General features: G+C 64.1%; 60 protein-coding genes (2 of these 60 only partly in view). 35 read left to right on the top strand and 25 right to left on the bottom strand.

Going from position 1 to position 55116, the window contains the following annotated elements; translation table 11 throughout:
- From DFO50_RS03490 to DFO50_RS03480, 3 genes are all read left to right on the top strand, one after another.
- Window positions 1-1462 carry the 3' portion of a TonB-dependent siderophore receptor gene (locus DFO50_RS03490; RefSeq protein ID WP_112692023.1) on the top strand. The gene continues 836 nt to the left of window position 1, outside the view, so only the last 1462 of its 2298 coding nucleotides appear in the window; its start codon lies off the left edge, out of view; it ends in the stop codon at window positions 1460-1462.
- Between the two features lie 70 nt (window positions 1463-1532).
- Window positions 1533-2213: a Fe2+-dependent dioxygenase gene (locus DFO50_RS03485; RefSeq protein ID WP_107888967.1), complete on the top strand. Its 681-nt coding sequence runs from the start codon at window positions 1533-1535 to the stop codon at window positions 2211-2213.
- Between the two features lie 22 nt (window positions 2214-2235).
- Window positions 2236-4749, top strand: a complete 2514-nt coding sequence (locus DFO50_RS03480) for a sulfite reductase flavoprotein subunit alpha (RefSeq protein WP_112692022.1) — start codon at window positions 2236-2238, stop codon at window positions 4747-4749.
- 252 nt (window positions 4750-5001) lie between these two features.
- Here the strand turns inward: DFO50_RS03480 and DFO50_RS03475 are convergent, their stop codons facing one another.
- The 4 genes from DFO50_RS03475 to DFO50_RS03460 form a co-directional block, all read right to left on the bottom strand.
- Window positions 5002-6609, bottom strand: a complete 1608-nt coding sequence (locus DFO50_RS03475) for a Fic family protein (protein ID WP_199489722.1) — start codon at window positions 6607-6609, stop codon at window positions 5002-5004.
- 82 nt (window positions 6610-6691) lie between these two features.
- The gene (locus DFO50_RS03470; protein ID WP_028498719.1) at window positions 6692-7114 is read right to left on the bottom strand and encodes a biopolymer transporter ExbD; all 423 of its coding nucleotides are present in this window, start codon (window positions 7112-7114) and stop codon (window positions 6692-6694) included.
- Window positions 7101-7778 carry a MotA/TolQ/ExbB proton channel family protein gene (locus DFO50_RS03465; RefSeq protein WP_028498718.1) on the bottom strand — a complete coding sequence of 226 codons (678 nt, stop codon included), beginning with the start codon at window positions 7776-7778 and terminating at the stop codon, window positions 7101-7103. The genes DFO50_RS03470 and DFO50_RS03465 overlap by 14 nt, the downstream gene beginning before the upstream one ends.
- 14 nt (window positions 7779-7792) lie before the next feature.
- Window positions 7793-8476: an energy transducer TonB gene (locus DFO50_RS03460; RefSeq protein ID WP_158537395.1), complete on the bottom strand. Its 684-nt coding sequence runs from the start codon at window positions 8474-8476 to the stop codon at window positions 7793-7795.
- Window positions 8477-8674: 198 nt separating this feature from the next.
- On the opposite strand from DFO50_RS03460, the gene hslV reads away from it, so the two are divergent.
- The 3 genes from hslV (at window position 8675) to DFO50_RS03445 (ending at window position 11621) form a co-directional block, all read left to right on the top strand.
- Complete coding sequence (hslV, locus tag DFO50_RS03455) at window positions 8675-9208, top strand: ATP-dependent protease subunit HslV (protein ID WP_028498717.1); 534 nt, start codon at window positions 8675-8677, stop codon at window positions 9206-9208.
- A 23-nt stretch (window positions 9209-9231) separates the two neighbouring features.
- The gene (gene hslU, locus DFO50_RS03450; RefSeq protein WP_199489735.1) at window positions 9232-10560 is read left to right on the top strand and encodes an ATP-dependent protease ATPase subunit HslU; all 1329 of its coding nucleotides are present in this window, start codon (window positions 9232-9234) and stop codon (window positions 10558-10560) included.
- 605 nt (window positions 10561-11165) lie between these two features.
- Window positions 11166-11621, top strand: a complete 456-nt coding sequence (locus DFO50_RS03445) for a hypothetical protein (RefSeq protein ID WP_051528736.1) — start codon at window positions 11166-11168, stop codon at window positions 11619-11621.
- Window positions 11622-11626: 5 nt separating this feature from the next.
- Here DFO50_RS03445 and DFO50_RS03440 read toward each other — a convergent pair whose 3' ends face one another.
- Window positions 11627-12352, bottom strand: coding sequence for a 16S rRNA (uracil(1498)-N(3))-methyltransferase (locus tag DFO50_RS03440; RefSeq protein ID WP_112692019.1), 726 nt, complete (start codon window positions 12350-12352; stop codon window positions 11627-11629).
- Between the two features lie 119 nt (window positions 12353-12471).
- Here DFO50_RS03440 and DFO50_RS03435 point away from each other — a divergent pair, with 119 nt between their 5' ends.
- Entirely contained in the window at window positions 12472-13266 is a 795-nt protein-coding gene (locus DFO50_RS03435; RefSeq protein ID WP_028498713.1) for an inositol monophosphatase family protein, read from the top strand.
- A gap of 68 nt (window positions 13267-13334) precedes the next feature.
- Here DFO50_RS03435 and pyrI read toward each other — a convergent pair whose 3' ends face one another.
- A complete protein-coding gene (gene pyrI / locus DFO50_RS03430; protein WP_036385572.1) occupies window positions 13335-13802 on the bottom strand; it encodes an aspartate carbamoyltransferase regulatory subunit in 468 nt (155 codons plus the stop codon).
- A gap of 26 nt (window positions 13803-13828) precedes the next feature.
- The gene (gene pyrB / locus DFO50_RS03425; RefSeq protein WP_028498711.1) at window positions 13829-14755 is read right to left on the bottom strand and encodes an aspartate carbamoyltransferase; all 927 of its coding nucleotides are present in this window, start codon (window positions 14753-14755) and stop codon (window positions 13829-13831) included.
- Window positions 14756-15197: 442 nt separating this feature from the next.
- Between pyrB and DFO50_RS03420 the strand changes: the two genes are divergently transcribed.
- The 5 genes from DFO50_RS03420 to waaA all read left to right on the top strand — a co-directional run bounded on the left by DFO50_RS03420 (window position 15198) and on the right by waaA (window position 19953).
- Window positions 15198-15851 (top strand): protein-L-isoaspartate O-methyltransferase, encoded by a 654-nt coding sequence (locus DFO50_RS03420; RefSeq protein WP_028498710.1) that lies wholly within the window; start codon window positions 15198-15200, stop codon window positions 15849-15851.
- Complete coding sequence (locus DFO50_RS03415; RefSeq protein ID WP_028498709.1) at window positions 15851-16174, top strand: rhodanese-like domain-containing protein; 324 nt, start codon at window positions 15851-15853, stop codon at window positions 16172-16174. Before DFO50_RS03420 ends, DFO50_RS03415 begins: the two co-directional genes overlap by 1 nt.
- Window positions 16175-16321: 147 nt before the next feature.
- A complete protein-coding gene (gene ung, locus DFO50_RS03410; protein WP_036385508.1) occupies window positions 16322-17017 on the top strand; it encodes a uracil-DNA glycosylase in 696 nt (231 codons plus the stop codon).
- Window positions 17018-17722: 705 nt separating this feature from the next.
- Complete coding sequence (waaC, locus tag DFO50_RS03405; protein WP_112692039.1) at window positions 17723-18682, top strand: lipopolysaccharide heptosyltransferase I; 960 nt, start codon at window positions 17723-17725, stop codon at window positions 18680-18682.
- Complete coding sequence (gene waaA, locus DFO50_RS03400; RefSeq protein ID WP_112692018.1) at window positions 18679-19953, top strand: lipid IV(A) 3-deoxy-D-manno-octulosonic acid transferase; 1275 nt, start codon at window positions 18679-18681, stop codon at window positions 19951-19953. The genes waaC and waaA overlap by 4 nt, the downstream gene beginning before the upstream one ends.
- A gap of 48 nt (window positions 19954-20001) precedes the next feature.
- On the opposite strand, the gene DFO50_RS03395 is transcribed toward waaA, so the two are convergent.
- Complete coding sequence (locus DFO50_RS03395; protein WP_036385506.1) at window positions 20002-20787, bottom strand: hydroxymethylpyrimidine/phosphomethylpyrimidine kinase; 786 nt, start codon at window positions 20785-20787, stop codon at window positions 20002-20004.
- A gap of 82 nt (window positions 20788-20869) precedes the next feature.
- Between DFO50_RS03395 and DFO50_RS03390 the strand changes: the two genes are divergently transcribed.
- The 5 genes from DFO50_RS03390 (at window position 20870) to hemL (ending at window position 24184) form a co-directional block, all read left to right on the top strand.
- Window positions 20870-21034 carry a rubredoxin gene (locus tag DFO50_RS03390; protein WP_028498704.1) on the top strand — a complete coding sequence of 55 codons (165 nt, stop codon included), beginning with the start codon at window positions 20870-20872 and terminating at the stop codon, window positions 21032-21034.
- 21 nt (window positions 21035-21055) lie between these two features.
- The gene (locus tag DFO50_RS03385; RefSeq protein WP_028498703.1) at window positions 21056-21865 is read left to right on the top strand and encodes a M48 family metallopeptidase; all 810 of its coding nucleotides are present in this window, start codon (window positions 21056-21058) and stop codon (window positions 21863-21865) included.
- Window positions 21866-21932: 67 nt separating this feature from the next.
- On the top strand, window positions 21933-22349 hold the full coding sequence (locus DFO50_RS03380; protein WP_028498702.1) for a CopD family protein: 417 nt from the start codon (window positions 21933-21935) through the stop codon (window positions 22347-22349).
- Window positions 22350-22371: 22 nt separating this feature from the next.
- A complete protein-coding gene (locus DFO50_RS03375) occupies window positions 22372-22863 on the top strand; it encodes a CYTH domain-containing protein (RefSeq protein WP_112692017.1) in 492 nt (163 codons plus the stop codon).
- 43 nt (window positions 22864-22906) lie between these two features.
- Window positions 22907-24184, top strand: coding sequence for a glutamate-1-semialdehyde 2,1-aminomutase (hemL, locus tag DFO50_RS03370; protein ID WP_028498700.1), 1278 nt, complete (start codon window positions 22907-22909; stop codon window positions 24182-24184).
- 64 nt (window positions 24185-24248) lie between these two features.
- Here the strand turns inward: hemL and DFO50_RS03365 are convergent, their stop codons facing one another.
- The 3 genes from DFO50_RS03365 to DFO50_RS03355 are packed head-to-tail and all read right to left on the bottom strand — an operon-like array spanning window position 24249 to window position 26180.
- Window positions 24249-24728, bottom strand: coding sequence for a GNAT family N-acetyltransferase (locus DFO50_RS03365; protein ID WP_028498699.1), 480 nt, complete (start codon window positions 24726-24728; stop codon window positions 24249-24251).
- Window positions 24721-25977: a diaminopimelate decarboxylase gene (gene lysA / locus DFO50_RS03360; protein WP_028498698.1), complete on the bottom strand. Its 1257-nt coding sequence runs from the start codon at window positions 25975-25977 to the stop codon at window positions 24721-24723. Before lysA ends, DFO50_RS03365 begins: the two co-directional genes overlap by 8 nt.
- Before the next feature lie 2 nt (window positions 25978-25979).
- Window positions 25980-26180 (bottom strand): lipoprotein, encoded by a 201-nt coding sequence (locus DFO50_RS03355; protein ID WP_112692016.1) that lies wholly within the window; start codon window positions 26178-26180, stop codon window positions 25980-25982.
- 81 nt (window positions 26181-26261) lie between these two features.
- Between DFO50_RS03355 and cyaY the strand changes: the two genes are divergently transcribed.
- The 8 genes from cyaY (at window position 26262) to DFO50_RS03315 (ending at window position 32072) form a co-directional block, all read left to right on the top strand.
- Window positions 26262-26570: an iron donor protein CyaY gene (gene cyaY / locus DFO50_RS03350; protein WP_028498697.1), complete on the top strand. Its 309-nt coding sequence runs from the start codon at window positions 26262-26264 to the stop codon at window positions 26568-26570.
- Window positions 26570-26989: a YqaA family protein gene (locus DFO50_RS03345; RefSeq protein ID WP_112692015.1), complete on the top strand. Its 420-nt coding sequence runs from the start codon at window positions 26570-26572 to the stop codon at window positions 26987-26989. Before cyaY ends, DFO50_RS03345 begins: the two co-directional genes overlap by 1 nt.
- Window positions 26990-27020: 31 nt before the next feature.
- Window positions 27021-27818 (top strand): 16S rRNA (adenine(1518)-N(6)/adenine(1519)-N(6))-dimethyltransferase RsmA, encoded by a 798-nt coding sequence (rsmA, locus tag DFO50_RS03340; RefSeq protein WP_028498695.1) that lies wholly within the window; start codon window positions 27021-27023, stop codon window positions 27816-27818.
- 148 nt (window positions 27819-27966) lie between these two features.
- Window positions 27967-28704 (top strand): amino acid ABC transporter ATP-binding protein, encoded by a 738-nt coding sequence (locus DFO50_RS03335; protein ID WP_028498694.1) that lies wholly within the window; start codon window positions 27967-27969, stop codon window positions 28702-28704.
- A gap of 232 nt (window positions 28705-28936) precedes the next feature.
- Complete coding sequence (locus DFO50_RS03330) at window positions 28937-29836, top strand: transporter substrate-binding domain-containing protein (protein WP_373280113.1); 900 nt, start codon at window positions 28937-28939, stop codon at window positions 29834-29836.
- Window positions 29837-29927: 91 nt separating this feature from the next.
- Window positions 29928-30674, top strand: a complete 747-nt coding sequence (locus DFO50_RS03325) for an amino acid ABC transporter permease (protein WP_028498692.1) — start codon at window positions 29928-29930, stop codon at window positions 30672-30674.
- Window positions 30671-31333 (top strand): amino acid ABC transporter permease, encoded by a 663-nt coding sequence (locus DFO50_RS03320; RefSeq protein ID WP_028498691.1) that lies wholly within the window; start codon window positions 30671-30673, stop codon window positions 31331-31333. Before DFO50_RS03325 ends, DFO50_RS03320 begins: the two co-directional genes overlap by 4 nt.
- 10 nt (window positions 31334-31343) lie before the next feature.
- Window positions 31344-32072 (top strand): amino acid ABC transporter ATP-binding protein, encoded by a 729-nt coding sequence (locus DFO50_RS03315; RefSeq protein WP_028498690.1) that lies wholly within the window; start codon window positions 31344-31346, stop codon window positions 32070-32072.
- Window positions 32073-32329: 257 nt separating this feature from the next.
- Here DFO50_RS03315 and thpR read toward each other — a convergent pair whose 3' ends face one another.
- Window positions 32330-32887, bottom strand: a complete 558-nt coding sequence (gene thpR / locus DFO50_RS03310) for an RNA 2',3'-cyclic phosphodiesterase (RefSeq protein ID WP_051528735.1) — start codon at window positions 32885-32887, stop codon at window positions 32330-32332.
- Between the two features lie 266 nt (window positions 32888-33153).
- On the opposite strand from thpR, the gene DFO50_RS03305 reads away from it, so the two are divergent.
- The 6 genes from DFO50_RS03305 (at window position 33154) to aroG (ending at window position 37749) form a co-directional block, all read left to right on the top strand.
- Window positions 33154-33855 carry a YggS family pyridoxal phosphate-dependent enzyme gene (locus DFO50_RS03305; RefSeq protein ID WP_028498689.1) on the top strand — a complete coding sequence of 234 codons (702 nt, stop codon included), beginning with the start codon at window positions 33154-33156 and terminating at the stop codon, window positions 33853-33855.
- A gap of 22 nt (window positions 33856-33877) precedes the next feature.
- Complete coding sequence (gene proC / locus DFO50_RS03300; RefSeq protein WP_112692014.1) at window positions 33878-34684, top strand: pyrroline-5-carboxylate reductase; 807 nt, start codon at window positions 33878-33880, stop codon at window positions 34682-34684.
- Window positions 34685-34688: 4 nt separating this feature from the next.
- Window positions 34689-35270 carry a YggT family protein gene (locus DFO50_RS03295; protein ID WP_028498687.1) on the top strand — a complete coding sequence of 194 codons (582 nt, stop codon included), beginning with the start codon at window positions 34689-34691 and terminating at the stop codon, window positions 35268-35270.
- A 134-nt stretch (window positions 35271-35404) separates the two neighbouring features.
- Window positions 35405-35704: a c-type cytochrome gene (locus DFO50_RS03290; RefSeq protein WP_028498686.1), complete on the top strand. Its 300-nt coding sequence runs from the start codon at window positions 35405-35407 to the stop codon at window positions 35702-35704.
- Window positions 35705-36067: 363 nt separating this feature from the next.
- The gene (dksA, locus tag DFO50_RS03285) at window positions 36068-36484 is read left to right on the top strand and encodes an RNA polymerase-binding protein DksA (protein ID WP_028498685.1); all 417 of its coding nucleotides are present in this window, start codon (window positions 36068-36070) and stop codon (window positions 36482-36484) included.
- A gap of 188 nt (window positions 36485-36672) precedes the next feature.
- On the top strand, window positions 36673-37749 hold the full coding sequence (aroG, locus tag DFO50_RS03280; RefSeq protein ID WP_028498684.1) for a 3-deoxy-7-phosphoheptulonate synthase AroG: 1077 nt from the start codon (window positions 36673-36675) through the stop codon (window positions 37747-37749).
- A 98-nt stretch (window positions 37750-37847) separates the two neighbouring features.
- Here aroG and DFO50_RS03275 read toward each other — a convergent pair whose 3' ends face one another.
- The 8 genes from DFO50_RS03275 to tkt all read right to left on the bottom strand — a co-directional run bounded on the left by DFO50_RS03275 (window position 37848) and on the right by tkt (window position 45727).
- Entirely contained in the window at window positions 37848-38474 is a 627-nt protein-coding gene (locus DFO50_RS03275; RefSeq protein WP_028498683.1) for a molybdenum cofactor guanylyltransferase, read from the bottom strand.
- Between the two features lie 269 nt (window positions 38475-38743).
- Entirely contained in the window at window positions 38744-39208 is a 465-nt protein-coding gene (locus tag DFO50_RS03270) for a molybdenum cofactor biosynthesis protein MoaE (RefSeq protein ID WP_107888959.1), read from the bottom strand.
- Between the two features lies 1 nt (window position 39209).
- Window positions 39210-39461 (bottom strand): molybdopterin converting factor subunit 1, encoded by a 252-nt coding sequence (moaD, locus tag DFO50_RS03265; protein WP_028498681.1) that lies wholly within the window; start codon window positions 39459-39461, stop codon window positions 39210-39212.
- 166 nt (window positions 39462-39627) lie between these two features.
- Window positions 39628-40692, bottom strand: a complete 1065-nt coding sequence (gene fba, locus DFO50_RS03260) for a class II fructose-bisphosphate aldolase (protein ID WP_028498680.1) — start codon at window positions 40690-40692, stop codon at window positions 39628-39630.
- Window positions 40693-40750: 58 nt separating this feature from the next.
- A complete protein-coding gene (locus tag DFO50_RS03255) occupies window positions 40751-41383 on the bottom strand; it encodes a LysE family translocator (RefSeq protein ID WP_028498679.1) in 633 nt (210 codons plus the stop codon).
- 45 nt (window positions 41384-41428) lie between these two features.
- The gene (locus tag DFO50_RS03250; RefSeq protein ID WP_028498678.1) at window positions 41429-42607 is read right to left on the bottom strand and encodes a phosphoglycerate kinase; all 1179 of its coding nucleotides are present in this window, start codon (window positions 42605-42607) and stop codon (window positions 41429-41431) included.
- A 55-nt stretch (window positions 42608-42662) separates the two neighbouring features.
- Complete coding sequence (gene gap, locus DFO50_RS03245; RefSeq protein ID WP_028498677.1) at window positions 42663-43679, bottom strand: type I glyceraldehyde-3-phosphate dehydrogenase; 1017 nt, start codon at window positions 43677-43679, stop codon at window positions 42663-42665.
- 62 nt (window positions 43680-43741) lie between these two features.
- Window positions 43742-45727, bottom strand: coding sequence for a transketolase (gene tkt / locus DFO50_RS03240; protein WP_107888958.1), 1986 nt, complete (start codon window positions 45725-45727; stop codon window positions 43742-43744).
- Between the two features lie 187 nt (window positions 45728-45914).
- On the opposite strand from tkt, the gene DFO50_RS03235 reads away from it, so the two are divergent.
- Entirely contained in the window at window positions 45915-46673 is a 759-nt protein-coding gene (locus DFO50_RS03235) for a BPSS1780 family membrane protein (RefSeq protein ID WP_028498675.1), read from the top strand.
- A 76-nt stretch (window positions 46674-46749) separates the two neighbouring features.
- Here the strand turns inward: DFO50_RS03235 and DFO50_RS03230 are convergent, their stop codons facing one another.
- Window positions 46750-48774: an NADPH-dependent 2,4-dienoyl-CoA reductase gene (locus DFO50_RS03230; RefSeq protein WP_028498674.1), complete on the bottom strand. Its 2025-nt coding sequence runs from the start codon at window positions 48772-48774 to the stop codon at window positions 46750-46752.
- A gap of 226 nt (window positions 48775-49000) precedes the next feature.
- On the opposite strand from DFO50_RS03230, the gene DFO50_RS03225 reads away from it, so the two are divergent.
- The 3 genes from DFO50_RS03225 to tolQ all read left to right on the top strand — a co-directional run bounded on the left by DFO50_RS03225 (window position 49001) and on the right by tolQ (window position 51703).
- Window positions 49001-50161: an MFS transporter gene (locus DFO50_RS03225; RefSeq protein WP_028498673.1), complete on the top strand. Its 1161-nt coding sequence runs from the start codon at window positions 49001-49003 to the stop codon at window positions 50159-50161.
- 243 nt (window positions 50162-50404) lie between these two features.
- Entirely contained in the window at window positions 50405-50962 is a 558-nt protein-coding gene (locus DFO50_RS03220) for an L-threonylcarbamoyladenylate synthase (protein WP_028498672.1), read from the top strand.
- Between the two features lie 72 nt (window positions 50963-51034).
- The gene (gene tolQ, locus DFO50_RS03215; protein ID WP_373280114.1) at window positions 51035-51703 is read left to right on the top strand and encodes a protein TolQ; all 669 of its coding nucleotides are present in this window, start codon (window positions 51035-51037) and stop codon (window positions 51701-51703) included.
- A gap of 61 nt (window positions 51704-51764) precedes the next feature.
- Here tolQ and DFO50_RS03210 read toward each other — a convergent pair whose 3' ends face one another.
- From DFO50_RS03210 to dprA, 4 genes are all read right to left on the bottom strand, one after another.
- The gene (locus tag DFO50_RS03210; protein WP_112692013.1) at window positions 51765-52046 is read right to left on the bottom strand and encodes a hypothetical protein; all 282 of its coding nucleotides are present in this window, start codon (window positions 52044-52046) and stop codon (window positions 51765-51767) included.
- Window positions 52043-54346, bottom strand: a complete 2304-nt coding sequence (gene topA / locus DFO50_RS03205) for a type I DNA topoisomerase (protein ID WP_028498669.1) — start codon at window positions 54344-54346, stop codon at window positions 52043-52045. Before topA ends, DFO50_RS03210 begins: the two co-directional genes overlap by 4 nt.
- A gap of 155 nt (window positions 54347-54501) precedes the next feature.
- Window positions 54502-54957: a DUF494 family protein gene (locus DFO50_RS03200; RefSeq protein ID WP_028498668.1), complete on the bottom strand. Its 456-nt coding sequence runs from the start codon at window positions 54955-54957 to the stop codon at window positions 54502-54504.
- A gap of 113 nt (window positions 54958-55070) precedes the next feature.
- Window positions 55071-55116, bottom strand: partial view of a DNA-processing protein DprA gene (gene dprA / locus DFO50_RS03195; protein WP_107888955.1) — the final stretch only. It continues 1055 nt past the right edge of the window; 46 of the gene's 1101 nt are visible here — the last part of the coding sequence; its start codon lies off the right edge, out of view; its stop codon occupies window positions 55071-55073.

The following is a 55116-nucleotide window of genomic DNA, read 5'->3' as shown; positions in this document are numbered from 1 at the left end:
AACCAGCCCCACGGCACCGACCGGCAAGCCGACCGCGAACCCGGCCGCGTCGCAGAATGGCGATGGCGGCCCGCTCGGCGTGGACCGCAACAATTTCTATGGCCTGGTCGATCGCGATTTCCGCAAGACCCGGGTCGACAGCGGCACGGTCAGGATCGAGCATGACCTGAACGACCAGTTCACCCTGCGCAATGCGACGCGCTACACCCGCTCGCTGAACGACTATGTGGTCACCAACCCGGGCGACTCCAGCGCGAATATCGTCAATGGCAGCCCGACCATGCCGCGCAGCTCGAAAAACCGCCATTCGAGCAGCGAAGTCATCATCAACGCGACCGAGCTGGCCGGCCATTTCCTGACCGGCGCCATCAAGCACACCATCGCTACCGGTTTTGAAATCAGCCGTACCGAAGTCGACAATCGCGGCTACACCGTCACCGGCACCTCGAACGCCAATATCCAGAACCCGAACCCGCACGACCCGTGGACCGGCTCGGTGGTCCGCGCGACCGCCGGCACCAAAACCACGACCAACACCCAGGGCCTGTATGCGTTCGACACGCTGACGCTGAATCCGCAATGGCTGCTGAACCTTGGCCTGCGCTATGACCGCTTCGATACCGAGCAGCGTGCGTACACCACCAACGGCACGGCACCGAATGCGGCCAGCAATCTCAGCAGCGACAGCACCTTCTGGAGCTACCAGGCCGGCATCGTGTTCAAGCCGCTCGAAAACGGCAGCATCTACCTGAACTATTCGACCGCCGCCAACCCGCCGGGTATTGCCGCCGGTGACGGCGCCGACTCGATCTCGGCCACCAACAAGGACCTGGAACCGGAAAAGACCCGCAGCATCGAGCTTGGCACCAAGTGGAACCTGCTCGACAACAGGCTGTCGCTGAGCGGTGCGATCTTCAACATCACCAAGACCAATGCCAAGGTCAACGTCGATGCGAACACCATGGCCACGGTCGGCAAGCAGGAGATCAACGGCTTCGAGCTCGGCATCGCCGGCGTGCTGACGCCGAAATGGCAGGTGTTCGGCGGCTACACCTATCTGGACAGCGAACTGAAGGAAACCGGCGACTCGTACTGGAGCACCCGCAACGGCACCAGCTGGAGCTACAACAACAACGCGGCCAACAAGGGCAACCAGTTCCCGAATACGCCGAAGAACAGCTTCAGCCTGTGGACAACTTACAAGTTCCTGCCGCAACTGACTGTCGGCGGTGGCGCGTACTACATGTCCAGGGTCTACGGCGATCCGGCCAATACCAAGTGGGTGCCGTCGTACTGGCGCTTTGATGCCATGGCCAGCTACGACATCACCAGGAATGTCAGCGTCCGCCTGAACGTGACCAATCTGTTCGACAAGACCTACTACGACAAGGCCTACGTAACCCACATGGTGTCGGTGGCACCGGGACGTCAGGCGGTGCTGAGCGCCAACGTCAAGTTCTGAGTCTGCAGTCCCCCTCCCCGTCCGGTGCCTTCCGCACCGGGCGGTTTTTGCCATTCAGGAGATCCGCATCATGATGCTGCACGTACCGGAAGTGCTGAGCCGCGAACAGGTGGCCGAATGCCGCCGCATCCTGGCCAGTGCCGAATGGGTCGACGGCCAGGCAACCGCCGGCATCCAGGCATCGCAGAGCAAACGCAATCTGCAACTGCCGGAGAACTCGCCGGTCATCGAGGCGCTGCGCGAAGTCGTGACCGACGCGCTGACCCGCCATCCGCTGTTTTTCTCGGCCGCGCTGCCGCACCGCATCCTGCCGCCGTACTTCAATCTGTACCAGGGCGGCGGCCAGTACGGCAATCACGTCGACAACGCCATCCGCCGCGCGCGCGGCCAGGGCCCGGCGCTGCGCACCGACGTATCGACCACGCTGTTCCTGTCCGACCCGGACGAGTACGAGGGCGGCGAACTGGTGGTCGAGGACGCCTATGGCGAGCACCAGGCCAGGCTGCCGGCCGGTGATGCCATCGTCTATCCGTCCACCAGCCTGCACCGGGTCGAACCGGTCACGCGCGGCAGCCGGGTCTGTGCGTTCCTGTGGACGCAAAGCATGATCCGCGACGACTGGCGCCGCACCATGATGTTCGATCTGGACCTGACCATCCAGCGCCTGCGCGAACAGGTTGGTGACAGTACCGAAGTGCTGTCGCTGACCAGCCACTATCACAATCTGCTGCGCCAATGGGCCGAGATCTGACGGTCCCGCGGAGACTCCCTTGTTGAAAAAAGTCTGGTTCCAGCTGCACTGGCTGTTCGGCATCACTGCCGGGCTGGTGCTGGCGGCCGTCGGTCTGACCGGCGCCCTGCTGTCATTCGAGGACGAAATCGTCTCGCTGCTCAATCGCGGCAATATCGTGCCGCCGCCTGCCGCCGTCCGGCTCGCCCCCGATGCGCTGGCCGCGCGCGTGGCCGGGCCCGGCAAGCGCATTGCGTTCATCATGCTGCCGGCCGATATCGACCGGCCGGCGCGAATCGCGTTTGCCGGCCCCGGTGGCAAGCGTGGCGAAACCCTGTATCTGAACCCCTACAGCGGCGAACGGATGGCGACACCGACCGGCGCCGATGCGATGAAGCTGATTCGCGAACTGCACCGTTTCCTGCTGGCCGGTCCGACCGGCAAGTCCATTGTCGGCGCCTCGACCCTGGCGCTGCTGTTCCTGTGCCTGAGCGGGCTGTATCTGCGCTGGCCACGGCTGATGCGGCAATGGCGCAACTGGCTGGCCTTCAAACCGGCCCTGAAAGGCCGTGCCTTCCTGTGGAATCTGCATGCCACCGCCGGTACCTGGGTACTGGTCTGCTATCTGCTGTCGGCGCTGACCGGGCTGTTCTGGTCGTATGACTGGTACCGCGATGCGGTCAACTCGCTGGCCGGCGTCTCCCGCGATCGCGCCGGCGACGGCCCGCCGCGCGGCGAACGCGGCGACAGGCGCGCATCGCCCCGCTTCGACCTGCAGGCCCGCTGGCCGGCCATTGCCGCCGAGGTCGGCAGTTACCAGTCGATGATCCTGCGCCTGCCGAACAAGCCTGGCCAGCCGCTGCAGGTCAGTTACCAGCGCGCCGGCGCGGCGCATGAACGCGCCTTTGATGTGCTGAAATTCGACCCGGCCAGCGGCGCCCTGCTGTCGCGGGAAAACTACGCCGACAAGCCGGCCGGCGCACAACTGGTCGCCAGTGTGCTGCCGCTGCATACCGGCGCCTACTTCGGCCTGCCAGGTCGCCTGATCCTGATGCTGTCCAGCCTGGCCATGCCGCTGTTCGCGATCACCGGCTGGATGCTGTACCTCGATCGCCGGCGCAAGAAAAAACAGGTCGCGGCTGCCGCGCGTCTGGCCGGTACACCGGCAGCGACAACTGGCGACGCGATACTGGTCTGCCATGCCAGCCAGAGCGGTCAGGCGACCGAACTGGCATGGCAGACCGCCGCCAGCCTGCAGGCAGCCGGCCGTACCGTGTGCGTCGAGGCGCTGGGCCGCCTGCCGCCCGACGCCATCGGCCGTTACCGCGATGTGCTGTTTATCGTCAGTACCTTTGGCGATGGCGAGGCGCCCGACAGCGCGCGAGCATTCCGGAAGCAGATGGCTTTGCCGGCCGCGCTCGACGGCGTCCGTTTCGCCCTGCTCGCGCTTGGTGACCGCCAGTACGATGATTTCTGCGCGTTCGGGCGCCAGTTGCAGGACTGGCTGATCCGCTCCGGCGCCAGCGCCCGCTTTGCCCCGATCGAAGTCGATGCCGGTGATCCGGCCGCGCTGGCACAGTGGCAGGCCGCCCTGGCCAGCCATTACGGCGCCGGACCGGTTGCCGAAGCCGAACCTGCCGCGGCCGACTGGCGCATCGTGAGCCGCCTGCACCTGAACCCCGGCAGCCTGGGGGGTGCCACCTACCATCTGGAACTCGCGCCGCCGGCCGACCAGCACCCGCACTGGACGTCGGGGGATCTGGTCGAAGTCACACCACGCCATGCGCAGGAGGTGGTCGATGCCTGGCTGGCCGCCGCCGGCATCGACGCCGGCCTGACCGTGGCCGTGGAGGGCGAGTCGCGCCCGCTGGGCGAGTATCTGGCCGATGTGGTGCTGCCGGATCCGGCCAGCGTGAAGGACCGGCCGCTGGCCGGCTGGCTGTCGGGTCTGACGCCACTGCGGCCGCGCGAGTACTCGATCACCTCGCTGCCGGAAGACGGCCATGTTCATCTGCTGGTGCGCCAGGTGCAGACGGCAACCGGCGCCGGTACCGGTTCCGGCTGGCTGACCCGGCATGCCCCACTGGGCGGCAAGGTCAGCGTGCGCGTACGCCGCAATGCCGGCTTCCACCTGCCGCCGACCGAACGGCCGCTGATCCTGATCGGCAACGGCACCGGACTGGCCAGCCTGCTCGGCCACCTGCGCGCCCGCGCGCGCCAGGGTCAGGGCCGCAACTGGCTGATCTTTGGCGAGCGCAACGCCGACCGCGATTTCTACTATAGAGACGAGCTCGAACACTGGCGCGAACAGGGCCTGCTGGAACGGCTGGATGCGGTGTTTTCGCGCGATCCGTCACCCGGCCGCTACGTGCAGGATGTACTGCGCACGACGGCGGATACCTTGCGGGAATGGCTGGATGCCGGCGCCGCCGTCTATGTATGCGGCAGCCTGAAGGGCATGGCGCCGGCCGTCGACACCGCGCTGCGCGAACTGGTCGGCGAACAGGCACTCGACGAGATGATGGCGGAAGGCCGCTATTGTCGCGACGTGTATTGACTGCCGTTCGGGGTAGGCAGCAACGGCCTCTTTGACCTTGCTGCCCGCCCGGCAGGCATTGGCGTGAGCATGACCGTCTGCACGCGGGAAATACTGACTTTTTATCCACAGGGCAAGTGAAACGGCAGTCGACCGGAGGCGCCCTGACCAGCAATGGCAGGCTTTCTGGCCAATGGAAAAAGTTATCCACAGCCGGATACGGGCGCCCGCTTACCTGACTTGTCCACAGGAGAGAAAATGCGTGCCCCCTGATCAGTCATCAAAGGCAGCGACTACGGCGTGTACGATTCTTTCCCCCAGCCCGGGTTTCTCCGTCAGGAGCGGGTAGCGCTTGCGCAACTGGTTTGAAATGCAGTTTCCGTTCTGCCGGATACTCCGGATGATTCTGTCGAGCTCGTGGTCCGGGGCTTCCAGAAACTGCTTGACCCCCTTCCTGGCATTGTCATTGGCCTGAAGGAACCTTGCCTCGGCCCGCATTTCATGTGTCAGCGTCGTGTCAATCACCTCCGCAAGGTAGATCACGTGCGCAGTCAGGTCTGGATAGCGCCAGGCTGGCAAGGCGTCGTCGTAGCCGCTGAAATGGAAGTTGTACTCGATTCCATCATCGCCAATGACGTCATTGCCAAAATGATATTGATCCGCGTAGTGCAACATCAAGGGGCGGGAGAAGCGCTCAAGCACCTGTTCATACGCTGCCCGCGCATGAGTGCTGTTTGTGATTGTCGCCGATACCGGGAGGATGACCGGCGTCGGCAATACCCCGTCCCGCCGCAGTATGTCGTTGATCAGGAAGCGGGAAATACGGCCGTTTCCATCAGCCATCGGGTGGATATAGACAAAACCGAACGAGGCCGTTGCCGCCCGCACAATGGAAGCACTTCCCCTTGTCCTGTCCAGAAAGCAGGACAGGCCCGAAAGCAGCGACCCCGTATCGCTCCAGTGCGGTGCGATGTAGTCCACTACGGGCTGATAACGTTCGGCATGTCCCACGTAGACCGGAGACTGGCGCAATCCATAGCGCAGAGCCGAGTCCCCAAGGATGCCATTCTGCAGAGTAGCCAGTGTTTCCGGTGCAAAGGGGTTGTCATGTTTGCCGCATTCATTCTCCATCACCGCAGCGAAGCGACGGATCCGGTCTTCCTTGTCCTGTTCATGTTCGATCAGAAAGCTGGCCCTGCTTTCCTTCACGGTCAGCCAGACAGTGCTGCGCATGATCAAGTCAATACCGAAAGTTGACTCCAGCTCGGTCAGTCTGGCCTGGATGTCATACTGTTCCGACTCTTTCACACGGTCTGCACGCCGGATAATCGGGCAGAAGTCCCGGTTTCCCGGCAGATTGTCATTCACGCGCCAGCGCTGGTTTCTGACCCGCGCACCCACTACATACTCTTCCGGATCCAGCGCGTCCGTGTAGTTGCCCCTGCCAACATCCGGAACATCCAGTCTGGTCGGCATCAGCCACTCATAAAAGAAGCATGCGCGACGCGCATAGGCCCCTGTTGGCTCTCTGGCAATCCACTGTTCAAGCGCTTCCCTGGCTTGTGGCAAGCGATACAAGCGCGCCAGGAACTCCAGATGCACGCCCTGATAGCGGAACGCAAAGTTCAGATGCTCACTGAAGGTATCACCAGGGCGGTAGCTTTCCGTGTAGGTCTCAACCCGGTGATCGCCATCGGTCGTGGTAGACCGGCTTCGTCCTATGCCGCTCTGCACGGCAAAGGCATGCACGGGAGACACGCCGAGTGCATTTGCCAGCCATTGATAACCGATGAGTTCCATAAATTTGATTATTGCCCATAAAAAACGATTATAAAACAGCGTTTTCTCTGAAATTTGATTACGGAACGCAAGTCTCTGCACCCTCCGTTACGGTAGCGCCCCGACACAGAACGACAAAAAGCCCACCAGCAGGCGGGCTTTTCGATGTGGACAACAGGCCGGTCTACCGCGTGGTTGCCGGCGCCTCGGTCACGAAACCGATCCTGGCAACGCCACCGCGCTGGGCGGAAGCCATCACTTCGGCGACCTGTTCATAACGCGCAGCCTTGTCGGCACGCACGTGAACTTCAATCTCCGGCTTCACGCGCACCGCATCGGCAAAGCGCTTTTCCAGCGATGCTGCGTCGACCGGTTTGTCGTCCCAGAACATCTTGCCCTCGGCATCGACGGCCAGCCGGATGGCTTCCGGCTTGTCCTGATGCTGGACGGCGGCCTCGCGCGGCAGCTGGATCGGTACCGCATTGGTCAGCAGCGGCGCGGTGACGATGAACACCACCAGCAGCACCAGCATCACGTCGACCAGCGGCGTGGTGTTGATGTCCGCCATCGGGGCCGCACCTTGCGAATGGAAACTACCGAACGCCATCGGTTTCTCCCGTTTGCGTCAACAACTGCGCATGCAGGTCATGCGCAAAACCGTCCATGTCGGCGCTGAGCACGCGATTGGCACGCAGCAGCGCGTTGTAGGCAACCACGGCCGGGATGGCGACCGCCAGACCAGCGGCAGTGGCCACCAGAGCTTCCCCGATCGGACCGGACACGGCGCCAATTGATGCCTGTCCCTCGTGGGCAATGCCGATCAGCGCGTTGTAGATGCCCCACACCGTGCCGAACAGACCGACGAACGGTGCAACGGCGCCAACGGTCGCCAGCCAGGTCATGCCGTTTTCCAGCTTGGCGTTTTCACGCGACAAGGTCTGGCGGATGACACGGGTCAGGTAATCGTCGATACCGCAGGCCTGGCCCAGCGTGCGCGTTGCGTGCTGGCGGTAATGCGCCAGCGCGTCCAGCCCGGCCTGGGCGATGCGCGCAATCGGCGCCTCGGCGTTGTGCACCATCTCGCTGGCGCGCACCCAGTCCGGCGTGGCCCAGAATGCCTGGTCCAGCGCCCGGTTCGCCCGGCGGATCGTGATGTAGCGCACGCTGCGCATCAGGATCAGCCACCAGCTGCTGACAGACATGGCGAGCAAGAGCAGAAAGACTGCGATCAGAATCGCGTCACCCTGGTGAAAAACCAGACTCAGATCCATCGTTTACGACATCCTTAGGTCAAATTGAACTTCATGGGAACCAGCACGCTGCCGGCGACGGCGGTGCTGCCGCGCTTGGCCGGCACGAAGCGCCAGCGCTGCACGGCATCCAGCGCCGCGCGGTCAAGACGGCCGAAACCGCTGGACTTGTGCAGCTTGACGGCGACAGGCGCGCCCTCGGCACTGACTTCAACGCGCAACATGACGGTTCCCTGCTCGCCCATTTCCCGCGAGATCGGCGGGTAGGACGGCCGGGGGTTGGACAAATAGGCGGCATTGAAGGACGGCGCGACTTCCGCCGTCGATTCACTGCGTTCGGCGCCGCTGCGACTGTCGCTGTGCGAGTCGCTCGACGCCGTCTTGTCGGGAGAAGCATCACTGGCCGCCGACGCCGTGGACGGCGCGGCCTTTTCTGTCGGCACCGGGATCACCGGCGACTTGTCCGCCACCCTGGGCACCGGGCGCGGCTCGCGCTTGACGACCGGTTGCGGCTTGACCGGCGTCGGCTCACTCCTGGGCGCAGCCGGCGCGGCAGCAGCAGGCGCGGGGGCTTCCTCGGTGATCGGCGCGAGGCTGACATAGTCGATGCGCGGCGCGGTCAGCGTCGTGTGTTCGACCGGCTTGGCGACGGCTGCCAGCAATACGACGTGCAGGCCGACGGCGATCAGGAGCGTGGAAGTTTCTGTCTTGCGATTCATGGCGGACATCATCTTAATGAGAACTTATCTCATGTTCAATAGAAATAAGAAGCTTTCTCACTCGTTTTCCGCATGACGAACGGCCCCGCTGTCGCCCGCCCCCCCGCTTGCAATCCGGCCCGGCGGCTTCATATGCAGGGGAACCCGGCCCGACCCCGTGTCGCGCGCCATTCCCCTTTTTCTTATCAAGGTCATTCCATGCAACAGTTCGACGGCACCACCATCGTTTCGGTGCGCCGCGGCGATCTTGTCGCCCTGGGCGGCGACGGCCAGGTCACCCTCGGCAACATCGTTATCAAGGCCACCGCGCGCAAGGTTCGCAGGCTGCACAACGACTCGGTCCTGGCCGGATTCGCCGGAGGTACCGCTGACGCATTCACGCTGATCGAGCGCTTCGAGGCCAAGCTGCAGAAATACCAGGGCAACCTGCTCGTCTCCGCCATCGAACTGGCCAAGGACTGGCGCTCGGATCGCGCGTTGCGCCGGCTGGAAGCCATGCTGATCGTGGCCGACAAGGAACGCACGCTGGTCATTACCGGCAACGGCGACGTGCTCGAACCGGAACAGGGCATCGCCGCAATCGGCTCCGGGGGCGCCTATGCCCAGGCTGCCGCGCGCGCCCTGTACGAGAACACCGAGCTGCCGCCGGCCGAGGTGGTGAAGAAGGCGCTGGCCATTGCCGGCGACATCTGCATCTACACCAACCAGAACCACGTGATCGAAACACTGTAGGAAAGATTGTTATGTCCTCCCAGATGACCCCGCAGGAAATCGTCCACGAACTCGACAAGCATATTGTCGGCCAGGGAGCCGCCAAGAAAGCGGTGGCCATCGCCCTGCGCAACCGCTGGCGTCGCCAGCAGGTCGAAGAGCCGCTGCGCAGCGAGATCACGCCGAAGAACATCCTGATGATCGGGCCGACCGGTGTCGGCAAGACCGAGATTGCCCGCCGGCTGGCACGGCTGGCCAATGCACCGTTCATCAAGGTCGAAGCCACCAAGTTCACCGAGGTCGGCTATGTCGGCCGCGACGTCGAGACCATCATCCGCGATCTGGCCGAAGCCGCGATCAAGCAGGCGCGTGACGAGGCGGTCCATCGCAACCGCTACCGTGCCGAAGACGCAGCCGAGGACCGCATCCTCGATGCGCTGATCCCGCCGCCGCGTCAGCCCGGCTTCAGTGGCGAAAACACGGCCCCGGTCGAGCGCCATGACAACGACACCCGGCAGAAATTCCGCAAGATGCTGCGCGAGGGCAAGCTCGACGACAAGGAAATCGAGATCGAGATCGCCGTCAATGGCCCCGAAACCCAGATCTTCGCGCCGCCGGGCATGGAAGACCTGACCAGCCAGATCCAGGGCATGTTCGCCAATATCGGCGCCGGCAAGAAAAAGCCGCAGAAGCTGAAGATCAAGGAAGCGCTGAAGCTGGTCACGGATGAGGAAGCCGCCAAGCTGGTCAATGACGAGGACATCAAGGCGGCGGCGGTCCGCAATGTCGAGCAGAACGGCATCGTGTTCATCGACGAGATCGACAAGGTCACCGCACGCGGAGAAGGCACCAGCGGCGCCGACGTGTCGCGGGCCGGCGTGCAGCGCGATCTGCTGCCGCTGGTCGAAGGCACCACGGTCAGCACCAAGTACGGGATGATCAAGACCGATCACATCCTGTTCATCGCATCGGGTGCCTTCCATCTGTCCAAGCCATCCGACCTGCTGCCGGAACTGCAGGGCCGTCTGCCGATCCGGGTCGAACTGTCGGCACTGTCGGTCGAGGACTTCGAGCAGATCCTGACCGCGACCGATGCCTGCCTGACCCGTCAGTACCAGGCGCTGCTGGCCACCGAGGGCACCGAGCTGTCGTTCACTGACGAAGGGATCCGCCGTCTGGCCGAGATTGCCTATCAGGTCAACGAGAAAACCGAGAACATCGGTGCGCGCCGTCTGCATACCGTGCTGGAAAAGCTGCTTGAAGAGCTGTCGTTCGATGCGAAGACCGGTCCGGTTTCCATCGATGCCGACTATGTGAACGCAAAGCTGGAAGGCATTGCCCGGCGCGAGGACCTGGCCCGCTACATTCTGTGACCGGACAGTCTGCAGCAGAAAGGGCCGGCGCGAATGCCGGCCCTTTTTTTGACAATGATATTACGCACGTATCTCATAATATTTATTACAAATCGCACAGAATGGTTTTGTCTTTTCGCCTTGCCGGCAAAGCCTGCCGCAAAAATTTCAGCCCGGATTGCAGCCCGGTCCGGGCCGGTTCCGGCCGCGCTGGCCCGGTTTGCCGCATGACCGGGGAAAACCTGGCTGCCCGTGGCCAGCCAGCCTGCCTGGCGGGGGATAAGATGGTGGATAACTTTAGCAACGCTCGACCGGATTGCCGCGAAAACCCCACCGGCATTCCGCCGTATCCGGTGCAATCCCGCCACTGGCGCGGATTTCGTCCGGCCAGGCGCAGGCCATGGCCGCCAGCCACGATGACTGACTCCCCTGTGGATAATATGGGGAAATTTCCGCCGGCAAAGCAATGTCTTTGTTAAGATGAATCCGAGCTTCCAAGTATCAGGCCCATGCCCAAACCCAATCGACTGTCTCATTTTCTGCCTTTGGCGTTCAGGAATGGCCAGAGCATCAGCCGCTTTGCCAAGCACTGCGTACGATGCAATGAACTGGTCACCGCAGATCACATGCACGGCGTCGCGGCCGTGATCCAGAACCGGATAGTGATTGCGGCCAAGGCGCGCTGCCCGGCATGCGATGCCGAGTTCGCCATTTCCTGCGTCATTACCGAGGACAAGAAAGTCCATCGGGTTCTGCTGCCCGGCTGGGTGCTGCGCTGGTGGCTGTCGACAGCCAGGACCGAGGTGCCGCGAACCCGTTCCCGCGACTGGCAATACGAGGAAGAAGCACAGCGCGCGCCGGAACCGCCACGTTCACCATCCGTCGACCGCGACAGCGCAACACTGTCACCCGAGGCACTGGGACAGTTCGACGGCGAACCGATCCCGGCCTGGATCAGTGTTGACGGCACCACACTGCATTTCGTCCGCACGGCGCCCAAGGGCATCCACGAACCGCTGCGCCCCGGCGAAGTGCTGTTCAACGACCGCCTGATCTACAGCGCGGCACAACGGCCGGCCTGAACCGGTCAGCCAAGGTCGCCCCAGACCGTCTGCAGCGCAGCCGCCGCGGCCAGTGCCGCGGTTTCGGTACGCAGCACCCGTGGCCCGAGCGCCAGCGGCGTCCAGCCCCGGGCAAAGGCAGCCTGCTCCTCACCATCGCTGAGCCCACCCTCGGGGCCGGCCATCAGCCAGACCTTGCCCTGCGGCGGCGCATAGTCGGCCAGCCGCCGGTTGCCGACCGGCGACAGCAGCAGCCGGTGCGATGCCTCCAGCGACTGCTGCAGGAAGGCATCCAGGCTCATCGACGGCAGTACTTCCGGGATGGTATTGCGGCCGCACTGTTCACAGGCCGCCTGCACGATATCGCGCCAGCGTTCGGTCTTGCGCCCGGCGCGTTCCCCACCCAGTCTCAGCACTGCGCGCTCAGTCACTAACGGCTGAAACACGCTGATACCCAGCTCCACGCCTTTCTGCAGCGTGAAATCCATGCGTTCACCGGTGGAAACGCCCTGCGCCAGACACAGGGTCAGCGGCGACTCGCGGTTGATTGCCAGCCGCTCGCCGAGTTCGACCCGCGCATGTCGCTTGCCGAGGTCACGCAGGATGGCCCTGACCTCACCCCCGCTGCCGTCAAACAGCCTCATCTCGTCATCGGCGCGCATGCGCAGTACCTGTACGTGTCTGACCACATCGTCCGGCAATGCGTATTCACCGGCTTGCGGAAGCGTCTCGGGGATGAAAAAACGGGGCATGCATACCTCTGGGGGCGAATTCATTGGGTCCGTGCTTTGACACGGCCATCGGCAAGCCGGTATTTTGCCAGTTGAGCGCTGACAATGCCGAGTCGGTGTAGCCGTGGAGAATAATGACAATGCAGGCTGTCGACCAGGTCATCCATCTGTTGCGCGAAATTGCGCAGACAGAGGTCATGCCGCGTTTCCTGCGCGTGTCCGCTACGCGAAAGCATGACGGAACCCCGTTTACCGAAGCCGATCTCGCTACCCAGGAAGCACTGGCCAGGGCACTGCCCGACATTATCGCCGCGCCGGTGCTCGGCGAGGAAATGACGCCGTGTGAGCAGGCGGCCCTGTGGGACAAGGCCGGCGATGCCGGTATCTGGGTGGTCGATCCGATCGACGGCACCACCAATTTCATTCACGGCCTGCCGTATTTCGCCATTTCGGTAGCCTGGATGGTCAATGGCCGCAGTGAACTCGGCGTGATCTACAACCCGGTGGCCGACGAGATGTTCTATGCCGAGCGGGGCGGCGGTGCCTACCTGAACGGCGTCCGCCTGCCGCTGAAGCCATCTCCCGAGCATTTCACCGACACCATTGCCGCGGTGGAGATCAAGTATCTGAAAAGTGGCCGGCTGTCGAACCGGCTGCTGGCCACCGCGCCATTCGGCAGTCTGCGCAATCTCGGCTCGTCGACGCTGGACTGGTGCAATCTGGCCAGCGGCCGCTATGACCTGTACCTGCATGGCGGCCAGCGCCTGTGGGATTACGCGGCCGGCGCACTGATTCTGGAAGAAGCCGGCGGCCGCTCCGCCACCATAGAGAGCGATGACTACTGGTCCAGTCAGCTATGGCACCGGACCGCCATCGCCGCACTGGACCCGCGTTTCTTCGAACCATGGAAGCACTGGATCCGCCTGAACCAGTAATCCTGTTTCACGTGAAACAAAAAGCGCCCCGGGGGGCGCTTTTTCCATCAGCCTGCATTTGCAACCGATTACAGCTCGGCCACGATATCCTGGCTGAACGATTTCTCGCAGTACTGGCAGCGCATCTTGGTGCTGCCATCCTTGGCGCGACGCACGTGAAACACGCTCTTGACCGGTTCGTTGTGCGAAATGCAGTTCGAGTTCGGGCAGGCAAAGACGCCCTCGATCAGCTCCGGCAGATCCAGCGTGTACTTCTCGGCCACTTCGAAGTTGCGGATCACGTTCACCGTGGCATCCGGCGCGAACAGTGCCAGCTGGTTGGCCTGCGACGGCGTCAGCAGCACGTTCTCGATCTTGATCAGGTCCTTCTTGCCCAGGCGACGGCTGGGCAGGTTCAGGCCGACATACAGCCGTTCGCCCGATTCCATCAGCTTGAACATGCGCAGGATCTTCACCCCCTGGCCGGCGGTGATATGGTCGATGGCGGTGCCGTCCTTCAGTGCTTCGACTTTCAGCGTGTAATCAATCTTTTCCATCTTGCTCAATCCTTCTTTCCGGCCCATCACAGCGTTTCGTTCAGTACCAGCGCCAGCAGCGCTTCACGGGCGTAGACACCGTTTTCGGCCTGCTGGAAGTAGTACGCGTACGGCGTATCGTCGACATCGATCGAAATTTCATCGACGCGCGGCAGCGGGTGCAGGATGCGCAGATTGTCGCGGGCGCCCTTCAGCGTATCGGTGTTCAGCACGAACTTCGACTTCATGTGCTTGAATTCGGTTTCGTCGAAGCGTTCCTTCTGCACCCGGGTCATGTACAGCACGTCGAGTTCCGGCAGCACTTCCTCGATATTCTGATGCAGGCTGTATTCGATGCCCTTTTCATCCAGCTCTTCGCAGATGTACTCCGGCATGGCCAGCGGCTTCGGGGCAATGAAGTAGAAGCGGCAACCGAAGTGGGTCAGCGCCTGGGCCAGCGAATGCACGGTGCGGCCGTACTTCAGGTCGCCGACGAAGGCCACCTTCAGACCGTCCAGCGTGCCCTGGGTTTCGTAGATCGAGAACAGGTCGAGCAGCGTCTGGGTCGGATGCTGGTTCGAGCCGTCGCCACCGTTGATGACCGGCTTGCCATTGGAGAACATCGACGCCAGGCGGGCCGCCCCTTCCTGCGGGTGACGCATCACATAGGCATCGACATACGAGGTGATGATCTTCACCGAGTCGGCCAGCGTCTCGCCCTTCTTGGCCAGCGATGTGTTGCCGCCGTCGGCGAAACCGATCACCGAGCCCCCGAGGCGGTGGACGGCGGTTTCGAACGACAGCCGGGTGCGGGTCGAAGCCTCGAAGAAGCAGCTGGCCACCACCTTGTTTTTCAGCAGGTCATGGCGCGGCTCGCGCTTCAGCTCGCCGGCGACATGAACGACCAGTTCGAGCTCCTCGCGGGACAGGTCCGAGATGGAGATGATGTGCTTTTGATAGAGCGTATTCTTCATGCTTTCCTTCCTTGCAGCACGGCCGCCCCGTGACGAGCGGCCGAAAAAAAAGCCCCAAATCATTGGGGCTTTTAAAAAATCGGATTCCTGATTTCGCGAAACTGAAAAATGTCGCCGCTGTCGACGCATTTCAGCGCGACATTCGCATGAGTAAAGCTGCTGGCTACGACGTGCATCATCTGTCCCGAAAAAAATCGCGAAATTATACGTCCGGGAGCCACGCCGGGAAAAGGGGTCCGACGAACGGCTGTTTGCTGACGTCGCTTTCAGGCAAAACAACGTCGCACAGAATTATTTATACCACCTTGAGCACATTTCGCCGCCCCAGGATGGGCGATCCCGGTCGCATGTGGAATAATTCCAAGGTTTGTCTACCCCTTTCCGGGGGAAGCTTGACGCTCACCCGCCGGATACCGCCATCCAGTCTGAACCGGAGCCCTCCATGGATTTCGAAAAAGCCCGCTTCTACATGATCGAACAACAGATCCGTCCGTGGGACGTTCTCGATCAACGTGTTCTCGATCTGCTCGCCGAAGTTAAGCGCGAGGATTTCGTGCCCGCCGGCAACCATTCGCTTGCCTTCGTCGACATGGAGCTCCCGCTGCCGACCGGCGGCAAGATGCTGCAGCCGAAAGTCGAGGCGCGCATCGTGCAGGAAATGGACATCCAGCCCACTGACGTCGTGCTCGAAGTCGGTACCGGCACCGGCTATCTGACCGCACTGCTCGCGCGCAGCGCCCGTCACGTCTATTCGCTGGATATTTCGGCGCAGGCGATCGAGATCGCCCAGGCCAACCTGGCCCGCGCCGACATACGCAACGTAACGCTCGAAGTGGCCAACGGCAGCGAGGGCAACACGGCCCACGCACCGTACAACGTCATCGTTATCGGCGGCTCGCTGCCGGTGCTGCCGGAAGCACTGAAGGCACAGCTGGCCCCTGGCGGCCGCCTGTTCGCCACCATCGGTGACGAACCGGTGATGCGCGCCATCCGCGTCGTTCGCGACGCTGGTGGCCAGTACCGTGAGGAAACCCTGTTCGATACCGTGATCGACCCGCTGTTCCAGATCACCGAACCGGAACGCTTCGTATTCTGATGCGGGAAATCTCGCCGCACGACCTGTCCGCCTGGCTGGCCGATCCGGCGCGTGATGCGCCGTTTCTGCTCGATGTGCGCGAACCGGCCGAAGTTGCCATCTGCCGGCTGGCCGACAGTGTCAACATCCCGATGAACCTGATCCCGTCACGGCAGTCAGAGCTGCCCGACGACCGGCCCATCGTCGCCATCTGCCACCACGGCGTGCGCAGCTTCCATGTTGCAGCCTGGCTCGAGCACGCCGGTTTCAGCGAACCGCTGAGTCTGGCAGGCGGCGTCGCGGCCTGGGCGGACCAGATCGAACCGTCGATGCCCCGTTACTGACCGTTCACGCAACAGGCTGCCAAATGGACATCCCCGGATGTCCATTTTTTCGTCCCTGCCGCGTCATGTCATGGGCAAAAGCACGCTCGACGGCACCGGGCCGGACAAGGGACAATTCACGTTGTCCACACAGCCGTCCACACCTTCATGCACAAGTCCCTGCCCTGGCTCGCCCCTGCCCTGTCCCGCGTCCATCCCGACTGGCAAAGCCGCCTCAGGCCTGACATTCTGGCCCGTATCGACCACCAGCTGAGCGAGCGCGCAGCAGCCGGCGAACAGATCTATCCACAGCCTGTGGATATTTTTAATGCACTGCGCGACACCCCGCCGTCCGGGGTGCGGGTGGTCATTCTCGGCCAGGACCCGTACCACGGTGACGGCGAGGCCTGCGGGCTGGCGTTCTCGGTCAGGCGCGGCATTCGCGTTCCACCATCGCTGCGCAATATCTACAAGGAACTCCTGCGCGATACCGGCACGGCAACGCCCCTTCACGGCGATCTGGGCGCCTGGACCCGTCAGGGTGTGCTGCTGCTGAACAGCGTGCTCACCGTGGCGGCAAACCGTGCTGGCAGCCATCGTGAACTCGGCTGGCAGGTCATTACCGACGACTTGATCGATCTGCTTGCCGCCGAAGACAGTCCGCGCGTGTTCGTACTGTGGGGCAAGGACGCCCAGAACAAGCATGCCAGGCTGACCAATCCGCGCCATCTGGTGTTGCAGGGCCCGCACCCGTCACCGCTGTCTGCCTACCGGGGTTTCTTCGGTTGTGGACACTTTTCCCGCATCAACGACTACTTGCGCGAACAGGGCTGCGTTCCGATCGACTGGCATTTGCCGGAGTGAATCCGGGACTGTTTATCCACAAGTGACGTGCACTGCCGTGCGTTGAATATATTAGACGACGGCAAAGTCTTTGATTTGTCACGATTTTTCTGTTTTCCGGCAATCCCCGCTTCTGGCTGGCTGCGTTTTTTCGTTACGTAATCCGCTTTTTTTTCCACTGCCTGGATGCCGGGTTTCTGCTTGCCTGCTTTTCTTATTCTTTTTTACAGATAGTTATTAAAGAAATGGATGAAGGGCGCCCTGTTCTGTGGATAACACGGTTTTTTTATTGCAGAACAAATGCTTGTCGTTCATGGAAACCGGATGGACTGGCTACGGGTTTGCTGTTGCCCGTCTGTGGATTGTTTTCACCCTGTGGATAGCGGTGACCCTTATGCACAGCCTTGCGCCAGTTGTGTCCGCCAGCCTGTGCATTGTTGTCTGCACGGCTTTTCGTTCGTGCCCGGTTCACATTCTTGTTTGTCCAAATATAAACTGATGATACTGATGTAGTGACTCCTGCCCTGTTGATAACTCTTTTTCCACTGCAAATTCATGACTTTGGGTGAGTTGTAAACATGTGGGCGAAATGGCCGGAGGCAGTTATCCACTTGTGGACAGTTCTGGGTGTCAGTGGATATCCGTCTTTACCCACAGGTGCGGAAGCGGTTGCCGGTCGCTTTGTCCACATGCCGGAATCGGTCCGGGACGAATACAATGCCGGCCATGAGTCGACTTCTACTGATACGCACTTCGTCGATGGGGGATCTGGTGCATACCCTGCCGGCCGTCACCGATCTGGCGCGACGCTTTCCTGCCATGGCCATCGACTGGCTGGTCGAGGAAAGCTTTGCCGATATCGCCCGTCTGCACCCCGCCGTTGCCGGGGTGGTCCCGATAGCCATGCGCCGCTGGCGCAAGGCGCTGTTTTCCACCGGCACCTGGCGCGAATTGCGGGCGGTAAGGACGACGCTGCGTTCGTCGCACTACGATCTGGTGCTGGACAGTCAGGGGCTGATGAAAAGTGTGCTGTTCGGCAAGCTGGTCCGGGATGCACCGATGGCCGGCTATGACCGGGCCAGCATTCGCGAGCCGATGGCGAGCCTGTTCTACGACAAGCGCTATTCCGTGTCCTGGGAACGCAATGCGGTGGATCGCAACCGTCTGCTGTTCGGCCAGGTCTTCGGTTACGAGCCGGATCTGGCGCAATGCAATTTTGGCGTTCACACCGGCCCGGCGCCGGACTGGTGTCCGGCGAGCTATGCCGTGCTGCTGACGGCGACCTCCAGGGACAGCAAGCTGTGGCCGGAGGCGTCGTGGGTGGCGCTGGGAAGCACGCTGACGGCCCGTGACGGCCTGCAGTGCGTGTTGCCGTGGGGGAATGCCGCCGAGCAGCAGCGCGCGCAGCGGCTGGCCGCCCTGATCCCGGGCGCGCTGGTTGCGCCGCGTGAGCGGCTCGATGTCGCGGCGGCACTGCTTGCGCACGCACAGGCGGTAGTGGGCGTCGATACCGGGCTGACCCACCTGGCCAATGCCGTCGACGTGCCGCTGGTGGCGATCTATACCGATACCGATCCCTTGCGGACCGGGGTGGTCGAAACGTCGCGTTCGCGCAATATCGGCGGTATCGGTCAGTGTCCGGATGTCGGGGCGGTGCTGGCCGTGCTGGCGGAGTGCCGCGCATGAGTGCGGCGCTGGGCGCCTATCGGCTGCTGACCCGGGCGCTGCTGCCTCTGGCGCGGGTCTATCTGCGACGGCGGGCACGCCGGCAACCGGCCTATCTCGAACACTGGGACGAACGTTTCGAACAGAATGCGCCGCCCCTGCCGCAGGGCGGCATCTGGCTGCATGCCGTTTCAGTCGGGGAAACCCGCGCCGCGGCGCCGCTGGTCGAGGCGCTCGGCCGGCGCTTCGATACCCTGCCACTGGTCATGACCCAGATGACGCCCACCGGCCGCGAAACGGCCTTGCAGCTGTTTGCCGACCGGGCGACGGTCAGCTACCTGCCGTACGACACGGCAGCCAATGCTGCGCATTTTGTTGAACGGCTGGCGCCGCGCTTCGGTGTGCTGATGGAAACCGAACTGTGGCCGAATCTGATCCACGCCTGCCATGAACGGCGGGTGCCGCTGTTTCTGGCCAATGCGCGCCTGTCGGAGAAATCGGCCCGTGGCTATGCGCGCATCCGGCCACTGATCGCGCCGGCACTGGCGGCGCTGACCGGCATTGCCGCCCAGAGCGAAGCGGATGCCGAGCGCCTGCGTGCGCTGGGCGCTCTGCGGGTCGAGGTGCTCGGCAATACCAAATTCGATTGTTCGCCACCGGACGGCGTCGAGGCCCAGGTGTCGGCGTTGCGCGCGCTGGCCGGGCCGCGTCCGGTCGTGGTGCTGGCCAGTACCCGCGAGGGCGAGGAAGCCTTGCTGCTGGATGCGTTGCCTGAGGAATTTCCGGCACTGGTCGTGCTGGTGCCGCGTCATCCGCAGCGCTTCGATGCCGTGGCCACGCTGCTGGCCGAGCGCGGGATTGCATTCCAGCGCCGCAGCGACATGGTGCCGGTTGCCGCCACCACCCGGGTGTGGCTTGGTGATTCGATGGGAGAACTGTTCGGCTGGTATTCGTTGGCTGATGCCGCGTTTGTCGGCGGCAGCCTGCTGCCGCTGGGGGGACAGAACCTGATCGAGCCGGCCACGGTCGGCTGCCCGGTGCTGATCGGGCCGTCGACATTCAATTTTGCCGCCGCCAGCCAGGCCGCTTTCGCCGCCGGTGCGGCGCGTCAGGTCGGGGATGCGGCGGCAGTCTGGTCCGGACTGGGCGCCCTGCTGGCCGATGCCGGTCGCCGGCATGACATGGGCCAGGCCGGGCTGGCATTTGCCGGGGAGCATCGCGGAGCCAGCCAGCGCATCGTCGACTGGATCGCCGGCCACCTGGAAGGACAGTTGATCAGGCAAGGCATATAAAACAGGCCATATGAATTTATTTGGCCAATGTTTATATGCTTGGCATGTTCAGCCCTGATTGACCGGTGGTCTGCCCGGCATCAGCGACCCCATGCCCGGGCGATAGGCATGGTCGAGCGCCTGCTGCAGATACTGCTGGGCGTGGCCGACGGCATCGGTCATCGGCATGCCCTGTGCCAGACAGGCGGCTATGCTGGCCGCCAGAAGTTCATTGGCTCCGCGGACCACGCCGGCGCGACGCGGCCAGCTGTCACGGCGCAGCAGCGCTTCCTTGTGATACAGATGGTTGATGATCTGGCGCGTCGGCGCCTGGGCACCGGTCAGCAGCGTGTGTTCGGCGCCGAGTGCGGACAGCGCGCGGCCGAGCGTGGCGGCATCGGCCATGTTGTCGCTGTCGCCTTCTCCCTCGTCACCATCGCCGAAGCGGCTGGCCAGCAGCGATGACACGACCAGGATGTCGGACTGCGGAATCAGCAGATCGGCACAGGCGGACACCAGATCGTCTTCGCTGTCTTCCTGATGCCCGGACCAGGCCGGTGCCAGCACCAGCGGCACATTGGCGTAGTCGCTGACGATTTCCGCCAGCACGCTGACCGTTTCCGCATCCGCCAGCATGCCGATGACGAAGGCCGAGACCGGCATGTCCTCCAGCACGGTGCGGGCCTGGTCGTTGATCAGCTCCGCATCGGCCGGCACGGCATCGTGCTGGCGCTCGGAATCCGCTGATAACTGGACGGTCGGCACGGCCACCGGATGACAGCCGAAGGCGGACAGGGTCAGGGCGTCTGCGGTAATCCCGGTCAGTCCGGAAGGATCGAAGGCGGAGAAAGTCATTATCACGGGGTGATGCGTCACGGTGCCGGGTCGGTTGGTTGTCGATACAATCGCTATTCTAAGCCCGTATGAGTGACTGACCATGAATACCTGGATGTGCCTGATCTGTGGATTTATCTATGACGAGGCCGCCGGCCGGCCCGAAGACGGCATCGCGCCCGGCACGCGCTGGGACGATGTACCGCCCAACTGGACCTGCCCGGACTGCGGTGCGCGCAAGGAAGACTTCGAGATGGTCCAGTTCTGATCTGCGACGGGAGACGGCAAGATGACTAGACGCATGCTGTCATGGGTGCTGCTCGCGCTGCTGACGGCAGGTTGCCAGCAGATCAGCACCACGGCGCCCGGCATGGTCGGGGTGACCCGCAAGCAGACCATGCTGGTGTCCGAGCAGGAAGTGAACCAGGCGTCGGCCCAGGCCTATCAGCAGCAGATGGCCGCAGCGCGTGGCCAGGGGGTGCTGAACAGCAATGCGGCGCTGACCCGGCGCGTGCGGGCGATCAGCAAGCGGCTGATTGCGCAGACGCCCTACTTCCGCCCGGATGCCGCCCAGTGGCGCTGGGAAGTGAATGTGGTGCAGTCACCGGAGATGAATGCCTATGCAATGGCCGGTGGCAAGATTGCCGTGTATTCCGGTCTGGCGCAGAAGCTGTCACTGACGGACGACGAACTGGCGGCGGTCATCGGCCACGAGATTGCCCATGCACTGCGTGAACACTCGCGCGAAAAGGCCAGCCAGGCGCAGATGCAGCAACTCGGCGTCGGCCTGCTCGGCATTATCGGCGGGCTGAACAGCAACCAGCTCGGGCTGGCGAACAGCGCGGCCGATCTGGCGTTTGGCCTGCCGTACAGCCGCAATATGGAAAGCGAAGCAGATACCGTCGGTCTGGAACTGATGGCCCGCGCCGGCTACGACCCGCGTGCGGCGGTCAGCGTGTGGAAGAAAATGCAGATGGCCGGCCAGAGTGGTGGCCCCGGTTTCCTGTCCACCCACCCGAATGCCGGGCAGCGCATCGAGTCGATCAGCGCCCAGTTGCCGAATGTGCAGCCGCTGTACGAGGCGGCACGACGCAAATAGCGATCGGTCTGATCAGTGTTTCACGTGAAACCCCGTTTTATTTTTTCCGGCACCCGGAGCCCTTTGCATGACCTATCTGTACGTCAAGGCGTTTCACCTTTTTTTCGTGGTCTCCTGGTTCGCCGGGCTGTTTTACCTGCCACGTCTGTTCGTCAATCTGGCGATGGCCGAAGACGGGCGCGAACGCGACCGGCTGCTGCTGATGTCCGGCAAGCTGTACCGCTTCATGACCCCGCTCGGTGTGCTGGCGCTGGCGTTCGGCCTGTGGCTGTGGCTCGGCTTCGGTTTCAGTGGTGGCTGGCTGCATGCCAAGCTGACGCTGGTGGCCGGTCTGGTCGCGTACCACGGCTACTGTCGCAAGCTGCTGGCCGACTTCGTGGCCGGGCGGAATGCGCGCAGCCACAAGTGGTATCGCGTATTCAACGAGGTGCCGGTGCTGGTGCTGCTGGCCTGTATCCTGCTGGTCGTAGTCAAGCCGTTCTGAGCGGTCGGACAAAGGAACTGATATGGGAATGGAAATCGAACGCCGCTTTCTGGTGACGGCGGATGGCTGGCGCGGCCAGGGCGAAACCCGGCGTCTGCGCCAGGGCTTCATGTGCGTGGAGCCGGAGCGGACCGTGCGCGTGCGGGTGATCGGCGACCAGGCGTGGCTGACACTGAAGAGCAAGATCAGCTTCGTGTCGCGCTACGAGTTTGAGTACCCGGTGCCGCTGGCCGATGCCGAAACCATGTTCGACGTGATGTGCGCGCTGAAGATTGAAAAAAACCGTACCCGCATCGAGCGGGACGGACGGGTGTGGGAGGTCGACGAGTTTTTCGGCGACAATAGCGGTCTGGTGCTGGCCGAGATCGAACTGCCGGATGAAGACACGCCGTTCGATCGTCCCGACTGGCTGGGTGCGGAAGTGACCCGCGATCCCCGCTACACCAATGCCCATCTGGCCGGCCACGCATACGCGGGCTGGAGCGCGGAAGAACGGGCCCGCATTCTCGACTGACCGCCGGTTGGCTTGAAACCGGCATCACCCTGCAAGGATAGTCATGACCCGCAGCGAACAACTTTTCGAACGTGCCAAGAAAACCATTCCCGGTGGCGTGAATTCGCCGGTACGCGCGTTCGGCAGCGTCGGCGGTACGCCGCGCTTTATCGAACGCGCCGAGGGCTCGGCGATCTGGGACGCGGATGGCAAGCGCTATATCGATTTCATCGGCTCCTGGGGCCCGGCCATTGTCGGCCACGCCCACCCGGAGGTGATCGCCGCCGTGCAGCAGGCTGCCGTCAACGGGCTGTCGTTCGGGGCGCCGACCGAGGCGGAAATCGATATCGCCGAGGAAATCGCCAGACTGGTGCCGTCGATCGAGCAGGTGCGCCTGGTCAGTTCCGGCACCGAAGCGACCATGAGCGCGATCCGCCTGGCGCGCGGTTTTACCGGTCGTGACAAGATCATCAAGTTCGAGGGCTGTTATCACGGTCATTCCGATTCGCTGCTGGTCAAGGCCGGTTCCGGCCTGCTGACCTTCGGCAATCCGTCGTCGGCCGGTGTGCCGGCCGACTTCACCCGTCATACCCTGGTGCTCGAGTACAACAATGTCGATGAGCTGAGCGAGACGTTTGCCGCCATGGGCGAACAGATTGCCTGCGTGATCATCGAGCCGTTCGCCGGCAACATGAACCTGATCCGGCCGAGTGATGCCTTTGTCCGCACCCTGCGCGAGCTGTGCACCGCCCACGGTGCGGTGCTGATCTACGACGAAGTGATGACCGGCTTCCGCGTCGCGCTCGGCGGCGCGCAGCAACTGCACGGCATCCGTCCCGATCTGACCACGCTGGGCAAGATCGTCGGTGGCGGCATGCCGATCGGCGCGTTTGGTGGCCGGGCCGACATCATGAGCTGCATCTCGCCGCTGGGCGGCGTGTACCAGGCCGGTACGCTGTCCGGCAACCCGGTGGCGGTGGCCGCCGGTCTGACCACACTGCGGCTGATCCAGGCGCCGGGTTTCCACGACGCGCTGGGTCGCAAGGCGGCGTCGCTGGTCGAAGGGCTGGTGTCGGCAGCGCGCGATGCCGGCGTGCCGTTCTCGGCCGACAGCGTCGGCGGCATGTTCGGTCTGTACTTCGGCGACAAGGTACCGACTTGCTATGCCGAAGTGACCGCCAGCGATCGCGACCGCTTCAACCGCTTCTTCCACCTGATGCTGGATGCCGGCGTCCATCTGGCGCCGTCGGCCTACGAGGCGGGCTTCGTGTCCGCCGCGCACAGCGAGGCCGATATCGCCGCGACGGTCGACGCCGCGCGCAAGGCGTTCGCCCAACTGTAAGAGTGGCGTGCAAGAAAAATCCCGCGAGCATTGCGCTGGCGGGATTTTTTTGTGCCGGATCAGCCTACAGCGGCTTTTCCATCATCAGGTAAGCCTGGCCACACAGGGCCGACAATTCAAAGCCGACGTCGGCATACAGATGGCGGCCGACGTCATTGTCCGGACGCACTTCCAGCGTGACCTTGCAGGCATCGCGGCGACGGGCGGCATCGGCCACTGCTTCGAGCAGCCGGCGGCCGATGCCGAGCCCGCGCTGGCCCGGCAGCACGGCCAGGTCGTGCAGGTTGACCGACGGACGTGCGGCGAAGCTCGACAGGCCGAGCACGCACAGGGCGACGCCGACCGGCGTGTCGCCGGCAAAGGCGAGCACGGCGAAGGCGGTCGGGTGGGTGGCCAGCAGGCGTGGCAGGCGCTCGCGCACCTCGGCGCTCAGCGGCGTGCCGCCGCCCATCGGGTCGCTGGCATAGGCATCGACCAGCGCTACCACACGGGCCAGATCGTCGGCCGAGCTGAAGTCGGCCTCGCGGAGAGTCAGTTCAGTCATTGCCGTCCAGCAGGCCGATTTCGTTGGCGATCAGTTGCTCGAAGGTTTCGCGGGCACGCACCAGCCGGACGCTGTCGCCACTGACCAGCAGCTCGGCGCCGCGCGGGCGGGTGTTGTAGTTCGAGCTCATCGTCGCACCGTAGGCCCCGGCGGACATCACCGCCAGCAGATCCCCTTCCTGCACCGCCAGTTCGCGGTCCTTGCCGAGGAAGTCGCTCGACTCGCACACCGGGCCGACCACGTCATAGGTGGCGACCGCGTCGTCGCGGCGGGTGACCGGGCGGATCTGGTGGTAGGCCTGGTAGTACGACGGGCGCATCAGGTCGTTCATCGCCGCGTCGACAATGGCGAAGTGCTTGCCGTCGCCCTGCTTCAGGTACTCGATGCGCGTCAGCAGCACGCCGGCGTTGCCGACCAGCGAGCGGCCCGGTTCGAGCAGCAGCGACAGTCCGCGACCGGCCAGCCGCTGCTTGATGGCTGCCGCGTAGGCGGCGACATCCGGCGGGGTCTCGTGGTCGTAGCGGATGCCGAGCCCGCCGCCGATGTCGACGTGCTTCAGGCGGATGCCGGCCTCGCCGAGCTGGTCGACCAGCACCAGCAGGCGATCGAGCGCATCGATCAGCGGCGTGGCGTCGGTCAGCTGGCTGCCGATATGGCAGTCGATGCCGATCACGTTCAGGTTCGGCAGCGCGGCGGCGCGGCGGTAGGTATCGAGCGCCTGCTCGTAGGCGATGCCGAACTTGTTGTTTTTCAGCCCGGTCGAGATATACGGATGGGTCCTGGCATCGACGTTCGGGTTCACGCGCAGGCTGATTGGTGCCCGCTTGCCGGCCTCCCCGGCCACCCGGTTGAGGCGTTCGAGCTCGTTGACCGATTCGACGTTGAAACAGTGGATGCCGATTTCCAGCGCCTGGCGCATTTCGTCCGCGCTCTTGCCGACGCCGGAGAACACGATCTTGCCGGCTTCGCCGCCAGCGGCCAGCACGCGACGGATTTCGCCGATCGACACGGTGTCGAAACCGGAACCGAGGCTGGCGAAGTGGCGGATGACGGCCAGGTTCGAGTTGGCTTTCAGCGCGTAGCAGACCAGATGGTCGATGCCGGCAAACGCATTGCTATAGGCGCTATAGGCTTGCGTCAGTGCCGATTCGGCGTATACGTAGCACGGCGTGCCGAAGGTGTCGGCGATTTGCGCGAGCGGGACGTCTTCGACGAAGAGTTCGCGATCCTGATACTGAAAAGCTTGCACGGTTATTGATCCTCGGGGAGCTGATCGGGAGTGACCGGTTCGGTTTGCGGAGCGGCAGGTCTGGCCGGCGTCGCCGGTGCGGCGGTCGGTCCCGACTTGTGCTTGGCGGGCGGATTGGTCGGCAGATAGAGCGGACCTTTGTAGCCGCACGCCGAAAGCAGCACGGCGGTCAGCACGAGGGGAACAAGGGCGAGTCGGCGCATGGCGGGAGAGTGGCTTGTGGCAAAATCCCGATGTTAACGCAACCTTCGAATGCACGCGGGGCAACCGCGTGGCAAATACCCATGAATGACAGTGAATTTCTTGCCGCTTCCGAGGCGGTGCTTGACCGCATCCTGAATGCATTCGACGACGCCGGCATCGGTGACGCGTTGCGTACCGGCAATGTGCTGACCCTCGAGTTCGACAATGGCAGCCAGATTATCGTCAACCGGCACGAACCGAACCGGGAAATCTGGGTGGCCGCGCGCAGTGGCGGTTTCCACTTCCGCCATGACGGCACGGCCTGGATCGACACCCGCAACGGCGGCGAACTGTTTGCCCGCCTGGGCGAGATGGTGGCCGGTCAGGCTGGCGAGCCGTTCTCGTTCTGATGGATTTTCTCAACAGCATTCCCGCCGACTGGGGGCTGGCCGGCGTGACGCTGTCGGCCTTCCTGTCGGCGACCGTGCTGCCGGGGAACTCCGAAATCGCGCTGGCCGCGTTCCTGTCGGTCTACCCGGAGCAGGCGCTGTCCGCCGTACTGCTGGCGACGCTGGGCAATACCCTCGGCGGGGCCACCAGTGTCTGGCTCGGCCGCGCCCTGCCGCGCAAGGAAACGTCCGGCCGTGCCCTGGCCTGGCTGTCACGCTGGGGCACGTCGGCGCTGCTGCTGTCCTGGGTGCCGGTGATCGGTGACGCGCTGTGCGTCGCCGCCGGCTGGCTGCGGCTGCCGTGGCGCCCGACCCTGTTCTACCTCGCCATCGGCAAGCTGGTCCGCTACGGCCTGATCAGCCTGCCCTTCGTGTGGTGATCTCCACACTTCATTTACGCTGACGATACCCATGTCCCGACATATTCCGAAAAAACGCTTCGGGCAGAATTTTCTGCAAGATCCGATCATCATTGACGACATCGTGTCCGCCGTCGCCGCGCGACGCGACGATACGGTGGTCGAGATCGGACCGGGGCTCGGCGCGCTGACGCGGCCGCTGCTGGACCGGCTCGATCATCTGCACGTGGTCGAGATCGACCGCGACATCATTGCCCGCCTGCGCCGCCAGTTCCAGCCGGAACGGCTGACCATCCATGAAGGCGATGCGCTCGAATTCGATTTTGGCACGCTTGTTGCTGGCAAACCGTTCAAGGTGGTCGGCAACCTGCCGTACAACATTTCGACCCCGCTGCTGTTTCATCTGGCCGATTACGCGGAGTCGGTGGTCGACATGCATTTCATGCTGCAGAAGGAAGTGGTCGACCGCATGGTGGCCGAGCCCGCCACGGCCGATTACGGCCGCCTTGGCGTGATGCTGCAGTACCGTTTCGACATGGAGCGCATTCTCGACGTACCGCCGGAAGCCTTTGATCCGCCGCCGAAAGTCGATTCCGCCGTGATCCGCATGGTTCCCCATGCCGCACTGCCGCACCCGGCGCGCGACACGGCGGTGTTTGCCGAACTGGTGGCCTCGGCCTTTGGCCAGCGGCGCAAGACCCTGCGCAACAATCTGCGCGGCCTGCTGGGGGATGAGGATTTTGCCGCGCTGTCGATCGACCCGCAGCGGCGGCCGGAAACGCTGACGCTGGCGGAGTTTGTCGCCCTCGCCGATCGTGTTGCAGTGCAACGCATTGAATCAGGGCAGTGAATCAGCGAATTATGCTGTTGATAGGGTTCGACCTTATTGCCATCGGGTAAGACGCGCCTTACACTCGGCCGAAAATTCTACATGACAAAACGTTACGTCAATTACGTTGCCGAAGAGCACGCGATGACGTGGCAATAGAGGGGAATACGTGATCCGCTTTGTCGACGTACACAAGTGGTACAACAAGGATCTGCATGTCCTGAACGGCATCAACCTGGAAGTGAAACAGGGTGAGGTGGTCGTGGTGTGCGGTCCGTCCGGTTCGGGCAAATCGACGCTGATCCGTTGCGTGAACCAGCTGGAGCCGATTTCGTCCGGCGAGCTGTGGGTGGATGGCAAGAACGTCGTTGACCAGAAGACCGACCTGAACGCGCTGCGCGCCGAAGTCGGCTTCGTGTTCCAGCACTTCAACCTGTATCCGCACCTGTCGGTGCTCGACAACATCACGCTGGCGCCGATGCAGGTGCGGCGGATGTCGCGGGCGAGCGCGGAGAAGCGTGCCGGCGAGTTGCTGGAGCGCGTCGGTCTGGCGCACAAGAAGGACGCGTTCCCGAGCCAGCTGTCCGGTGGCCAGCAGCAGCGCGTGGCCATCGCGCGCGGACTGGCCATGCAGCCGAAGGTCATGCTGTTCGACGAACCGACATCGGCGCTCGACCCGGAAATGATTGGCGAAGTGCTGAAGGTGATGAAAGACCTGGCCGATACCGGCATCACCATGATGGTGGTAACCCACGAAATGGGTTTTGCCCGTGAAGTGGCAGACCGGGTGATCTTTATCGACCAGGGCGAGATTCTCGAGCAGGCCAGACCGGAAGATTTCTTCAAGAACCCGCAACACGAGCGGGCAAAACAATTCCTGAAGCAGGTGCTGTCCCCGATGCATTGACCGGGGCGCTTGCGCCACTGCGGGCCCTGCCCTCTTTCCTGCCCTGCGGGCTGGCGGGGGCGGCACGGCTGCGCGATATGAACGGCGCATGCCGGCATTCAGGAAAAACGTTTCTACATTCGCCCGGTGCGGCTCGCCGCACCATGAAATAGGGGTCGGTCCGAGTCAGGCCGGCTGCTGGACCATGGGTGTCGTTCAAAGGCACCCATCACCAAAGAAGGAGAGACTCTTCATGATGCAATTTGCCTCCCGCCTGATCGTTACCGCAGTCGCTGCGGCGGTCGTGTCAGCACCCGCACTGGCCGCCGAACTGACCGGCACGCTGAAGAAAGTCAAGGACAAGGGAGAGATCGTCATCGGCTACCGCGAGTCGTCGATTCCGTTTTCCTACCTTGACGGCAACCAGAAGCCGGTCGGCTACATGATGGACCTGTGTAACCGCGTGGTCGCCGACGTGAAGAAAGAACTGAACATGCCGACGCTGGTGACCAGGCTGGTACCGGTCACGTCGCAGACGCGCATTCCGCTGATGACCAACGGCACCGTCGACCTCGAGTGCGGCTCGACCACCAACTCGGTCGAACGCCAGAAGCAGGTCGCCTTCAGCGTGTCGACCTATGTGACCAGCGTGCGCATGCTGGTCAAGTCGCGTTCGGGCATCAAGTCGATCGACGACGTCGACGGCAAGTCGGTGGTGACCACCACCGGCACCACGTCGGACCGCTACATCAAGCAGAACGAAAAGGGCAAGCAGCTGAACATCAAGAACGTCTACGGCAAGGATCACGCCGACTCGTTCCTGATGGTCGAAACCGGCCGTGCCGCCGCCTTCGTGATGGATGACGTGCTGCTGGCCGGCCTGATCGCCAACTCGAAGAGCCCGAAGGATTACGCGATTGTCGGTCCGGCCCTGTCGGTCGAGCCGTACGGCATCATGATCCGCAAGGACGATCCGCAGTTCAAGGCTGCCGTCGACGGTACCCTGACCAAACTGATGAAGTCCGGTGAAATCAACAAGCTGTACAGCAAGTGGTTCACCAGCCCGATTCCGCCGCGCAACATCAACCTGAACCTGCCGATGAGCCCGCAGCTCAAGGAAGCCGTCAAGAACCCGACCGACAAGGGTATCTGATTGCAGTTGGCATGAGCGACAGGAGGCCGCCAGGCCTCCTGTTGTTTCCGGCCTGTGCCCAGGCCGGATCTAGCGTTGGAGTAACAAAGGTATGGGTCAGTATCAATGGAACTGGGGCGTGATTCTCGAACGCGTCCCGGATACCGACGAGTTCTACTATCAGTGGCTGCTGTCCGGCCTGGGCTGGACGGTGGCGACCGCGCTGGCGGCCTGGGTCATCGCGCTGATCGTCGGTTCGATCATCGGTGTCGGTCGTACGGCGCCGAACAAATGGATTTCGGGCATCTGTACCGTGTACGTGGAAATTTTCCGCAACGTGCCGCTGATCGTGCAGATGTTCCTGTGGTTCTTCGTCTTCCCGGAGTTCCTGCCGCAAGCGGCCGGCGACTGGGTCAAGCAGGACATGCCGCTGCCGGAATTCTTCACCGCCGTGTTCTCGCTTGGTGCGTATACCGCCGCCCGGGTGGCCGAGCAGGTGCGGACCGGCATCATGGCGCTGTCGCGCGGACAGAAGAACGCCGGCCTGGCGCTGGGCTTTACGCTGCCGCAGACCTATCGCTACGTACTGCTGCCGATGGCGTACCGGATCATGATTCCGCCGCTGACCAGCGAGTTCATGAACATCTTCAAGAACTCGGCGGTTGCGCTGGTGATCGGGCTGACCGAACTGACGTTCCAGATGCGCCAGATTACCGGTGAATACGCACCGGCCAACCCGATCGAAGTGATGACGATGACCAGTGTGCTGTACCTGATCGTCGCGCTGGCGGTGAACCGCGTCATGGCGTTCATCGAGAAGAAATCCCGCGTGCCGGGCTACGTGGGCGGGGGCAAATGATGAATTTCGATTTCTCCGCTGTCGTCCATGCGCAGGGCTTCCTGTGGCAGGGCCTGAAGTACTCGCTGTCGCTGACGCTGACGTCGACCGTGTTTGGTGTGCTGTTCGGCACCCTGCTGGCCATGGCCCGCCTGTCGTCGATGAAGTGGCTGAACCTGCTCGCGTCCAGCTACGTGAACCTGTTCCGCTCGATTCCGCTGGTGCTGGTGATCTTCTGGATCTACATCCTGGTGCCGCTGATGCTGGGCCTCGATGTCGGCGCCGAGCGCTCGGCCTATGTGACCTTCGCCGTGTTCGAGGCCGCCTATTTCTGCGAGATCATCCGTGCCGGCATCCAGTCGATCTCGACCGGCCAGGTCAGCGCCGGGGCGGCGATGGGCTTCACCTACGGGCAGAACATGCGCTATGTGATCCTGCCGCAGGCGTTCCGCAACGTGGTGCCGCTGCTGCTGATGCAGGTCATCATCCTGTTCCAGGATACCTCGCTGGTCTATGTGGTCGGCGCGACCGACCTGCTGGGGGCGGCCAGCAAGGTGGCAAACCGTGACAACACGCTGGTGGAAATGTACTCCGCCGTTGCGGTGATCTACTTCGTGATCAGCTATGCGCTGTCGCGACTGGTGAAACGGCTGCATGCCAAAATCGCCATCGTGCGTTAAGGAATTCCCCATGATTGAAATCAAGAACATTTCCAAGTGGTACGGCGAGTTTCAGGTGCTGACCGACTGCACGACCGCCGTGCAGACCGGCGAAGTCGTCGTGGTCTGCGGGCCGTCCGGCTCGGGCAAGTCGACGCTGATCAAGTGCGTGAATGCGCTGGAACCGTTCCAGAAGGGCGAGATCATCGTCGACGGCATCTCGGTCGGTGACCCGAAGACCAACCTGCCGAAACTCAGAAGCCGGGTCGGCATGGTGTTCCAGCACTTCGAGCTGTTCCCGCACCTGTCGATCACCGAGAACCTGGCCATCGCCCAGCAGAAAGTGCTCGGCCGCGGCAAGGAAGAAGCGATGAACAAGGGCATGAAGCTGCTGGAGCGTGTCGGCCTGAAGGCACAGGCGAACAAGTTTCCGGGACAGCTGTCCGGTGGCCAGCAGCAGCGCGTCGCCATTGCCCGTGCGCTGGCGATGGACCCGATTGCCATGCTGTTCGACGAACCGACGTCGGCCCTCGACCCGGAAATGATCAATGAAGTGCTGGACGTGATGACCGAGCTGGCGCGCGAAGGGATGACCATGATGTGCGTGACGCACGAAATGGGCTTCGCCAGACGCGTGGCCGACCGGGTGATTTTCATGGACCGCGGTTCGATCGTCGAGGATTGCAGCAAGGACGACTTCTTCGGCGCACCGCGCGGCGAACGCGCGCAGCAGTTCCTGTCGAAGATCCTGAATCACTGATCGCGGGTTTCCGCCCCGGTAATGGACAAACGGTGAGCGCTGGCTCACCGTTTGTCCATCCACCCCGCCCGCGAAGAACGGACGAGCGAAGCGAGGTTTCCCCGCGGTGGCGGAGACGGAAGAGGCCGGATTCAATCAGGCAGACTGCCGTGCTCACGACAGATTCTGTCAGTCGGGCGTGCACCGCCGCCACGGTGGACGCCGGTGCCCACCTTTATGAGCAGTCTGACGGTGAGCTGAGGCTCACCGTTCTGCATTTACGGAAGCGGCTGCTGCACCGTTCCGCTTTCACTGTTCTGATCCTGCAGCCGTCCGAACCGGCACATGATCTTGTAGCGCGGGCCGTGCGGCGTCAGGGTCGAGGCGACCAGCGCATAGTGGTCGATGTACCAGTCGAGCGGTTCGGCAAGCGCCTGTGCCGGCAGGGGCTGCTGCAGTGAGCGCAGGACGGTCAGGTGTGCGCGGTACGCGCGTTGTTCCACGTGAAACCCGTTGCCGTTCAGTGTCGAGGTTAGCACCTCGACCAGCTGGCGCAGTTCCGCCGGTGTCTGCGAGGGGGCCAGCCAGCCGGCGCGGGTGGAAAAGCTGCCGGCGCGGCTCAGGGTCAGCGTGAACGGAATGAACGGCAAGGGAGCGGCCAGTGCATTGAGCACCGGCACCCGTGCCGAGGGCATCTCGCCGAGAAAGGCCAGGGTCAGGTGGATCAGCCGGGGCGGGACCTGGCGCCCGCCGCTTTGCGGCAGCAGGGTCTGCGACACGGCGCACAGGGCCGCAGACAGTGGCGGCGGCGGTGTCGCGGCAAAGAACAGGCGCATTTCGGTCTCCCTGGCGGTGGACGCCGTCAACGGTCCGGCTGGCGTGGATTGGACTATCATGGCGATCGGGCATGCTGATGCCTTGGCTTCCCCGCCGACAGTCCGCGACTGTCCGCCGTGGTGGTGCGCGCCGGGGTCTTGCAAGCCGTTGCTGCCCGCCAATCACCGCAGTCCGGCCGTCAACGCACCGTTTATACTTTCTCCGCGAGTGGCATGACTGCATTCTGAGTTGTAGAAACCGTTTACCCCCACCGCAACGCGAAAACATGACAATGTCCCTTTCTTCCGCGCTGGAGCAGGTGAACCAGCGTATCCGCCTGGCGGAACAAGCCTCGAACCGGCCTGCGGGCAGCGTACGCCTGCTGGCCGTGAGCAAGACCTTTCCCGCCGATGCCATCCGCGACGCCCATGTCGCCGGGCAGCGTGCCTTCGGCGAAAACTATGTGCAGGAGCTGGAAAGCAAGTGCGCCGAACTGGCGTCACTGACCGATATCGAGTGGCATTTCATCGGCCCGTTGCAAAGCAACAAGACGCGCGTCGTGGCCGAGCTGGCACACTGGGTGCATTCGGTCGACCGGCTGAAGATTGCCGAGCGGCTGTCGGCACAACGCCCGGCACAGCTGCCGGCGCTGAACGTCTGTGTGCAGGTCAATGTCTCCGGCGAGCAGAGCAAGAGCGGCTGCGAGCCCGGGCAGGCAATTGCCCTCGCGCAAGCCGTGGCTAAGTTGCCGCGGTTAACGTTGCGCGGGCTGATGTGCATACCGGACCCGCATGCCGACCCGGCCACGCTGGCCGGCCAGTTCTCCCGGCTGGCGGCGCTGCGTGAGCAGCTGCGCGCCGACGGGCTGACACTCGACACGCTGTCGATGGGCATGTCGTCCGATCTGGAAACGGCCATCGGCGCCGGCTCGACACTGGTTCGGGTCGGTACGGCGATTTTCGGTGCGCGCGACTACGGCGTGCGTTAACCCCCCTTTTTCTGGAGCACTCATGAACGTCTTGTTTATTGGCGGCGGCAATATGGCCACCGCCATCATCGGCGGTTTGTACCGCCAGCCCGGAACGACGATCAGCGTGGTCGAACACAGCGAGGAAAAGCGTGATGCCCTGGCGGCGAAGTATGGCGTGACGGCGCTGTCCGCCCTGTCCGCCGCGCTGTCTGCCGACGATGTCATCGTGCTGGCGGTCAAGCCGCAGAACCTGAAGGCGGTCTGCACCGAACTGGCCCCGCGACTGAACGGCGCGCTGCTGGTGTCGATCGCTGCCGGCGTGGATATCGCCACCCTGTCGCGCTGGAGCGGCGGCACGACGCGCATCGTGCGGGTGATGCCCAACACCCCTGCCCTGGTTGGCAAGGGCGTCAGCGGCCTCTACGCGGCGGCAGACGTGGCCGTGGCCGACCGGAACGCCGCCGAAGCGATCATGACGGCGGTAGGTCGCGTGCTGTGGGTCGGGACCGAGAGCGGCATCGACGATGTCATCGCCGTGTCCGGCAGCGGTCCGGCTTATGTGTTCCATTTTGTCGAAGCGCTGGAAGCGGTCGGCCGCGACGTCGGTTTCGATGCCGAGACCGCGCGACAACTGGCGCTGGAAACGTTCGAGGGTGCCATCGCGCTGCTGCGCGACAGCGGCGAGCCGGCTGGTGAACTCAAGCGCAAGGTGATGAGCAAGGGCGGTACCACGGAGCGGGCGATCGCCAGCTTCGAGGATGACCGGGTCAAGGAGGCCATCGTGCGCGGTGCGCTGGCTTGCCGCGCCCGGGCGGTCGAAATGAGCGCCGACTTCTCGCGGAGCTGAGCCGATGCTAGCCGATACCCTGCGTTTCCTGATCCAGACCGCCTCCGACCTGTTCGTGCTGGTCCTGCTGCTGCGCTTCTACCTGCAGCTGGCCAACGCGCCGTTGCGCCATCCGCTGGTCCAGTTCGTCCGTTCGGCCACCGACTTTATCGTACTTCCGCTGCGCAAGCGGATTCCGGCCTGGCGCGGCTACGATACGGCCACGCTGCTGACCGCGTGGCTGACCTCGCTGATCGCCATCGTGCTGCTGCTGGTGCTGGCACCGCTGCCGTACAACTTCGCACTGCCATCCAACTGGCTGTCGATGGCGCTGCTGGCGGTACTGTATGTGTTCCGTGCCACGGTCTACCTGCTGATGGGAGCGGTCATCGTCCAGGCGGTACTGTCCTGGGTCAGCCCGTACAATCCGCTGGCACCGTTGCTGGAACTGCTGACGCGACCGTTCCTGCGGCCGTTCCGCCGGCTGATGATCGGCCAGGTGGATCTGTCGCCGCTGGCGCTGCTGATCGTGCTTCAGGTGGTGCTGATGCTGCCGATAGCCTTCCTGGAGCGGATGCTGCTGGCACAATTGCAGTTCGGTGTCTGAGCGGGGCCGACTGACGGCGGTTTATGTCAGTTGCCTAGAGGTTGATCAATATTTTCCAGAAAAATAAAGAGTATGCTGACGCGCACGCGGGGCAGTGTCCCCGCGTGGCCTGATTACCCTGTGGAGAACAATCGATGAAAAAAATACTCGTGGCGTTGACCGTGCTGGGCACGATGACGACCCTGCCGGCGTTTGCCAACCTGCAACTGGCTCAGCAGAAGAACTGCATGTCCTGTCACACCGTCGACAAGAAGCTGGTCGGCCCGGCGTTCAAGGACGTGGCTGCCAAGTACAAGGGTGGCAATGAAGCCGCGCTGGTGCAAAAGGTGATGAAGGGCGGATCGGGTGTCTGGGGTCCGGTCCCGATGCCGGCCAACAACATCAGCGAAGCGGATGCGAAGACGCTGGTCAAGTGGGTGCTGTCGCAGAAGTAATCTGGCGCTCCATGCCGGGCGCGGCGGCATCGTCCCCGCCTTGCGTCCGGCGCATCACCGCACGTGGCCGCTTTTCCGCACCATGCTGCTATAAAAGGTGGGCACCGACGGCCACCACCCTCGCCCGTCGCGGGGGAACCTCGCGGACCGCAGCGTCCTGACCTGGCGGGGTTTGTCGACCGTCCGGAGCGGGGATCGTTTTCCCGCTTCACTTTTATTGAAATACCTTGTAGAACGGCATTCCCCCCTCTATATATGTGCGTTGAAACGGGGGAACGGGGCATGTCCCCGCATTGCGGTGGTTGCTCTCAAGCGCTACCACCGGTAATCTGCCCGCCGTTTTCATCTCGCCGGATAACAAATATGGCCAAGCTGACCGAACAGGACGTCCTCAACTGGAACGGCGACGATAGCGACTACATGAACGCCGATCATCTGGAGTTCTTCCGCGAACGTCTCCTGCAGATGCAGGAAGAGTTGATCAACAACGCCAGTGCCACAACCAACCACCTGCAAGAGCAGGAGGCCACGCCGGACCCGGCGGATCGGGCCACACTGGAAGAAGAATACGCGCTGGAGCTGCGCACCCGCGATCGCGAGCGCAAGCTGCTGCAAAAGATCCAGTCGACGCTGAAGAAGCTCGAAGACGGCTCCTACGGCTTCTGCGAAGACACCGGCGAGCCGATCGGCCTCAAGCGCCTGCTGGCCCGCCCGACCGCGACGCTGTCGGTCGAAGCCCAGGAACGCCGCGAACGGCTGAAGAAGCAGTTCGCCGACTGATCCGGCACCCCGGCAATGTCTGGCGACATTGCCGCCATGAGCCTGCGCCGCCCTCACGGGCGGCGTTTTGCTTGCCGGGAATCCTGTCGCCGGTCCATGACGGCGCGGTATCGCGTTTGCACCTGCCGGCAAAGCGCGATAGATTTGATGCCTCGCAACATTTTCCCTCGCAGCCGAAAGCCTTCATCATGCAACGCCAGACCGACGACGTCCGAATCCGTGAGATCAAGGAACTGCTTCCGCCGATCGCCCATCTGTATGAACTCCCGATCAGCGAGGCGGCGTCGGAACTGATTTTTAATACGCGTCGCGATATTTCCCGCGTGCTGCATGGTGAGGATGACCGTCTGCTGGTCGTGGTCGGCCCGTGTTCGATCCACGATACCGCTGCCGCGCACGAGTACGCGAATCGTCTGCAGGCGCTGCGCCAGCAGCACGAAGACGCGCTGGTGGTGGTGATGCGGGTCTACTTCGAGAAACCGCGCACGACCGTCGGCTGGAAGGGGCTGATCAACGACCCGAACCTGGACGAGTCCTACGATATCAACAAGGGCCTGCGCATTGCGCGCAAGCTGCTGCTGGAACTGAACGACCAGGGCATCCCGGCCGCGACCGAATTCCTCGACATGATCACGCCGCAGTACTTCGCCGACCTGATCAGCTGGGGCGCGATCGGCGCGCGGACCACCGAGTCGCAGGTGCACCGCGAACTGGCGTCCGGTCTGTCCTGTCCGGTTGGCTTCAAGAACGGTACCGACGGCAACCTGAAGATCGCCATCGACGCCATCCGTGCCGCCGGCAATTCCCACCACTTCCTGTCGGTGACCAAGACCGGGCATTCCGCCATCGTCAACACCGGCGGCAACCCGGACTGCCATGCGATCCTGCGCGGCGGCAAGGAACCGAACTACTCGGCTGCGCACGTGCAGGCCGCAGCGGCCGAACTGGCCGCCGTCGGCCTGCCGCAGAAGCTGATGGTCGACTTCAGCCATGCCAACAGCCGCAAGGACTTCCGCCGGCAGATGGAAGTCGGCGATGACATCGCTGCCCAGCTGGCCGGTGGCGACGAACACATTTTCGGCGTGATGATCGAGTCGCACCTGGTCGAAGGCCGCCAGGACCAGAAGCCGAACTGCCCGCTGACCTACGGCCAGAGCATCACCGACGCGTGCATCGGCTGGGACGATACGGTCGACCTGCTGGGCACCCTGGCCGATGCGGTCCGCGCCCGCCGGGCGAAGAACGGCGCACCGTCCGGCAAGTAAGCATCGGCAGTGGAAACAGAAACCGCCCCGTGGCATCGGCCACGGGGCGGTTTCTTTCTGTCTGGCGGCTGTGGACAGCACGGTCGAAAAGCCGGCCTTCAGTCGGGCGCGACACCGCCCTGCCCGGCCGCCAGGCTGGCCACATCGTCCAGCGTATTGAGATTGGGGAACGGCTGCCCGAATGCCACCGTGGCGTGGCGCAGGCCGCCCAGCCAGCCGCGGATGCTGCGCCCGCCGCCAAGCAGGTAATCCGCCAGCGACGCGGCCTGGCCGGTCCTGACCATCATCAGTGTCGGGTGCCAGCGCTCACTGTCGCTGGCGGATACGGCGTCGTGGCCGGCTGCCAGGGCATCCAGTAATCGCGAAGCGAAATTGTCCGGCAGTCTGACCGTGTCCACGCTGATGACCAGCAGCGGTTCGCCTGTGGATAACAATGGGGACAATTGTGCCGCGTGCAGGCCGGCCAGCGGTCCGAGCGAGCCGGGAAGCACGTCCGGCAGCACCGGTACGCCCAGTGCCGCATAGTCGTCGAGGTGGCGGTTGGCGCTGATCAGAACCTGCCGCGGCGGCTCTGCCTGGCGTGACAGCGCCACGAGCGAGCAGCGGATCAGCGGCGTCTGGCCGAGGCGGACCCAGCCCTTGTCGACGCCGCCCATCCGCGATGCCTGGCCGCCTGCCAGGATCAGTGCCGAGTAGGCGCGGACATTTCCGGTCTTATTTTCCATGCAGGAAAATCCGGGTTGAGTTGTGGATAACTTTGTGCATGGAAATTGTCAATACTCTTGTCTTATGGCGGGCTTATTCCGGTTTCACGCGGAACATGCTGTTATTGCAGGATTTTCTGCTGCCATTGCTGAAATGTTTCACGGGAAACATTGCCGCGCAGCCTGTGCATAAAACGGTGGATGAAAATCGCGGTGGCACGGTCTGGGCGGAAGCGGGACAACGCCGCGCTGTGGACAAGTCTATGGATAAAGTGTGGGCAGGGTGTGACTTATTTGGGGGTATCTTCCCAGCGCGCGGCGGCGCTGTCGTCGCTGTCCTTGGCGTCCACCCAGCGCGACTGACCATCCGCTCCCCATTCGCGCTTCCAGAACGGCGCCCGGGTCTTCAGCCAGTCCATGACGAACTCGCAGCCCTCGAAGGCCGCGCGGCGGTGGGCCGAGGCGGTGACGACCAGCACGATGCGTTCGGACAGTTCCAGCCGGCCTACCCTGTGGATAACCGTGACGCCATCCAGTGGCCAGCGGCGGCCGGCGTCATCGATGATGGCCGCCAGTTCGCTTTCGGTCATGCCCGGATAGTGCTCGAGTTCCAGGGCGACCACGTTGTCACCATCACCGAAATCGCGGACCAGGCCGACAAAGGCGGTCACGGCGCCGATACCGGGGCGCTGGTAACGCGCGATCTCGGCGGCAGTATCGAAGTCGTCGTGGCTGACACGGATATGGACGTCCATTTCAGCCTCCGGTGACCGGCGGGAAGATCGCGATTTCGTCGCCCTCGCTGAGCACGGTGTCCACGGTGGCGATCGCCTGGTTGCGGGCGACGCGGAACGGGCGCCCGCCTCCCAGCGCTTCGCGCCAGTCGTCGCCCCGGGCGACCAGCAGGTCGATCAGGGCGCCGATGGTGGTGCCGGAGAATTCCAGGTGTTCTTCCGCGCGGCCGAAGGTGTCGCGCAGGCGGGCGAAGTACAGGATGTGTAGCTGCATGGCGTTTTCAGATGGGTGACAGACGGGGCAACGGAACTATATGCGTTCGACGGCCGGGCTGCCATCGTCCGGACGGCATAGACGACAGAGGCCGTTCGCGGACGAACGGCCTCTGATGCCTGCCCGGGCCATGTCATGCCCACGGCGGGGACGAAAGGTGCGGGATTTAGCGCACGACCTGGGCCAGCGCGCCGCTGGCGTAGCGATTGGCCATGGTGTCGAGGTTGACCGGCTTGATCTTGCTGGCCTGACCGGCCGAGCCGAAGGCTTCGTAGCGGGCGATGCACAGGTCGCGCATCGCGTCGGTGGAGACCTTCAGGAATTTGCGCGGGTCGAATTCGGCCGGATGCTGGGCCAGGAAGCGACGCACGGCGCCGGTGCTGGCCAGACGCAGGTCGGTGTCGATATTGACCTTGCGCACGCCGTGCTTGATGCCTTCGACGATTTCCTCGACCGGCACGCCATAGGTTTCACCGAGATCGCCGCCGAACTCGTTGATGATCTTCAGCCATTCCTGCGGCACGCTGGACGAGCCGTGCATCACCAGATGGGTGTTCGGGATGCGGGCGTGGATTTCCTTGATGCGGTCGATGCGCAGCACGTCGCCGGTGGGCTTCTTGGAGAACTTGTACGCGCCGTGGCTGGTGCCGATGGCGATGGCCAGCGCGTCGACGCCGGTATCCTTGACGAATTGCGCGGCTTCTTCCGGGTCGGTCAGCAACTGGCTGTGATCGAGCACGCCTTCGGCGCCGACGCCGTCTTCCTCGCCGGCCATGCCGGTTTCCAGACTGCCGAGGCAGCCGATCTCGCCTTCGACCGACACGCCGCAGGCATGGGCGAAGTTGACCACGGTGCGGGTCACGTCGACGTTGTAGTCGTAGTCGGCCGGGGACTTGCCGTCACTCTTCAGGCTGCCGTCCATCATCACCGAGCTGAAGCCGAGCTGGATCGAGCGCTGGCACACATCCGGGCTGGTGCCGTGGTCCTGGTGCATGACCACCGGGATATGCGGAAACTCTTCGATCGCGGCCAGGATCAGGTGGCGCAGGAACGGTGCGCCGGCGTATTTGCGCGCACCGGCCGAGGCCTGGACGATCACCGGCGCGTCGACCTTGTCGGCGGCTTCCATGATGGCGCGCATCTGTTCGAGGTTGTTGACGTTGAAGGCCGGCAGGCCATAGCTGTATTCGGCTGCATGATCGAGCAGCTGGCGCAGGGAAACGAGAGCCATGTTTGGATTCTCCAGAAAACGGCGCGCACGGCAGGGGCCGCGCGCGAACGGGTAATGATCAGGCCTTGCTCACGCTGCTCAGCGCAACGCCGGCCACCATGAAGGAACTGCCGGCAAAGCGGTTCACCCAGCGCATCCGCAACGGGCTGGTCAGCCAGTGCTTGAGCCGGGCGCCGCCGGTGGCGTAGACGAACTGCCAGCTGGTCTCGATCACGTAGAACGTGATGGCCAGCACCAGCAACTGCGGGCCTTGCGGCGCATCGGCATGCATGAACTGCGGGAACAGGGCGGTAAAGAAAATGAAAGCCTTCGGGTTGCTCATCGACACCAGAAAACCGGTGCGAAAGCGCTGCTGCCAGCTGGCATCGCGCAGCTGCGGATCGGTCTCGGCGACGGCGGGCGCTTCGACCCGGGCAAACCAGGTGCGCAGCCCGAGCCAGATCAGATAGGCGGCGCCGGCGTACTTGATGACGGCGAACAGCAGCTCGGACGTGGCCAGTACCGCCCCCAGTCCGGCGGCGGAACCGGCCATGATCAGACCGAGCCCGACCAGCAGGCCGGACATGGTCGGCAGCGTATGGCGCACGCCATAACGAATGCCGTGGGTCATCGCCAGCAGCATGTTCGGGCCGGGAGTGGCCGAGACGAAGAACACGGTCACGACGAACAGGAGCCAGGTATTGAACGACATGGGCCACTCCAGGAGTTGCCGGGCCGGCATCTGCCGGGACCGGGATCAGTGCGAGGCGCGTTCGGCCAGGATGGCGACGGCCGGCAATTCCTTGCCTTCCAGGAATTCGAGGAAGGCGCCGCCGCCAGTGGAAATGTAGCCGATGCGGTCGGTCACGCCGAACTTGGCGATGGCGGCAAGGGTATCGCCGCCGCCGGCGATCGAGAACGCGTCGCTGTCGGCGATGGCGCGCGCCAGGGTCTGGGTGCCACCGGAGAACTGGTCGAACTCGAACACGCCGACCGGGCCGTTCCAGACCACGGTGCCGGCATGGGCGACGATTTCGGCCAGGCGGCATGCGGACTGCGGGCCGATGTCGAGGATCATGTCGTCCTTGGTGACGTCATCGACCAGCTTCAGCGTGTCGTCGGCGTTTTCCGAGAATTCCGGCGCGACGACCACATCGGTCGGCAGCGGCACATCGCCGCCATTGGCGCGGATCTTGGCAATGACCTTCTTCGCTTCGCCAACCAGTTCGGATTCGGCGAGCGACTTGCCGATGCCATGGCCTTCGGCCAGCAGGAAGGTGTTGGCGATGCCGCCGCCGACGATCAGCTGGTCGACCTTGTCGGCCAGCGATTCGAGGATGGTCAGCTTGGTCGACACCTTGGAGCCGGCGACGATGGCGACCAGCGGGCGGGCCGGGGCCTCCAGGGCGCGGCCGAGGGCTTCCAGTTCGGCGGTCAGCAGGATGCCGGCACAGGCCAGGGGCGCAAAGCGGGCAACGGCATGGGTCGAGGCCTCGGCACGGTGGGCGGTGCCGAACGCGTCGTTGATGAAGACATCGCACAGGCTGGCATACGCCTGGCCCAGCTCGGGCAGGTTCTTTTTCTCGCCGCGGTTCAGGCGGACGTTTTCCAGCATCACCACCTGGCCCGGCTTGATGTCGATGCCGTCCTGCCATGCGGTAATGACCGGTACCGGCTGGCCCAGCAGCTCGGACAGACGCTGCGCGACCGGCGCGAGGCTGTCCTCGGGCCGCGGTTCCCCTTCGGTCGGGCGACCGAGGTGGGACATCAGGATGACGGCGGCGCCGTGCTTCAGGCAGTGTTCGATCGATGGCATCGACGCGCGGATGCGGGTGTCGTCGCCGAGTTTGCCGTGTTTCACCGGCACGTTCATGTCCACGCGGATCAGCGCGCGCTTGCCGTCGAGATTGATGTCGGTCAGTTTGTTGAAATGCATGGCCTTGGAGCCCGTTAATAAATTGAGTGGAGGGCCGTAGCGGCCCTCCGGGGGATTACTGACGCGCGGCGAACATCGCGCGGGCAGTATTCAGCATCTGGCAGCTGAAGCCCCACTCGTTGTCGTACCAGGCCAGAACCTTGACCAGGTTGCCGTTGGACACCTTGGTCAGCGTGGCGTCGAAGTGCGAAGCCTCACGGGTGTGGTTGAAGTCCATCGACACCAGCGGCAGCGTGTTGTAGCCGAGCACGCCCTTCATCGGGCCGTCGGCCGCCGCCTTCATCAGTTCGTTGACTTCGGCCACCGTGGTGTCACGGGCCGCTTCGAAGGTCAGGTCGACCAGCGACACATTGATGGTCGGCACCCGCACCGAGAAGCCGTCGAGCTTGCCGGCCATGTCCGGCAGCACCAGGCCGACGGCCTTGGCCGCGCCGGTCTTGGTCGGGATCATGTTCTGGGTGGCGGAACGGGCGCGGCGCAGGTCCTTGTGGCGGACGTCGGTCAGCACCTGGTCGTTGGTGTAGGCGTGGATGGTGGTCATCAGGCCCTTGACGATGCCGAGGCTGTCGTTCAGCGCCTTGGCGACCGGTGCCAGGCAGTTGGTGGTGCAGCTGGCGTTGCTGACCACGGTCATGCCGGCGCGCAGCACGTCATCGTTGACGCCATAGACCACGGTGGCATCGACGTCATCGCCGCCCGGCGCCGAGATCAGCACCTTCTTCGCGCCGGCCTCGAGGTGGACGCGGGCCTTTTCCTTCGAGGTGAAGGCGCCGGTGCATTCGAGCACCAGGTCGACATTCAGCGCCTTCCACGGCAGTTCGGCCGGGTTGCGGGTGGCGAAGAACGGAATGGCGTCGCCGTTGATGATCAGGTGGCTGTCGTCATGGCTGACTTCGCCGGCGAAACGGCCGTGGACGGTGTCGAAGGCGGTCAGGTGCGCATTGGTAGCCAGGTCGCCGGAGGCGTTGACCGCCACGACTTCAAATTCGTTGCGCAGATTGTATTCGTAGATGGCGCGCAGGACCTGGCGGCCGATGCGGCCGTATCCGTTGATGGCAAGGCGAAGAGCCATGGCGTAGATCTCCAGTCATTCGTAAAGGGTGCGGCGGCGCCCGCAGGCGCCGCCGGTCAGGCTTACAGTACCGATTTCACCGTGGCGACGACGTTGTCGACGGTAAAGCCGAAGGTTTCGAACAGCACCTTGGCCGGCGCGGATTCGCCAAAGTGGTCGAGGCCGACCACGGCGCCGTCCAGACCGACGTATTTGCGCCAGCCGTCCGGGTGGCCGGCTTCGATGGCGACGCGCGGCAGCGCCTTCGGCAGCACCGAGGCGATCCAGTCCTTGCCCTGGCGGTCGAACACACTGGTCGACGGCATCGACACCACGCGAACCGGAATGCCCTGCCCGGCCAGCGCGGTCTGCGCCTTCAGTGCCAGCTCGATTTCCGAGCCGGTGGCGATCAGCACGGCACGGGCATTGTCGGCATCGCGCAGCACGTAGCCGCCGCGGCGGATTGCGGCCACCTGACCGGCATCACGCGGGATGAACGGCAGGTTCTGGCGACTGAAGATCAGCGTGCTCGGGCCGTCGTTGCGCTCGATGGCAGCCTGCCAGGACACGGCGGATTCCACCGTGTCGCACGGGCGCCAGGTGTCCATGTTCGGGATCAGACGCAGGGTGGCGACCTGTTCGACCGGCTGGTGGGTCGGGCCGTCCTCGCCCAGACCGATCGAGTCGTGGGTGAACACGAAGATCGGGCTGATCTTCATCAGCGCCGCCATGCGCAGTGCATTGCGTGCGTATTCGCTGAACATCAGGAAGGTGGCGCCGTACGGCTTGAAGCCGCCGTGCAGGTACAGGCCGTTCATGATTGCGGCCATGCCGAACTCGCGCACACCGTAGTACACGTAGTTGCCGCCTTCGGCGCTGTTGGCGTCCTTCGAGCCGGACCACAGCGTCAGGTTCGAGCTGGCCAGGTCGGCCGAGCCACCGAGCAGCTCCGGCAGCTTCGGCGCGAAGGCTTCAATGGCGTTCTGCGATGCCTTGCGGGTGGCCAGCGTCTCGCCCTTGGCGGCGATCTGCGCGACCACGTCGGCGGCGAAGGCGGCCCAGTCGGCCGGCAGCTTGCCACCGATGCGGCGTTCGAATTCGTCGGCGAGGGCCGGGTATGCAGCACGGTAGGCATTGAAGCGCGCGGTCCAGTCGGCTTCGGCGGCATTGCCGCTGTCGCGGGCGCTCCAGCCGGCATAGATGTCGGCCGGGATCTCGAACGGCGCATGCGGCCAGCCGAGGAATTCGCGGGCGGCGGCGATTTCGGTCGCGCCCAGCGGGGCGCCGTGCACGTTGTGGCCGCCCTGCTTGTTCGGCGCGCCCATGCCGATCACGGTCTTGCAGCAGATCAGCGTCGGCTTGCCGGTTTCGGCGCGGGCGGCGTCGATGGCCTTCAGCACGGCGTCGACATCATGGCCGTCGACGTTGCGGATCACGTGCCAGCCGTAGGCTTCGAAACGCTTCGGCGTGTCGTCGGTGAACCAGCCTTCGACGTCGCCGTCGATGGAGATGCCGTTGTCGTCCCAGAACGCGGTCAGCTTGGACAGGCCCCAGGTGCCGGCCAGCGAGCAGGCCTCATGGCTGATGCCTTCCATCAGACAGCCGTCACCGAGGAAGACCCAGGTGCGGTGGTCGACGATGTCGTGGCCCGGCCGGTTGAAGCTCTTGCCGAGCACCTTCTCCGCCAGCGCCATGCCGACCGCGTTGGTGATACCCTGCCCCAGCGGCCCGGTCGTGGTCTCGATGCCCGGCGCGTAGCCGTATTCGGGATGGCCCGGCGTCTTCGAATGCAACTGGCGGAACTGCTTCAGGTCGTCGATGGACAGATCGTAGCCGGTCAGGTGCAGCAGGCTGTACAGCAGCATGGAGCCGTGCCCGTTCGACAGCACGAAGCGATCGCGGTCGGCCCACTTCGGGTTGGCAGGGTTATGCTTAAGGTGATGCTTCCACAATGCGACGGCAATGTCCGCCATCCCCATCGGCATGCCGGGGTGGCCGGAATTGGCTTGTTGCACTGCATCCATGCTGAGAACGCGAACGGCGTCAGCGAGCTCTTTGCGCGTGACCATCAAAAAAACCTCGGAAGAGTGGCTGTGTAGGCGGGCCTGCCGCGCGGCACGGCGTCCGGGTCGGAGGGTCACCGGAGGCGCAGGACGCGAAAGCCTGCAAAAAAATCATGCGATTATCGCCGAATGACGACGTGGGCGGCAACCTTCCGCCTGCATCGAAGCTGTAATAAGCCCTGAGGGAGTTTTCATGCAGTCCACCCCGTTGCCGGAAGTCCGGCGCGTTCCTGCCAGTGCCGGTCGGCGCTGGATCGTCGCCGCATGGCGTCTGTTCCGTGACTATCCGCTGCCATGGATCGGCATCGGTGTTGTCTTCATGCTGATTCAGCTGGTGCTGAGCATGGTGCCGGTGCTCGGCCAGTTGCTGGCCGCGATCCTGACCCCGGCACTGATGGCCGGCGGCGCCGTGGCTGCGGCCCGCGCTGCGCGCGACGAACGCCCGCGCGTGCTCGACCTGTTCGGCTGTTTCGAGTCGCAGCGGGCGCTGCCGTTCTTCGTGCTCGGCGCGATGTACCTGGCCGCATCGGTACTGATGTACCTGGTGTTTTTCTCGCTGGCGGCCATGCTGGGCTTCAGCATGCCGACCGGCACGCTGGCGCCTGAGGACCCGGCGCTGCTGGGCGAGGTGGTGTCGGCCCTGCTGGTGGCGGCACTGCCGGCGACCTTCCTGCTGACGATGGCCTTCTGGCTGGCACCGATCCTGGTGCTGTGGCACGGACTGGCGCCGCTGGCTGCGCTGCGCGAATCGTTCACTGCCAGCGTGCGCAACTTCGGCGCGTTCTTCGTCATGTTCCTGTGGATGATGGCGCTGATGATGCTGGCGGCCATGCTGCTCGGCCTCGGCATGCTGGTGTTCACGCCGCTGGCGCTGCTGGTGCCGGTCGTCGGCTACCACGACCTGTTCGGCAGCGGGCGCGAGACCGGCCAGAATGTGGATGTCATCGGCTGATTGACCTGCACCAGAACGACAATGGCGGCCTGATGGCCGCCATTGCTTTTGCTTCGTTTGCTGCCCCCGGGGGCGATCAGATCGACAGTGCCAGTTGCGTGCCCTGCAGGATGGCGCGCTTGGCGTCGAGTTCGGCCGCCACGTCGGCGCCGCCGATCAGGTGCACGGTCTGTCCGCGCGCCTGCAGCGGCTCGACCAGTTCGCGCAGCGGGTCCTGGCCGGCGCAGATCACCACATTGTCGACCGGCAGCACCTGGGTCTCGCCCTTGACGGTGATGTGCAGGCCGGCGTCGTCGATCAGGTCGTAGCTGACGCCGTTGACCATCTTCACGCCGCGCATCTGCAGGCTGGCACGGTGGATCCAGCCGGTGGTCTTGCCGAGGCCGTCGCCGACCTTGCTTGCCTTGCGCTGCAGCAGGTACACCTTGCGCGGACTGGCATGCGGCGCGACCCCGGCGGGAGCCAGGCCGCCGCGATGGGCCAGCGCCATGTCGATGCCCCATTCGCGGGCGAAGGCGGCCGGGTCGAGGCTGGTCGATTCGCCGCCCTGGGTCAGGTATTCGGCGGTGTCGAAGCCGATGCCGCCGGCGCCGATGATGGCGACGGTCTTGCCGACCGGTTTCTTGTGCTTCAGCACGTCGACGTAGCTGAGTACCTTCGGGTGCTCGATGCCGGGAATGGCCGGCAGGCGTGGCGCAATGCCGGTGGCCAGGATCACCTCGTCGAAGCCGGCCAGGTCGTCGGCGCCGACGCGGTGGCCGAGGCGCAGCTCGACGCCGGTCAGCTCGATCTGGCGACGGAAATAGCGCAGCGTTTCGTTGAATTCTTCCTTGCCCGGAATCTGGCGGGCGATATTGAACTGGCCGCCGATCGCGTCGGCCGCGTCGAACAGCGTCACCGCATGGCCGCGACGGGCGGCTTCGGTGGAAAAGGCCAGGCCGGCCGGGCCGGCGCCGACCACGGCCAGGCGCTTGCTGCGGGCCGGGGCCGGCGGCGTGACCAGCACGGTTTCGTGGCAGGCGCGCGGGTTGACCAGACAGGAGGTCAGCTTGCCGGCGAAGATGTGGTCCAGACAGGCCTGGTTGCAGCCGATGCAGGTGTTGATTTCGTCGGCGCGGTTTTCCGCGCTTTTCTGCACGAAAGCCGGGTCGGCGAGGAACGGGCGCGCCATCGACACCATGTCGGCGCAGCCGTCGGCGATCACGCGTTCGGCCACAGCCGGGTCGTTGATGCGGTTGGTGGTCACCAGCGGGATGCCGACCGAGCCCATCAGCTTGCGGGTTACCCAGGCGAAGCCGGCACGCGGCACCATGGTGGCGATGGTCGGGATACGGGCCTCGTGCCAGCCAATGCCGGTATTGATGATCGTGGCGCCAGCCGCTTCGACCTGCCGGGCCAGGGCGACGATTTCGTCCCAGCTCGAACCGTCGTCGACCAGATCCAGCATCGACAGGCGGTAGATGATGATGAAGTCGGGGCCGGTCGCGGCGCGCACGGCACGAACCGCCTCGAGCGCAAAGCGGCAGCGGTTCTCGAACGAGCCGCCCCACTCGTCGTCACGGTGGTTGGTGCGCGTGGTGAGGAACTGGTTGATCAGATAGCCTTCCGACCCCATCACCTCGACCCCGTCATAGCCGGCATCGCGCGCCAGCACGGCGCAGCGGGCGAAATCGGCCAGGGTCTGGCGGATGTCGTCCCCGGTCATGGCCAGCGGCGCGAACGGGTTGATCGGCGCCTGCAGCGCGGATGGCGCATGCGGTTCGGGCTGGTAGCTGTAGCGACCGGTATGCAGGATCTGCAGCGCGATCTTGCCGCCGGCTTCGTGCACGGCGTCGGTCACGACACGGTGGCGGGCGCCCTCGGCGGCGCTGGTCAGTTCCGACCCGCCGGCATACACCCGCCCCTTTTCGTTCGGCGCGACGCCGCCGGTCACGATCAGACCGACGCCGCCGCGTGCGCGTTCGGCATAGAACGCCGCCAGCCGCTCCGGGCCGTCGGGCAGCTCTTCCAGTCCGGTGTGCATGGACCCCATCAGGACGCGGTTTTTCAGGGTGGTGAAGCCGAGGTCCAGCGGGGCAAGCAGGTGCGGATAGGCGGTCATGTTTTTCTCCACGGAGGGGGCGTGCGGGTCACGGGAAGGCGGATGGCCGACGGCTTGGCCATGGTCCCGAACATACCGGCGGCCGTCGATGCTGTCAAACGACCGTTTGATTCTTTGGGCTTGTCATGGCCCGGGTGCCAATGGAATAGTAGGCCCGAATGCCGACAAACCCCGCCATGCAGTCAGAACGAGCGGCGGTCGCGGTGGAGAAATGGGGAAAAACGTCATGCCATTGACGCGCGTATTGTGGTTCGCCGGGGTCATCATCACCCTGGCCATGGGCATCCGTCACAGCTTCGGCCTGTTCCTGGAGCCGCTGTCGGCCGGCGGCGGACGGGAGACGATCGCCTTTGCCTTTGCGATCCTGAACCTGCTGTGGGGCGCGGCGCAGCCGTTCGCCGGCGCCTGGGCCGACCGTGCCGGCGCGCGCCGGGTGCTGGTGGCCGGCGCCCTCGCCTACGCCGCCGGTCTGTGGACGCTGGCGGTGCCCGGCATGCCGCTGCTCGGCAGCGTGATGATCGGCATCGGCCTGGCCGGCACGACCTATGGCGTCGTGTTCGGCGTGGTTGGCAAGCTGGCGCCGCCGCATCGCCGCAGCCAGGCGATGGGGCTGACGGCGGCAGCCGGCTCGCTGGGCCAGTTCCTGCTGCTGCCGGCCGGCCAGTGGGGCATCGATCATCTCGGTGCCAGCCCCACCCTGCTGGTGTTCGCCGCGCTGACGCTGCTGATCGTGCCGCTGGCATGGCCGTTGCGGGTCGAGGGGATCGAGCGACCATCGCAGCCGGTCGGCGACGCCTTCCGCGAAGCGATGCGTCATCCCGGTTTCCTGCTGCTGTCGGCGAGTTATTTCGTCTGCGGTTTCCAGGTGTCCTTCGTCGGCGTCCACCTGCCGGCCTTCCTGGCTGATCGCGGGCTGTCGTCCTCGGTCGGTGCGCTGAGTCTGGCACTGATCGGGCTGGCCAATATCGTCGGCACCTGGCTGTTCGGCCATATGGGCGCGCGGCACGACAAGTCGCGGCTGCTGTCGGGCATTTATGCCTGTCGTGCGCTGGCCATCGTGCTGTTCGTGCTGCTGCCGGTGACGCCGGCCAGTGCCATTGCCTTCTCGGCCGCCATCGGTTTCCTGTGGCTCGGCACCGTGCCGCTGACCAACGGCATCATCGCCGGCATCTTTGGTGTCCATTACCTGTCGATGCTGGGCGGGCTGGTGTTTTTCGCTCACCAGCTCGGCAGTTTCTTCGGCATCTGGCTTGGCGGGCGGGTGTACGACAGCACCGGCAGCTATGACCCGGTGTGGTGGGCCAGCGTGGTGCTGGGGGTGATGGCGGCGCTGCTGTGCCTGCCGATTCGCGAGCGACCGCTGCAGCGCGCGGAGGCCGGCGCATGAAGTGGCTTGGCGGTGCGCTGATCCTGGCCGCAGTGCTGCTGGCGCTGTATGGCTATACGCGGCCGGAGGCGGCGCTGGTCTACGGCAATCTGGTCGGGATGTGCCGTTAGCGGGCTGCGCTGCGCCCGTTCGCGCTTTTTTGTGGCCTGCCCCGGGGCCGGCCGTCTGGTATTCTTTTGCGCTTCTGCCTGCATCCGGGCCGGCAACGTGCCAAAATGGCGCCGTCGTCCCATTTTTGCCGTCATGTACCGCTTCCCTTCCGCCTCTCTCCTTCGTCAGACCCGCAGACATCTCAAGCGCGGCGGCGTGATCGCCTACGCGACCGAGTCATGTTTCGGACTGGGTTGTGATCCGCGCAATGCGCGCGGGCTCAAGGCCATTCTGCGCATCAAGGGGCGGCCGAATCACAAGGGAATGATCGTGGTCGGCGCCGGTGTGGAGGCGTTTCGCGGCCTGATCCGCATGCCGGACACGGCCGGGCGCGCGCGTCTGGCCACGCGCTGGCCGGGTCCGACCACGTTTCTGCTGCCGGCCGGTCGTCAGGCGCTGCCGTGGCTGCGGGGCCGGCATACTACGCTGGCCGTTCGCGTCTCGGCCCATGCCGGCGTGGCCGCGCTGACCCGCCGGCTGGGGCCGCTGGTGTCGACGTCGGCCAATGTGGCCGGCAAGCGTTCACTGCGCAGTGCCGCTGCGTGCCGGCATGCGTTCGGTGACCGCCTGCTGACGCTGCCGGGCCTGGTCGGCCGTCGTCGTCGCCCATCCACCATTATCGATTTTGCCAGTGGGCGTGTATTGCGATAGCTTTCGCACGCCAGTTAAAGTCCTAACTCGTCTAAGACAAAGGTTCTCTCAGTCGTGGAAACCACCCAATCCCTGTCGGTCGTCAAGCTGTTGCTGGATGCGAGTCTGCCGGTTCAGTTCATCATGGCCCTGCTGATGGTCATGTCGGTCCTGTCGTGGACCCGCATCATCATGAAATGGATCGACGTGCGCCATGCCCGTCTGCATACCGAGGATTTCGAGCGCGCGTTCTGGAGCGGTGCCGACCTCAACCACATGTACCAGCAAGTGTCGGGCAAGAAGGACGGCATCGGCATGGAAAAGATCTTCCAGGCCGGCTTTGCCGAATTCGTCAAACTGCGCCGCCAGCCGGGCGGTGAGCTGTCCGACACCATGGACGGCACCCGCCGCGCGATGAAGGCTGCCGCCCAGCGCGAGCTGGACGAGCTGGACCGCCATACCGCCTTCCTGGCCACGGTCGGCTCGGTCAGCCCGTATATCGGCCTGTTCGGTACGGTCTGGGGCATCATGCATGCGTTCATCGGGCTCGGGAACGCCGGCAATGCGACGCTGGCCACGGTCGCTCCGGGTATCGCCGAGGCGCTGATCGCCACCGCCATCGGCCTGTTCGCCGCCATCCCGGCCGTTGTCGCCTACAACCGCTTCGCCTACGACATCGACCGCTTCGCCAACCGCTTCGACACCTTCATGGAGGAGTTCTCGAACATCCTCCAGCGTCAGGCGACCAAGGCCCCGAACTGAGGCTGACCCGACAAGAAAACCGCCCGGACATCACTGTCCGGGCGGTTTTTTTGCGGGGTGCTCAGCGTGGCGCGGGCGGACTGGCCGGCGGGGTGTCCTGCCCGGCCGGGCGGGTCGAGGCGATGCCGGCGCTGCGCGGCGTCGGCCGCTGATCGTCGAGGGCGGCACGGCGGCCGATGGCGAGCGGGCTGGTTGAGACCGGCACCGCGGCGCGGATGGCATCGTACGGTGTTGCCGTGGCGCGCGGACGGTCCGTGGTGTCCCCGGACCCGGCCGCCAGTGCCGGCAGGCCGGTGAAGGCGCCGGCCATGGCAGCAAGGACGATCAGGCGCTTCGGCATCATTCTTCCGCCGTCTTCGCTTCCGGCGGGGCAATGACCTCGCTGTAGCCGCATTCCTTCTGCGGGCACACCTTCTCGGTACCGCGACGCTTGGTGGTCTTGATGGTCAGGATCGGCCAGCCGCATTTCGGGCAGGTTTCTGCCACCGGCGGGTTCCAGGTCGCGTACTTGCACTTCGGGTAGGTGTTGCAGCTGTAGAACAGCTTGCCGTAGCGGCTCTTGCGTTCGATCAGGTGACCGGTCTTGCATTCCGGGCACTCGACACCGGTGTCGCGCGGCTTTTCCAGCGGCTCGATGTGCTTGCACTTCGGGTAGTTGGCGCAGCCGATGAACTTGCCGTAGCGGCCCTTCTTGACCACCAGCTGGCCCCCGTCCTCCGGGCAGACCCGGTCTTCGATGATGACTGGTGCTTCTTCTTCGGCGGCGGCCTGCTCGGCGGTTTCGTTCAGGTTGCGGGTGTAGTCGCAATCCGGGTAGCCGGTGCAGCCGATAAAGCGACCGCGCTTGCCGAAGCGGATGTTCAGCGGCTTGCCGCACTTCGGGCAGGCTTCGTCGAGGCTTTCGGTGGTGACCTCGGCGCGGCTGATGCTTTCCTTCTCGGTGATCTGCTTGTGGAATCCCTTCCAGAAGCCGTCGAGCACCGGGATCCACTGGCGCTTGCCGGTGGAGATATCGTCAAGCTGGTCTTCGAGCCGGGCGGTGAAGTGATAGTCGACGTACTGGGCGAAGTGCTCGGTCAGGAACTTGTTGACGATCTCGCCGGTATCGGTCGGCTGGAAGCGCTTCTTGTCGAGGATCACGTACTCGCGATCCTTCAGCGTCGAGATGATCGACGCATAGGTCGACGGACGGCCGATGCCATATTCTTCCAGCGTCTTCACCAGCGACGCTTCCGAGTAGCGCGGCGGCGGCTGGGTGAAATGCTGCTCGCCGGACAGTTTGTCCACCGGCAGCACGTCGCCGACTTCCAGCAGCGGCAGCTTGGCGCTGTCCTCGTCGTCGTCGGCGGTATCGTCGACGTCTTCCTGGTACACGGCGATAAAGCCGGCGAAGGTCTGCACCTGACCGGTGGCGCGGAACACGCCGTCACCGACCGCGATGTCGACCGCGGTGGTGTCGAACTTTGCGGCGGTCATCTGGCAGGCCAGCGTCCGCTTCCAGACCATGTCGTACAGTTTGAACTGGTCGGCAGTCAGGAATGGCTTGACCGATTCCGGCGTGCGGAAGATCGACGTCGGGCGCACGGCTTCGTGCGCTTCCTGGGCGTTCTTGGCCTTGTTCTTGAACACCGACGGCGTTTTCGGCAGGTAGTCGGCGTCGAAGTGCTGGCCGATGTAGAAGCGGATCTCCTCGACCGCGTCGTTGGCGAGCGCCACCGAGTCGGTACGCATGTAGGTGATCAGACCGATCTGGCCCTGGCCGACGTCGATGCCCTCGTACAGCTGCTGTGCGGTGCGCATGGTGCGGTCGGTGGTCATGCCGAGCTTGCGCACCCCCTCCTGCTGCAGCGTCGAGGTCGTGAACGGTGCGGCCGGGTTGCGCGATTTTTTCTTCTTTTCCACCGCCGTGACCGCAGCGTCGTGGCCGGACAGCGCGGCCAGCACCGAGGCCTGGGTGGCTTCGTCGGGAATGTCGAACTGCTCGAGCTTCTTGCCCTGCCACTCGTTCAGCTTGGCGCCGAATTTCTGCCGGCCCTTGTGGCTGTCCAGATGTACCGACCAGTATTCCTGGGCGGTAAACGCACGGATTTCGATCTCGCGCTCGCAGATCAGGCGCAGGGCCGGGCTCTGCACGCGGCCGGCGGACAGGCCGCGACGGATCTTCTTCCACAGCAGCGGCGACAGGTTGAAGCCGACCAGATAGTCGAGCGCACGGCGCGCCTGCTGGGCATCAACCATGTCCTGCGAAATTTCCCGCGGGTTGGCGACGGCTTCCAGCACCGCGTTGCGGGTGATCTCGTGGAACACCACGCGCATCACCTTCTTGTCCTTCAAGAGCTTCTTGTTCTTGAGGATTTCCATCAGGTGCCACGAAATGGCTTCACCCTCGCGGTCCGGGTCGGTCGCGAGATAGATGGTGTCGGCTTCGCGCACGGCGGCGGCGATGGCGTCAACGTGTTTCGAGTTCCGCGCGATGATCTGGTACTTCATCGCGAAGTCGTGTTCGGGGTCGACCGCGCCGTTCTTGGGCACCAGATCGCGAACGTGACCATAGGAGGCGAGTACCTCGAAATCGGACCCGAGATATTTTTTCAGTGGCTTCGCCTTGGACGGCGATTCGACGATCAGCAGATTGGCGGACATGGAGTTCGAGACGTCAATAGTCCCTAAATGTATTCGGGAAAGCGGCGCCAAATGCAAGCGCCGGCCGGGTGAAGGGCGCGATGGTAGAGCCTAAAGCCGTTCGCTCACAAGCGTTCGGCGCTTTCGGTGCGGTCCGGGACGATGCCGGACCGGCGTTATTGCAACGGTGGCTGACCGTCGATGGCGACCATCAACTCGTCGGCCACCAGAATGTCGATGTCGGCAGCGTGACGCCACAGAACGGCCAGGGTGGCAAGGCGGACGGCATCGAGATCGAGATCGTCCGAGGGCAGTGCCATCAGCCGGTCGATCAGTTGCTCCCGCTGCAGATTGGTCAGGGCGCCGGCCGTATCGAGAAAGTGGATGAACCCCTGGGTATCGACCGGCAGGTGTTCGCATTCGCTGGCGCTGAACATGCGCGTGGCGGTGCTTTCCGCAAACACGATCGGCGACGCATCGTCGGCGGCCAGTTCGGCCAGCCAGTCCAGCGCATCGTCGATTTCCTCGTCTTCGAAACCGACTGCGGACAGTTTTTGCGCCAGGTGTTCCGGTTCGGGACAGGCGGCGAAGTCGCGGTATTCCTGGACAAGAAAGGCAATGATATCGAGCATGGCGGCGGCTTTTTCAGTGGAAACAAAGGGCGGTGAGGCCCGACGCCGGCGGCGACTCGCACCCTGCCCGTCGCGTGGAGCCCGAATTCGGCTCCGGCATGAACGGGCGGGCGTCAAACGACCCGCTGGTAGCGGCCGCCCGGTAGCGGGGCGACCCGT

It is taken from the genome of Microvirgula sp. AG722, from assembly GCF_003269145.1.
GTDB lineage: Bacteria > Pseudomonadota > Gammaproteobacteria > Burkholderiales > Aquaspirillaceae > Microvirgula > Microvirgula aerodenitrificans.
This window is presented reverse-complemented; position numbering and strand designations above follow the sequence as displayed.

Bases quoted from the DNA above. Each gene is read 5' to 3' on its own strand.
- DFO50_RS03485 (WP_107888967.1), top strand. From the start codon at position 1,533: ATGATGCTGCACGTACCGGAAGTGCTGAGCCGCGAACAGGTGGCCGAA.
- DFO50_RS03470 (WP_028498719.1), bottom strand. From the start codon at position 7,114: ATGGCGTTCGGTAGTTTCCATTCGCAAGGTGCGGCCCCGATGGCGGAC.
- DFO50_RS03465 (WP_028498718.1), bottom strand. From the start codon at position 7,778: ATGGATCTGAGTCTGGTTTTTCACCAGGGTGACGCGATTCTGATCGCA.
- DFO50_RS03460 (WP_158537395.1), bottom strand. From the start codon at position 8,476: ATGAATCGCAAGACAGAAACTTCCACGCTCCTGATCGCCGTCGGCCTG.
- hslV (WP_028498717.1), top strand. From the start codon at position 8,675: ATGCAACAGTTCGACGGCACCACCATCGTTTCGGTGCGCCGCGGCGAT.
- hslU (WP_199489735.1), top strand. From the start codon at position 9,232: ATGACCCCGCAGGAAATCGTCCACGAACTCGACAAGCATATTGTCGGC.
- DFO50_RS03445 (WP_051528736.1), top strand. From the start codon at position 11,166: ATGCACGGCGTCGCGGCCGTGATCCAGAACCGGATAGTGATTGCGGCC.
- DFO50_RS03440 (WP_112692019.1), bottom strand. From the start codon at position 12,352: ATGCCCCGTTTTTTCATCCCCGAGACGCTTCCGCAAGCCGGTGAATAC.
- DFO50_RS03435 (WP_028498713.1), top strand. From the start codon at position 12,472: ATGCAGGCTGTCGACCAGGTCATCCATCTGTTGCGCGAAATTGCGCAG.
- pyrI (WP_036385572.1), bottom strand. From the start codon at position 13,802: ATGGAAAAGATTGATTACACGCTGAAAGTCGAAGCACTGAAGGACGGC.
- pyrB (WP_028498711.1), bottom strand. From the start codon at position 14,755: ATGAAGAATACGCTCTATCAAAAGCACATCATCTCCATCTCGGACCTG.
- DFO50_RS03420 (WP_028498710.1), top strand. From the start codon at position 15,198: ATGGATTTCGAAAAAGCCCGCTTCTACATGATCGAACAACAGATCCGT.
- DFO50_RS03415 (WP_028498709.1), top strand. From the start codon at position 15,851: ATGCGGGAAATCTCGCCGCACGACCTGTCCGCCTGGCTGGCCGATCCG.
- ung (WP_036385508.1), top strand. From the start codon at position 16,322: ATGCACAAGTCCCTGCCCTGGCTCGCCCCTGCCCTGTCCCGCGTCCAT.
- waaC (WP_112692039.1), top strand. From the start codon at position 17,723: ATGAGTCGACTTCTACTGATACGCACTTCGTCGATGGGGGATCTGGTG.
- waaA (WP_112692018.1), top strand. From the start codon at position 18,679: ATGAGTGCGGCGCTGGGCGCCTATCGGCTGCTGACCCGGGCGCTGCTG.
- DFO50_RS03395 (WP_036385506.1), bottom strand. From the start codon at position 20,787: ATGACTTTCTCCGCCTTCGATCCTTCCGGACTGACCGGGATTACCGCA.
- DFO50_RS03390 (WP_028498704.1), top strand. From the start codon at position 20,870: ATGAATACCTGGATGTGCCTGATCTGTGGATTTATCTATGACGAGGCC.
- DFO50_RS03385 (WP_028498703.1), top strand. From the start codon at position 21,056: ATGACTAGACGCATGCTGTCATGGGTGCTGCTCGCGCTGCTGACGGCA.
- DFO50_RS03380 (WP_028498702.1), top strand. From the start codon at position 21,933: ATGACCTATCTGTACGTCAAGGCGTTTCACCTTTTTTTCGTGGTCTCC.
- DFO50_RS03375 (WP_112692017.1), top strand. From the start codon at position 22,372: ATGGGAATGGAAATCGAACGCCGCTTTCTGGTGACGGCGGATGGCTGG.
- hemL (WP_028498700.1), top strand. From the start codon at position 22,907: ATGACCCGCAGCGAACAACTTTTCGAACGTGCCAAGAAAACCATTCCC.
- DFO50_RS03365 (WP_028498699.1), bottom strand. From the start codon at position 24,728: ATGACTGAACTGACTCTCCGCGAGGCCGACTTCAGCTCGGCCGACGAT.
- DFO50_RS03355 (WP_112692016.1), bottom strand. From the start codon at position 26,180: ATGCGCCGACTCGCCCTTGTTCCCCTCGTGCTGACCGCCGTGCTGCTT.
- cyaY (WP_028498697.1), top strand. From the start codon at position 26,262: ATGAATGACAGTGAATTTCTTGCCGCTTCCGAGGCGGTGCTTGACCGC.
- DFO50_RS03345 (WP_112692015.1), top strand. From the start codon at position 26,570: ATGGATTTTCTCAACAGCATTCCCGCCGACTGGGGGCTGGCCGGCGTG.
- rsmA (WP_028498695.1), top strand. From the start codon at position 27,021: ATGTCCCGACATATTCCGAAAAAACGCTTCGGGCAGAATTTTCTGCAA.
- DFO50_RS03330 (WP_373280113.1), top strand. From the start codon at position 28,937: ATGATGCAATTTGCCTCCCGCCTGATCGTTACCGCAGTCGCTGCGGCG.
- DFO50_RS03325 (WP_028498692.1), top strand. From the start codon at position 29,928: ATGGGTCAGTATCAATGGAACTGGGGCGTGATTCTCGAACGCGTCCCG.
- DFO50_RS03320 (WP_028498691.1), top strand. From the start codon at position 30,671: ATGATGAATTTCGATTTCTCCGCTGTCGTCCATGCGCAGGGCTTCCTG.
- DFO50_RS03315 (WP_028498690.1), top strand. From the start codon at position 31,344: ATGATTGAAATCAAGAACATTTCCAAGTGGTACGGCGAGTTTCAGGTG.
- thpR (WP_051528735.1), bottom strand. From the start codon at position 32,887: ATGCGCCTGTTCTTTGCCGCGACACCGCCGCCGCCACTGTCTGCGGCC.
- DFO50_RS03305 (WP_028498689.1), top strand. From the start codon at position 33,154: ATGACAATGTCCCTTTCTTCCGCGCTGGAGCAGGTGAACCAGCGTATC.
- proC (WP_112692014.1), top strand. From the start codon at position 33,878: ATGAACGTCTTGTTTATTGGCGGCGGCAATATGGCCACCGCCATCATC.
- DFO50_RS03295 (WP_028498687.1), top strand. From the start codon at position 34,689: ATGCTAGCCGATACCCTGCGTTTCCTGATCCAGACCGCCTCCGACCTG.
- DFO50_RS03290 (WP_028498686.1), top strand. From the start codon at position 35,405: ATGAAAAAAATACTCGTGGCGTTGACCGTGCTGGGCACGATGACGACC.
- dksA (WP_028498685.1), top strand. From the start codon at position 36,068: ATGGCCAAGCTGACCGAACAGGACGTCCTCAACTGGAACGGCGACGAT.
- aroG (WP_028498684.1), top strand. From the start codon at position 36,673: ATGCAACGCCAGACCGACGACGTCCGAATCCGTGAGATCAAGGAACTG.
- DFO50_RS03275 (WP_028498683.1), bottom strand. From the start codon at position 38,474: ATGGAAAATAAGACCGGAAATGTCCGCGCCTACTCGGCACTGATCCTG.
- DFO50_RS03270 (WP_107888959.1), bottom strand. From the start codon at position 39,208: ATGGACGTCCATATCCGTGTCAGCCACGACGACTTCGATACTGCCGCC.
- moaD (WP_028498681.1), bottom strand. From the start codon at position 39,461: ATGCAGCTACACATCCTGTACTTCGCCCGCCTGCGCGACACCTTCGGC.
- fba (WP_028498680.1), bottom strand. From the start codon at position 40,692: ATGGCTCTCGTTTCCCTGCGCCAGCTGCTCGATCATGCAGCCGAATAC.
- DFO50_RS03255 (WP_028498679.1), bottom strand. From the start codon at position 41,383: ATGTCGTTCAATACCTGGCTCCTGTTCGTCGTGACCGTGTTCTTCGTC.
- DFO50_RS03250 (WP_028498678.1), bottom strand. From the start codon at position 42,607: ATGCATTTCAACAAACTGACCGACATCAATCTCGACGGCAAGCGCGCG.
- gap (WP_028498677.1), bottom strand. From the start codon at position 43,679: ATGGCTCTTCGCCTTGCCATCAACGGATACGGCCGCATCGGCCGCCAG.
- tkt (WP_107888958.1), bottom strand. From the start codon at position 45,727: ATGGTCACGCGCAAAGAGCTCGCTGACGCCGTTCGCGTTCTCAGCATG.
- DFO50_RS03235 (WP_028498675.1), top strand. From the start codon at position 45,915: ATGCAGTCCACCCCGTTGCCGGAAGTCCGGCGCGTTCCTGCCAGTGCC.
- DFO50_RS03230 (WP_028498674.1), bottom strand. From the start codon at position 48,774: ATGACCGCCTATCCGCACCTGCTTGCCCCGCTGGACCTCGGCTTCACC.
- DFO50_RS03225 (WP_028498673.1), top strand. From the start codon at position 49,001: ATGCCATTGACGCGCGTATTGTGGTTCGCCGGGGTCATCATCACCCTG.
- DFO50_RS03220 (WP_028498672.1), top strand. From the start codon at position 50,405: ATGTACCGCTTCCCTTCCGCCTCTCTCCTTCGTCAGACCCGCAGACAT.
- DFO50_RS03210 (WP_112692013.1), bottom strand. From the start codon at position 52,046: ATGATGCCGAAGCGCCTGATCGTCCTTGCTGCCATGGCCGGCGCCTTC.
- topA (WP_028498669.1), bottom strand. From the start codon at position 54,346: ATGTCCGCCAATCTGCTGATCGTCGAATCGCCGTCCAAGGCGAAGCCA.
- DFO50_RS03200 (WP_028498668.1), bottom strand. From the start codon at position 54,957: ATGCTCGATATCATTGCCTTTCTTGTCCAGGAATACCGCGACTTCGCC.